This window comes from Streptomyces tateyamensis, from assembly GCF_003205575.1.
In the GTDB taxonomy this organism is placed as follows: domain Bacteria; phylum Actinomycetota; class Actinomycetes; order Streptomycetales; family Streptomycetaceae; genus Kitasatospora; species Kitasatospora tateyamensis.
Genome location: NZ_PYBW01000043.1, coordinates 66707 through 122993 on the forward strand (window position 1 = coordinate 66707; position 56287 = coordinate 122993).

General features: G+C 73.5%; 50 protein-coding genes, 2 tRNA genes and 1 pseudogene (1 of these 53 only partly in view). 27 read left to right on the forward strand and 26 right to left on the reverse strand.

All coding sequences use genetic code 11. The annotated features are described in order from the left end of the window. Positions 1–83: 83 nt before the first annotated feature. Together C7C46_RS14115 and C7C46_RS14120 are read right to left on the reverse strand one after the other, a co-directional pair. Positions 84–1736, reverse strand: coding sequence for a purple acid phosphatase family protein (locus C7C46_RS14115; protein WP_110669472.1), 1653 nt, complete (start codon positions 1734–1736; stop codon positions 84–86). 131 nt (positions 1737–1867) lie between these two features. Next, positions 1868–3259: a tetratricopeptide repeat protein gene (locus tag C7C46_RS14120; RefSeq protein WP_110669474.1), complete on the reverse strand. Its 1392-nt coding sequence runs from the start codon at positions 3257–3259 to the stop codon at positions 1868–1870. 199 nt (positions 3260–3458) lie between these two features. Between C7C46_RS14120 and C7C46_RS14125 the strand changes: the two genes are divergently transcribed. Beyond that, positions 3459–4223 (forward strand): neprosin family prolyl endopeptidase, encoded by a 765-nt coding sequence (locus tag C7C46_RS14125; RefSeq protein WP_110669477.1) that lies wholly within the window; start codon positions 3459–3461, stop codon positions 4221–4223. A 21-nt stretch (positions 4224–4244) separates the two neighbouring features. On the opposite strand, the gene C7C46_RS14130 is transcribed toward C7C46_RS14125, so the two are convergent. From C7C46_RS14130 to C7C46_RS14140, 3 genes are all read right to left on the reverse strand, one after another. Then, the gene (locus C7C46_RS14130) at positions 4245–5102 is read right to left on the reverse strand and encodes a glutathione S-transferase C-terminal domain-containing protein (protein WP_110669479.1); all 858 of its coding nucleotides are present in this window, start codon (positions 5100–5102) and stop codon (positions 4245–4247) included. Between the two features lie 528 nt (positions 5103–5630). After that, positions 5631–7532, reverse strand: coding sequence for an FAD/NAD(P)-binding protein (locus C7C46_RS14135; protein ID WP_110669481.1), 1902 nt, complete (start codon positions 7530–7532; stop codon positions 5631–5633). Further along, positions 7529–8437: an amino acid ABC transporter permease gene (locus tag C7C46_RS14140; RefSeq protein ID WP_110669484.1), complete on the reverse strand. Its 909-nt coding sequence runs from the start codon at positions 8435–8437 to the stop codon at positions 7529–7531. Before C7C46_RS14140 ends, C7C46_RS14135 begins: the two co-directional genes overlap by 4 nt. Before the next feature lie 558 nt (positions 8438–8995). Between C7C46_RS14140 and C7C46_RS14145 the strand changes: the two genes are divergently transcribed. The 6 genes from C7C46_RS14145 to C7C46_RS14170 all read left to right on the forward strand — a co-directional run bounded on the left by C7C46_RS14145 (position 8996) and on the right by C7C46_RS14170 (position 14501). Then, positions 8996–10168, forward strand: a complete 1173-nt coding sequence (locus C7C46_RS14145) for an LLM class flavin-dependent oxidoreductase (RefSeq protein ID WP_110669486.1) — start codon at positions 8996–8998, stop codon at positions 10166–10168. Continuing rightward, positions 10165–11079, forward strand: a complete 915-nt coding sequence (locus C7C46_RS14150) for an ABC transporter substrate-binding protein (protein ID WP_425470064.1) — start codon at positions 10165–10167, stop codon at positions 11077–11079. Before C7C46_RS14145 ends, C7C46_RS14150 begins: the two co-directional genes overlap by 4 nt. Before the next feature lie 13 nt (positions 11080–11092). Then, the gene (locus C7C46_RS14155) at positions 11093–11863 is read left to right on the forward strand and encodes an amino acid ABC transporter ATP-binding protein (protein ID WP_110669488.1); all 771 of its coding nucleotides are present in this window, start codon (positions 11093–11095) and stop codon (positions 11861–11863) included. Between the two features lie 373 nt (positions 11864–12236). After that, positions 12237–12548, forward strand: a complete 312-nt coding sequence (locus C7C46_RS35005; RefSeq protein WP_110669490.1) for a hypothetical protein — start codon at positions 12237–12239, stop codon at positions 12546–12548. A 107-nt stretch (positions 12549–12655) separates the two neighbouring features. Then, positions 12656–14032 (forward strand): DUF4331 domain-containing protein, encoded by a 1377-nt coding sequence (locus tag C7C46_RS14165; protein WP_110669492.1) that lies wholly within the window; start codon positions 12656–12658, stop codon positions 14030–14032. Between the two features lie 112 nt (positions 14033–14144). Beyond that, positions 14145–14501, forward strand: coding sequence for a hypothetical protein (locus tag C7C46_RS14170; protein ID WP_220040616.1), 357 nt, complete (start codon positions 14145–14147; stop codon positions 14499–14501). 41 nt (positions 14502–14542) lie between these two features. On the opposite strand, the gene C7C46_RS14175 is transcribed toward C7C46_RS14170, so the two are convergent. Continuing rightward, a complete protein-coding gene (locus C7C46_RS14175) occupies positions 14543–15643 on the reverse strand; it encodes a polyprenyl synthetase family protein (RefSeq protein WP_110669493.1) in 1101 nt (366 codons plus the stop codon). Positions 15644–15752: 109 nt separating this feature from the next. After that, complete coding sequence (locus C7C46_RS14180; RefSeq protein ID WP_110669494.1) at positions 15753–16367, reverse strand: TetR/AcrR family transcriptional regulator C-terminal domain-containing protein; 615 nt, start codon at positions 16365–16367, stop codon at positions 15753–15755. A gap of 178 nt (positions 16368–16545) precedes the next feature. On the opposite strand from C7C46_RS14180, the gene C7C46_RS14185 reads away from it, so the two are divergent. Further along, positions 16546–16989: an ester cyclase gene (locus C7C46_RS14185; RefSeq protein WP_245984412.1), complete on the forward strand. Its 444-nt coding sequence runs from the start codon at positions 16546–16548 to the stop codon at positions 16987–16989. A 53-nt stretch (positions 16990–17042) separates the two neighbouring features. Here C7C46_RS14185 and C7C46_RS14190 read toward each other — a convergent pair whose 3' ends face one another. Beyond that, on the reverse strand, positions 17043–19292 hold the full coding sequence (locus C7C46_RS14190; RefSeq protein WP_110669496.1) for an MMPL family transporter: 2250 nt from the start codon (positions 19290–19292) through the stop codon (positions 17043–17045). Between the two features lie 136 nt (positions 19293–19428). On the opposite strand from C7C46_RS14190, the gene C7C46_RS14195 reads away from it, so the two are divergent. Beyond that, positions 19429–20112, forward strand: a complete 684-nt coding sequence (locus C7C46_RS14195) for a TetR/AcrR family transcriptional regulator (RefSeq protein ID WP_110669497.1) — start codon at positions 19429–19431, stop codon at positions 20110–20112. Positions 20113–20277: 165 nt separating this feature from the next. Here the strand turns inward: C7C46_RS14195 and C7C46_RS14200 are convergent. The 6 genes from C7C46_RS14200 to C7C46_RS14225 all read right to left on the reverse strand — a co-directional run bounded on the left by C7C46_RS14200 (position 20278) and on the right by C7C46_RS14225 (position 24661). Beyond that, positions 20278–20351: transfer RNA gene (locus C7C46_RS14200), tRNA-Met, on the reverse strand. A gap of 248 nt (positions 20352–20599) precedes the next feature. After that, positions 20600–20673: transfer RNA gene (locus tag C7C46_RS14205), tRNA-Met, on the reverse strand. A 35-nt stretch (positions 20674–20708) separates the two neighbouring features. Beyond that, positions 20709–21269: a hypothetical protein gene (locus tag C7C46_RS14210; RefSeq protein WP_110669499.1), complete on the reverse strand. Its 561-nt coding sequence runs from the start codon at positions 21267–21269 to the stop codon at positions 20709–20711. A 206-nt stretch (positions 21270–21475) separates the two neighbouring features. Then, the gene (locus C7C46_RS14215; RefSeq protein WP_425470066.1) at positions 21476–22729 is read right to left on the reverse strand and encodes a lytic transglycosylase domain-containing protein; all 1254 of its coding nucleotides are present in this window, start codon (positions 22727–22729) and stop codon (positions 21476–21478) included. A gap of 149 nt (positions 22730–22878) precedes the next feature. Beyond that, positions 22879–23793, reverse strand: coding sequence for a Type 1 glutamine amidotransferase-like domain-containing protein (locus C7C46_RS14220; RefSeq protein WP_245984413.1), 915 nt, complete (start codon positions 23791–23793; stop codon positions 22879–22881). A gap of 130 nt (positions 23794–23923) precedes the next feature. Beyond that, positions 23924–24661 carry an SDR family oxidoreductase gene (locus C7C46_RS14225; protein WP_110669502.1) on the reverse strand — a complete coding sequence of 246 codons (738 nt, stop codon included), beginning with the start codon at positions 24659–24661 and terminating at the stop codon, positions 23924–23926. 92 nt (positions 24662–24753) lie between these two features. Here C7C46_RS14225 and C7C46_RS14230 point away from each other — a divergent pair, with 92 nt between their 5' ends. Beyond that, positions 24754–25617 (forward strand): LysR family transcriptional regulator, encoded by an 864-nt coding sequence (locus tag C7C46_RS14230; protein ID WP_110669504.1) that lies wholly within the window; start codon positions 24754–24756, stop codon positions 25615–25617. A gap of 49 nt (positions 25618–25666) precedes the next feature. Here C7C46_RS14230 and C7C46_RS14235 read toward each other — a convergent pair whose 3' ends face one another. Then, a complete protein-coding gene (locus tag C7C46_RS14235; RefSeq protein WP_110669627.1) occupies positions 25667–26845 on the reverse strand; it encodes a citrate/2-methylcitrate synthase in 1179 nt (392 codons plus the stop codon). 154 nt (positions 26846–26999) lie between these two features. Here C7C46_RS14235 and C7C46_RS14240 point away from each other — a divergent pair, with 154 nt between their 5' ends. Then, a complete protein-coding gene (locus C7C46_RS14240) occupies positions 27000–28232 on the forward strand; it encodes a citrate synthase (protein ID WP_110669505.1) in 1233 nt (410 codons plus the stop codon). A gap of 126 nt (positions 28233–28358) precedes the next feature. Here C7C46_RS14240 and C7C46_RS14245 read toward each other — a convergent pair whose 3' ends face one another. Further along, positions 28359–29006, reverse strand: coding sequence for a flavin reductase family protein (locus tag C7C46_RS14245; protein WP_110669507.1), 648 nt, complete (start codon positions 29004–29006; stop codon positions 28359–28361). Between the two features lie 826 nt (positions 29007–29832). After that, positions 29833–31002, reverse strand: a complete 1170-nt coding sequence (locus C7C46_RS14255; RefSeq protein WP_110669511.1) for an alanine--tRNA ligase-related protein — start codon at positions 31000–31002, stop codon at positions 29833–29835. 361 nt (positions 31003–31363) lie between these two features. Here C7C46_RS14255 and lysS point away from each other — a divergent pair, with 361 nt between their 5' ends. Further along, positions 31364–33040 carry a lysine--tRNA ligase gene (lysS, locus tag C7C46_RS14265; protein WP_220040623.1) on the forward strand — a complete coding sequence of 559 codons (1677 nt, stop codon included), beginning with the start codon at positions 31364–31366 and terminating at the stop codon, positions 33038–33040. Positions 33041–33284: 244 nt separating this feature from the next. On the opposite strand, the gene C7C46_RS14270 is transcribed toward lysS, so the two are convergent. Next, positions 33285–33701 (reverse strand): (2Fe-2S) ferredoxin domain-containing protein, encoded by a 417-nt coding sequence (locus C7C46_RS14270; protein ID WP_110669515.1) that lies wholly within the window; start codon positions 33699–33701, stop codon positions 33285–33287. Continuing rightward, a complete protein-coding gene (locus C7C46_RS14275; protein ID WP_110669517.1) occupies positions 33698–35680 on the reverse strand; it encodes a heavy metal translocating P-type ATPase in 1983 nt (660 codons plus the stop codon). The genes C7C46_RS14270 and C7C46_RS14275 overlap by 4 nt, the downstream gene beginning before the upstream one ends. Positions 35681–35778: 98 nt before the next feature. Between C7C46_RS14275 and C7C46_RS14280 the strand changes: the two genes are divergently transcribed. Continuing rightward, positions 35779–36174, forward strand: coding sequence for an ArsR/SmtB family transcription factor (locus C7C46_RS14280; RefSeq protein ID WP_110669520.1), 396 nt, complete (start codon positions 35779–35781; stop codon positions 36172–36174). 82 nt (positions 36175–36256) lie between these two features. Here the strand turns inward: C7C46_RS14280 and C7C46_RS14285 are convergent. Then, positions 36257–36748: pseudogene (locus tag C7C46_RS14285) on the reverse strand (hypothetical protein); the annotation flags it as partial. A gap of 9 nt (positions 36749–36757) precedes the next feature. On the opposite strand from C7C46_RS14285, the gene C7C46_RS14290 reads away from it, so the two are divergent. Both C7C46_RS14290 and C7C46_RS14295 read left to right on the forward strand, forming a co-directional pair. Beyond that, positions 36758–37858, forward strand: coding sequence for a low temperature requirement protein A (locus tag C7C46_RS14290; protein ID WP_245984414.1), 1101 nt, complete (start codon positions 36758–36760; stop codon positions 37856–37858). 58 nt (positions 37859–37916) lie between these two features. Continuing rightward, positions 37917–39155 carry a CopD family protein gene (locus tag C7C46_RS14295; protein WP_110669525.1) on the forward strand — a complete coding sequence of 413 codons (1239 nt, stop codon included), beginning with the start codon at positions 37917–37919 and terminating at the stop codon, positions 39153–39155. Between the two features lie 33 nt (positions 39156–39188). Here C7C46_RS14295 and C7C46_RS14300 read toward each other — a convergent pair whose 3' ends face one another. After that, on the reverse strand, positions 39189–40058 hold the full coding sequence (locus C7C46_RS14300; RefSeq protein WP_342775402.1) for an alpha/beta fold hydrolase: 870 nt from the start codon (positions 40056–40058) through the stop codon (positions 39189–39191). Positions 40059–40151: 93 nt separating this feature from the next. Between C7C46_RS14300 and C7C46_RS14305 the strand changes: the two genes are divergently transcribed. Together C7C46_RS14305 and C7C46_RS14310 are read left to right on the forward strand one after the other, a co-directional pair. After that, a complete protein-coding gene (locus C7C46_RS14305) occupies positions 40152–40637 on the forward strand; it encodes a MarR family winged helix-turn-helix transcriptional regulator (RefSeq protein WP_110669530.1) in 486 nt (161 codons plus the stop codon). A gap of 76 nt (positions 40638–40713) precedes the next feature. Then, entirely contained in the window at positions 40714–41172 is a 459-nt protein-coding gene (locus C7C46_RS14310) for an SRPBCC family protein (RefSeq protein ID WP_110669532.1), read from the forward strand. 108 nt (positions 41173–41280) lie between these two features. Here the strand turns inward: C7C46_RS14310 and C7C46_RS14315 are convergent, their stop codons facing one another. Continuing rightward, complete coding sequence (locus tag C7C46_RS14315) at positions 41281–41688, reverse strand: STAS domain-containing protein (protein WP_110669535.1); 408 nt, start codon at positions 41686–41688, stop codon at positions 41281–41283. Between the two features lie 109 nt (positions 41689–41797). Further along, a complete protein-coding gene (locus tag C7C46_RS14320) occupies positions 41798–42259 on the reverse strand; it encodes an ATP-binding protein (RefSeq protein WP_110669536.1) in 462 nt (153 codons plus the stop codon). Positions 42260–42507: 248 nt separating this feature from the next. On the opposite strand from C7C46_RS14320, the gene C7C46_RS14325 reads away from it, so the two are divergent. The 8 genes from C7C46_RS14325 to C7C46_RS14360 all read left to right on the forward strand — a co-directional run bounded on the left by C7C46_RS14325 (position 42508) and on the right by C7C46_RS14360 (position 50585). Continuing rightward, positions 42508–43503 carry an aldo/keto reductase gene (locus C7C46_RS14325; RefSeq protein WP_110669539.1) on the forward strand — a complete coding sequence of 332 codons (996 nt, stop codon included), beginning with the start codon at positions 42508–42510 and terminating at the stop codon, positions 43501–43503. 261 nt (positions 43504–43764) lie between these two features. Further along, positions 43765–44406, forward strand: coding sequence for a ferric reductase-like transmembrane domain-containing protein (locus C7C46_RS14330; protein ID WP_110669540.1), 642 nt, complete (start codon positions 43765–43767; stop codon positions 44404–44406). Positions 44407–44425: 19 nt separating this feature from the next. Beyond that, on the forward strand, positions 44426–46072 hold the full coding sequence (locus C7C46_RS14335; RefSeq protein WP_110669542.1) for an FAD-dependent oxidoreductase: 1647 nt from the start codon (positions 44426–44428) through the stop codon (positions 46070–46072). After that, positions 46069–46380 (forward strand): hypothetical protein, encoded by a 312-nt coding sequence (locus C7C46_RS14340; RefSeq protein WP_110669544.1) that lies wholly within the window; start codon positions 46069–46071, stop codon positions 46378–46380. The genes C7C46_RS14335 and C7C46_RS14340 overlap by 4 nt, the downstream gene beginning before the upstream one ends. Positions 46381–46446: 66 nt before the next feature. Continuing rightward, positions 46447–47190 (forward strand): response regulator transcription factor, encoded by a 744-nt coding sequence (locus tag C7C46_RS14345; RefSeq protein ID WP_110669629.1) that lies wholly within the window; start codon positions 46447–46449, stop codon positions 47188–47190. After that, positions 47187–48557 carry a sensor histidine kinase gene (locus C7C46_RS14350; RefSeq protein ID WP_110669546.1) on the forward strand — a complete coding sequence of 457 codons (1371 nt, stop codon included), beginning with the start codon at positions 47187–47189 and terminating at the stop codon, positions 48555–48557. The genes C7C46_RS14345 and C7C46_RS14350 overlap by 4 nt, the downstream gene beginning before the upstream one ends. A gap of 188 nt (positions 48558–48745) precedes the next feature. Beyond that, on the forward strand, positions 48746–49069 hold the full coding sequence (locus C7C46_RS35010) for a hypothetical protein (protein ID WP_181442349.1): 324 nt from the start codon (positions 48746–48748) through the stop codon (positions 49067–49069). A 187-nt stretch (positions 49070–49256) separates the two neighbouring features. Continuing rightward, complete coding sequence (locus C7C46_RS14360; RefSeq protein WP_220040617.1) at positions 49257–50585, forward strand: hypothetical protein; 1329 nt, start codon at positions 49257–49259, stop codon at positions 50583–50585. 34 nt (positions 50586–50619) lie between these two features. Here the strand turns inward: C7C46_RS14360 and C7C46_RS14365 are convergent, their stop codons facing one another. Next, positions 50620–51531: a tetratricopeptide repeat protein gene (locus C7C46_RS14365; RefSeq protein ID WP_342775403.1), complete on the reverse strand. Its 912-nt coding sequence runs from the start codon at positions 51529–51531 to the stop codon at positions 50620–50622. A 237-nt stretch (positions 51532–51768) separates the two neighbouring features. Between C7C46_RS14365 and C7C46_RS14370 the strand changes: the two genes are divergently transcribed. Then, a complete protein-coding gene (locus C7C46_RS14370) occupies positions 51769–52188 on the forward strand; it encodes a TOBE domain-containing protein (protein WP_110669547.1) in 420 nt (139 codons plus the stop codon). A 96-nt stretch (positions 52189–52284) separates the two neighbouring features. On the opposite strand, the gene C7C46_RS14375 is transcribed toward C7C46_RS14370, so the two are convergent. Beyond that, positions 52285–52998 (reverse strand): scabin-related ADP-ribosyltransferase, encoded by a 714-nt coding sequence (locus C7C46_RS14375; protein WP_110669549.1) that lies wholly within the window; start codon positions 52996–52998, stop codon positions 52285–52287. 339 nt (positions 52999–53337) lie between these two features. Continuing rightward, positions 53338–53907, reverse strand: a complete 570-nt coding sequence (locus C7C46_RS14385) for an HAD domain-containing protein (RefSeq protein ID WP_110669553.1) — start codon at positions 53905–53907, stop codon at positions 53338–53340. A gap of 434 nt (positions 53908–54341) precedes the next feature. Between C7C46_RS14385 and lanL the strand changes: the two genes are divergently transcribed. Continuing rightward, positions 54342–56287, forward strand: partial view of a class IV lanthionine synthetase LanL gene (gene lanL, locus C7C46_RS14390; RefSeq protein WP_181442350.1) — the 5' portion only. The gene runs 841 nt beyond the window's last position; the window shows 1946 of its 2787 coding nt (coding positions 1–1946); the start codon lies at positions 54342–54344; its stop codon lies beyond the right edge, outside the window.

Here is a 56287-nt window from a genome sequence, read left to right on the forward strand (position 1 = left end):
TCCCCGGGGAGCCGTTCGGCCGCGGCCGGTGGTCCGTGCGTACGATCCGTCAGTCGGCGCCCGTCACCGGCCCGCTGCCGGGGCTACCAGCCCCAGCCGCCGCCCTGGCCGTCGTCGTCCGAGTTGCTGTCCCAGCCCTCGCCGACCTTGCGCACGATGGTGTAGTGGTCGATCTGCTGGCCGGTCTCGGTCAGCGCGGTGACCTTCATCTCGGACTTCTGACCCAGGTGCGCCGGGGTCACGTCGACCTTGATGAAGGAGTAGCCCAGGTAGCGGACCCGCGACCACTCGACGGTCTCGGTGACCTTCTGCTGGCCCTTGGCGAAGTAGAAGCTGTTGACCGCCTCGACCGGGTTCTCGTGGCCCTCGTAGGTCTGCGGGGCACCGAAGGCGTACAGGCTGCGGCCGGCGGCGCCCGCCGTCACGTAGACCACGCCGTCCTTCTGCGGGTCCAGGGTCGCGCCGCTCGGGATCGCCTTGGAGACCTTGTTGCCCAGGATCGCGTCGGTCCGCTCGTAGACGTGGTTGTGACCGTTGATCACCAGGTCGACCCGGTACTTCTCGAAGAGCGGCACCCAGGCCTCGCGGACGCCGCCCTCGGAGGCGTGCGCGGTGGTGGTGGAGAAGGCGCAGTGGTGGAAGAAGACCACGACGAAGTCGATGGTCTCGTCGTTGCGGAAGTCCTTGAGCTGGCGCTCCAGCCACTTGGTCTGGCGACCCGCGGTGATCCCCAGGTTGACCGGGATCTCGTACGAGACGTCGTTGGCGTCCAGCGAGATGACACCGACGTTGCTGTAGCGGAAGGAGTACACGCCGGGCGCGACGCGCGGGTCCGGGCCGTTGTCCGGCAGGAACCACCGGGCGTCCTCGCCGCCGTACCCGTTGTGCGAGTACCAGGCCTCCATGTCGTGGTTGCCGTAGGAGACCATCCACGGGATCTTCGCCGCCACGGCCTCGGTCTGCACCAGGAAGGCGTCCCAGGTGGTCGCGTTGTACGCGTCCTTGTCGGCGTCCAGGCCCTGGCCCTTGGGGTCGGCGTAGCAGATGTCGCCGGCGTGCAGGTGGAACTTGGGGTTCTGCGCCAGGATCACGTTGTCGTTGGCGGCCGCGTGGGCGCTGACGCCCTGGTCGCCGAAGGCCGTGAAGGTGAACGGCTCGTAGACCTTGCCCCAGCGGTGGTCGCGCGAGGCGGCGGTGCGGAAGGTGCCCAGGGTGGAGACGGCCTGCTTGGTGGCCGGGTCGAAGCCCTGGTGGCCGACACCGTAGTAGTAGGTGGTGTCGGGACGCAGGTCCTCCAGCGCCACGTGCAGGTAGTACTGGTCCACCGGTGTCTGCCCGGGCACCAGCGCCGGGGTGTGCAGCGGGCGCAGCTCGGCCTCGACCTTGTGGCTCAGGTCCCACGGGGTGGTGCCGTAGCGCAGGAAGGGCTTCTTCACCGGCACCGGCACCTGCCAGGAGATCCGGAACTGGGTGTCCGGCTCCGGGCCGAACTGCAGGTGGCGGCCGACCGGCACCACCTGCGAGCCGTCCACGGCCGCGGCGGCGTCGCCCAGCAGGGTCGGCGAGGAGGGGGCGGCGGCCGAGGCCGTACCGCTGCCGAGCACCCCGCCGACGGCCAGGGCGCCGACCGAGATCGCGCTGCCGCGCAGCATCCGCCGCCGGGAGAGCTTGCTGCGCAGGTACTCGTGCTGCTCCGCCATGCTCATGCGGTCAGCAAGCTTGGCGGGCACACCCATGTTCGGAATATCCATGATTCCACCACACTGGCACAGCGTGGCGGGATCCCTTCCCATCAGTGAACCGGAATCGAACACTTGGTGAGCAGCCGTCAGCTGGACCGCGTCGTCCGCGTGCGCCACGCACTTTCTCACGGCAGGGTGGGCGCCCGGTGGCGCTCCGTGTCCGGGACCGGCGGCGGGACCGGGGCCGGGCCGAGCGTCGTGGTGCCCGGCCGGGCCAGCCGCAGCAGGCCGCTGCGGTACGCCGCCACCGCCTCGCGGGTGCGGCCCTGGCGGTCGAGCAGGTCGCCGAGCAGGCGGGCGGTGTCGGCCAGGTCGCCGGTGACGTCCGCCTCGCGCTGCAGCTCGAGGGCGGTGCGGTAGTGCTGCTCGGCCGCCGCCGGGTCGTCGGCGCGATCGCGGATCAGGCCGAGCAGGCGGTGGGCCGCCGCCGCGTGGACGGCGCCGCGACCTGGGCCCAGACTCGCCAGCAGCTGGCCCAGCAACTCCTCGGCCTCGGCGGTGTGCCCGAGCCGCCACCGGACGTCGGCCAGCTCCACCTCCACCTGGACCGCGTAGAAGGCCGCACCGCTCTCCCGCAGCATCCGCGCCGCCGTGCGCAGCTCGGTCTCGGCCTCGGCCAACCGGCCCTGCTGCGCGGCCAGGTAGCCGCGCATCCAGTGGCACTGCGCGAACTCGACCCGGATACCCCACTGCTGGTACACCTCCTGGGCCCGGACCAGCGCGGCCTCGGCCTCGGCGTACCGCCCGTGCGCCACGTGGGTGCGGGCGACGGAGCGGTGCAGGGCGGCAACGGCCGGCGGGTCCGCCACCCGGGGGGCCAGGTCGAGCGCGAGGCCGGCCGCCTTGGTGGCGCGCTCCAGGGCGCCCAGCTCCAGGTAGGGCCCGATCACCGCGGCGTACAGCAGCATCAGCGAGCCCGGGTCCGGCAGGCCGCCGCCGTTCAGCTCGTTGATCGTGCTCTCCAGCAGGTAGCACGCGTAGCGGACGTCCCCCTCCAGGTAGTGCGCCGTCGCCCGGCCGCGGACGGCGCGGACCCGGGCCGGCAGCGGCTGGTCGGCCAGCAGTGCCTCGGCCCGCTCGAACTCCTCCCGCCCCTCGGCCAGCGCACCGCGGCGCAGCAGCAGCGCACCCCGGGCAGTGTGCAGTTCGGCGACCAGGTCGGTGATCCCGTACCCGGTGGCCCGCTCCGTCAGCTCGGCCAGCAGCTGTTCGCCGGCCGCGCCCTCGCCGCCGTCCACCAGCTGGTTCGCCTCGGCGATGCCGTCCATGATCTCGGTGCGCAGGCCGGCCGGCACGCCGCTGACCAGTTCCTGGTAGCTGACCTGGAGGCGGTCGGCGAAGTAGCGCAGCACCGCCTCGGAGGGCCGGGCCTTGCCCGCCTCCACGGTGGAGACGTACGCGGCGGTGTACCCCGGCTCCGCGAGCGCACGCTGGGTCAGCCCGCGCTCGGTGCGCAGGCGTTGGAGCCGCGCGCCCACCTGGTCGGCGGGCGGCTCACCGGGGGTGGGGACGGACATCGCGGGGCCTCCTCGGGCGGTTCACGTTCCTGCTCGCACTCCTACCACGCGGCGCCCGAGGTCTTGCGGGGCACCGGGGCATGGCCTAGCTTAACTCCCGCAGTAACTGGAGTTATCGCGATATTTATCGCCAGCTGCCGCCCGGGCCCCGCCGAACCACCCCCACGATTCCGCGCGCCACCCCCACAGGAGGACCCTCATGCTCCGCAACCCGCGCACCGCCGGCGCCGCCCTCGCGGCCGCCACCCTCGCCGCGACGATCCTGCTCCCGGCCACCAGCGCCCAGGCCGCCCAGTGCTGGTACGGCGCCTGCTTCAGCTATGTGACGGGGCGCCAGCAGACCACCGCGACCGGAGCCGCCGTCACCATGCAGGTGGCGGACCCGGCGAACGTGGCCGCCGACGGCCACTCGCTCCAGGAGCTGGCCCTGCAGAGCGCCGGCGGCACCGCCAGCGGCAACACCGTCGAGATCGGCTGGACGGTCGACCCGCAGGTCAACGGCGACTACCGGCCCCACCTGTTCGTCTTCCACTGGATCAACGGCCAACCCACCGACTACAACACCGGCTTCGTGCAGACCTCAGGCACGGCCCGCCCGGGAATGGCGCTGACCCCGGGCAGCCCGGTGCGGCTCGCCTGGTGGAACAGCAACGGCAACTGGTGGGCGTACCTCAACGGCTCGCCCATCGGCTACTTCCCCGGCAGCGACTGGAACGGCGCCTTCGGCACCGCCCAGATCATCTCCGCCTTCGGCGAGGTGGCCGCCGACGGCCAGACCAGCTGCACCCAGATGGGCGACGGCACCTTCGGTAGCCGGTCCGGGTCCTCCTGGATATCGGGCTACCAGCTGTACGGCTCCGCGGACCAGCCCCGGTTCACCGTCACGGCCTCCGACCCCACCTCCTACAACTTCGGCGCGGTCGGGGCCACTTCCTTCCGCCTGGGCGGCCCGGGCGGCTGCTGACGCGCCATCGGGCCGCACCGCTCAGCCGCCGTGCCGGGCCCGGGCCCGGGCGTGCTCGGCCCAGTCCACGATCTGCATCGCCGCGCCGGCCGCCTCCCGGCCCCGGCAGGCGGCGTGGTGACGGCGGGTGATCGCGTCCAGGTCCAGGTGGCGGCCGAAGGCCGGGTGTCCGGCCAGCCGGCGGGCGTAGTCCCAGACCTGCGGGTGCTCGGCGATCCGGTGCACGGCGGCGGCGTCCAGGTGCCAGCGGTGCACCGTGTCCAACTGCACCAGGGTGACCCAGAGTCCGACGTCCGCCAGGGTCGGCTGGTCGCCCAGCAGGTACGGCCGGGCGGACAGGCGCCGCTCCAGGCCGGCCAGCCCGTCCAGCAGGCCGCACAGTGCCGCCGCGCGCTCGCCCTCGTCCGCGTCGGCCCGGCCGGCGCGCTGGGCCGGCTCGCTGATGCTCCGTTCGTACCGCCGGTCGGCGGCCGCGACCGCGGCCCCGGGGGCGTGCGCGCCGTGGCCCGGTCCGGCGAACCGCTCGGCCAGGTCGGCCAGGATCCCGGCCGGATCGGTGCTGACGGTCCGTCCGCTCCAGTCGTCGCTGAGCACCGGCGGCAGGGCCGGCCCGGGGTGGCGGTGCGAGCTCGCCTCGTACAGCGGGCGCAGTTCGGCGTAGCCGTCCGCACCGGCGTCCGGCAGCGCCGGGAGCAGGGTCACCTCGATGACGTCCTCGAGGCCGAGCAGGCTGTGGGTGACGGCGATCCGCAGACAGTGCGGACAGGACAGGGCGAGGTGCAGGCGGTAGCGGTGCGGCACGGGGTAGTAGCCGCTGCGGGCGTCGCGGCCGATCCGGCCGCTCAGGGCGGGGTCGGTGGCAGGGTGCGGGGCGGACATGAGTCTCCCAGGCTTCGAGGGTGCGCGCGGAAGCGCGAGGCGGCGGGCGGGTGAAGGGGACGGGACTCAGGAAGGAACGGCGGCCGCCGGTGCTCGGCCGGCGGCACGGCACCACAAGGCACGGCCGGGCTCGGGGGCTCGGGGGATCGACGGCCCGACGGGGCGCGCTCACGCCAGGCTGCTGCACACCCGCTGCAGGTCGATGTGGCGACGGCAGGTCAGCGCGGGGAGCTGCCGGATCGCGTGAGCCGCGCCGTCGCTGGCCCGCTCCGCTCGCCTCACGGCTCTCCCGCCCACGCTTGGGGAATTCCTGCTCAGGAGTCTCTGCCCGGCACCGGACCGCGTCAACCGCCTGGACCGGACGGATCGGTCGTGTCTCATCCTGTGGAATGTCAGGTCTCGGACCGCACCGGGCTGCAGGCGGTCGGCCGACGGGTGCACCCCGTCCCGTCAGTCCATCGCCGCACACCCCTGGGGCCTGTCTTCACACTGCCGTCTGCCCGCGACGACGCCAATGTGAAGACAGGCCTAGACCAGGCTGCGCAGGATCGCCCGGGCCGCCGCGTCGTTCTGCCGGAAGACCGGGGCGTTGGTGGCCGGCCGGGCGAAGGCCGCGAAGGCGCGGCCGTTGGCGTACGGGCCGAGCGCGCGGCGCCGGGGGTGCGGCCGGCCGCCCAGGCTGGGGTCGAGGATCCGGCCGTCGGCCGGGTCGACGGCCACCAGCCCCGAACGGTGGGTGCCGGTGCTGTCGGTGACCACCTCCTCGGCGAGCTCGCCCGCCCGGTGCAGTGCGCGCAGCACCGGTGAGTCGGTGCGGGCCGTCGCGTGCCGCGGCAGGTACGCCTCGATCAGGGCGCTGGTGCGCACCTGGTGGCCAGGGACGCTCGGGCTCGTGGCCAGGAAGCTGCCGGTGGCCTCGTCCGCCGTCACCCGCAGGTCGGCGCCGAGGAAGCGCACCACGCCCGCCTCGGCCAGTGCGAGCAGTTGGCGCAGCCGGAACCCGGGCGGCCCGGACGCGAGGTAGTTGAAGAAGCCGGTCCACCAGCCGTCCAGCTCGGTGGCGGTGGAGCGGGCGCCGAGCCGGCCGGAGGCGACCAGCCTCGGCAGTTGGCCGAAGAGCGAGAGCAGCGCGAGGAAGGCCCCGAGGTCGGCGCTGTGGGCGGGGTCGGCCCGGCGGTCCGCGTCCTCGGCGATGCAGGCCCGCAGGTGCTTCTGCAACTGCTCGCTGGAGTCGAACTCCAGCCCGGCCAGCGGTCGGTCCAGCGCCTCGAAGTCCAGCCGGTCGGCCGGGTCGGGGACCGCGGCGGCCAGCAGCCGGGCCAGCGCCGGGGAGTACCAGTCCAGTTGGTCGTAGGCGGTGAGGAACTGCGCCCAGGAGCCGGTGGTACGTGCGGGATGGGCGTGGAACAGCTCGTGGTAGTGGCCCAGGCCGATCTCCTTGGCCATCAGCGGCCACACGTCGCGCCTGAACTCCAGCGGGTGCGGCCGGGAGAGCAGCCCGTCCACCGCCGCGGCGTCGAAGTAGCGCGGCAGCGGCGCGGGCGGACCCTGCAGCCGGTAGCCGGTCTTGGACCGGTAGGGGACGCCGCGCCGGGAGCCGACGTGGATCACCGGCTCGCGCCCGGACGGGCGGTAGACCAGCTCGGCCCCGGCCGGGCCGGTCCCGGCCTGCTCGAACCGGCCGCCGCGGCCCTCGGTGAGCAGCGCCATCAGGTCGACGAAGGCCAGCCCGAAGCCGCGCACGATCACCGGCTCCCCGGGGGCCAGGCCGCTGAGGTCGGCGTCGGAGGTGAAGGCGGGCGGCAGGTGGAACAGGCCGTGCCGTTCGGCGAAGTCCGCCATGGCCTGGTCCCGCGGCTCGGGTTCGGAGCCCAGGTGACCCAGCGTCAGCACCACCTGGTCCGCCAGCAGTGTGGTGGTGGCCAGCCGGACCTGCTGCGGGCCGTCGGGCGTCCCGGTGACCGAGTCCACGGTGGCCCGGTGGACGGTGACGGTCAGCCGGTCCGGCCGCTCGGCCAGGGTGCGGCGGAACACCCAGTCCAGGTAGGCGCTCTGCGCGCGCCGGGTCGGGAAGTCGGTCGGCGCGAGGGCGGCCAGTTCGGCGGCCACCCCGGGGTCCTCGGGTGGCTGGTACGGCGCGAACTCCGCCATCCGGGCGGCCCACTCGGCGAGCGAGGGGCCCGGGCGGACGGGCCCCTCGATGGTCGAGCCGGCGTCCGTGAACATGGTGACGTCCTCGGCCATCGAGTTCATCCGCAGCAGCGGGGACTGTGCGTGGCGCCAGACCCGGCCCGCACCCGGCGGGTACGGGTCGACCAGGTGGACGTGCAACGGGCGGTCACGCGGCAGCAGTTCGGCCGCGTTGGCGACCAGGCGCTCCAGCAGGCCGGTCGCCCGCGGTCCCGCGCCGACGATGACCAGGGTGCTCACGCCGCACCGCCCGAGCGCTCACCGCGGGCGAAGTGGCGCTCCAGGTAGTGCTGCCCGACGGCGAGCACGCTGGTCACCACGAGGTACCAGAGGGTGGCGACCGTGAGCAGCGGGATGATCTGGTAGGTCTGGTTGTAGACCAGCTGGACCGAGTAGAGCAGGTCGTGCACCGCCAGCACGCTCACGATGCTGGTTCCCTTGAGCGCGCTGATCAGCATGTTGCCGGCGGCGGGCACGATCACCCGCATCGCCTGCGGCAGCACGATGCGGCGCAGCACCCGCAGCCGGCCGAGCCCGAGCGCCTGCGCGGCCTCCAGCTGGCCGCGCTCGACCGACAGGATCCCGGCGCGCACCACCTCGGCCGCGAAGGCGGCTTCCAGCAGCGTGAGTCCGATCACCGCGGTGAGGGTCGGCCCGAGCAGGTTGACCGTCCTGGCGTGCAGCAGCTGCGGCCCGCCGAACGGCAGCCCCAGGCTCAGGGTCGGGTAGAGCGCGCCGATGTTGAAGAAGAACAGCAGCTGCACCAGCGGCGGGGTCGACCGGAAGACCCAGATGTAGGCCCAGCTCAGGCCGCGCAGCACCGGGTTGTCGGACATCCGGCAGACCGCCAGCAGGGTGCCGAGGAGGAAGCCGGCGCCGAGCGTGGCGGCGGTCAGCCACAGGGTGAGCAGCAGGCCGTCCAGGACGGCGGTGGAGGTGAAGTAGTGCCCGACCACCGCCCACTGGAAGGCGCTGTTGCGGGCAAGCGATTCCAGCACCGCCGCTGCCGCCACCGCCAGCAGCACGGCGGTGAGCACCCGGCCCGGGCGGCGGCGGGCGACGATCGGGGCACCGGGGTCGGGAAGCGGTTCGGGCCGGGCGGCGGCGTGGGCGGGGACGGGCAGGACATCCTGCGAGGTGGCCATGGCGGCTTGACTCCAGAGCGGCGCGGCGGGTCACGGACTGCCATCACGCGACCCGTGTCCCTCAACACGGGCGGGCACCAGGCCCGTTGCTCACTCGCTCCGCCTACGATCGTACGCGTGTGCGCAGGCATGCTGTCAAGCGGTCTCGGCCTGGCCATGGTTGACGAACGGTGGGGTTCGCTGTTCCACTTACGCCATGAACGCCGTGGAGCCCCTGGTCACCCGCGACCACATCGACTTCGGTCGAGTGTGGTCGGCGGCGTGTCGCGGCTGACCCGGCAGCGGGCCGCCTGATCGGCCCCTTCTCCCTCGGAGACCTCCCTCGGTTCCCCCGTCCTGGGCCGAGCACCCCGTCCGCCGTCCGCTCCCCGGACCGGCCGTCACGGGTACCGGGCGCACGCTGCCGCCACCCCACCGCCGCTCGCTCCAGCTGACCGGCCATCACCCGCACCCTTCCTTCCGTCTTCCGCACTGCACCTCCCGTCTTCCGTGCTGCCCGCCGACTGCCCGCCGCCGTCGGCGAGTTCAGCATCGCTCCGCCCCGAAAGGCGCACCGCCATGCCTGTCGAGTTCCTGGGAATCGCCGCCACCGGCGACGGCTCGGAGACCAACTCCCGCACCACCGCGGCGTTCGACCGCGACTACACGCTCCGGCTGGCCCGGGCGCACGAGGAGCACGGCTGGGACCGCGTGCTCTTCGCCTACGGCGCCGGCTCGCCGGACCCGGCCCCCGCGGCGGCCTACCTGGCCGCGAAGCTGGACCGGCTGCAGATCCTGCTCGCCCACCGGCCCAACGTCTCCTACCCCACCTTCGCCGCCAAGACCTTCGCGACCCTCGACCAGATCAGCGACGGCCGCCTGACCGTGCACTTCATCACCGGCGGCAACGACCACGAGCAGCAGCGGGAGGGCGACTTCCTGACCAAGGACCAGCGCTACGACCGGACCCTGGAGTACATCCGGATCGTCAAGCGCGCCTGGACCAGCACCGAGCCCTTCGACCACGAGGGCGAGTACTACCGCTTCCGGGACTTCGTCTCCGACGTCTTCCCGGTCCAGCAGCCCCGGCCCGGCGTGTCCTTCGGCGGCTCCTCCCCCGCCGCCTACGCGGCGGGCGCGGCCGAGGCCGACATCTACTGCCTGTGGGGCGAGCCGCTGGCACGCACGGCCGAGCAGATCGAGGCGGTCAGGGCGGCCGCCCGCACGGCCGGTCGGACCGACCTGCCGCGGATCCAGGTCGCCTTCCGCCCGATCATCGCCCCGACCGAGGAACTGGCCTGGGAGAAGGCGTACCGGACCGTGGACGCCATCAACGCCCGCAAGGCGAGCGGCGACCAGCTGGCCCGCCGCCGCTACCGGCCGTCGGCCGACGGCAGCTTCCGGCCGGAGAACACCGGTTCGCAGCGCCTGCTGGAGATCGCGGCGGCCGGTGAGCGCTACGACCGCGCGCTGTGGACCCCGACCGCCGCCGCCACCGGTGGCGCCGGCAACTCCAACGCCCTGGTCGGCACGCCCGAGACGGTGGCCCAGGCCCTGCTCGACTACTACGACCTGGGCGTCGACATCCTCTCCGCGCGCGGCTACGACCTGTTGGACGACGCGATCGACTTCGGCCGGTACGTCATCCCGCTGGTCCGCGAGGAGGTCGCCAAGCGGGACGCCGAGCGGGCCGCGGAACGCGCCGCCCGCGCCGAGCAGGACCGCCACCAGCTGATCGCGCTCCAGGCGTGAGCCGCCCCCTGCTCGGCCTCGCGGCGGCCGCCGCCGCGGCAGCCCTGCTGCTCACCGCCTGCGGTTCCACCAGCCCTGCGCCTAGACCGAGTTCCGCACCTGACGTGGTCTCGGGCGAGCAGCGGGTCGACGCCGTCGCGGCCCTGCTGCCCGCGGAGGTCCGCCAGGCCGGCACCCTGCGGGTGGGGAGCTCCTTCGGCTACCCGCCGTCCGCCTTCTACCCGGACCCGGCGACCAAGCGGCCGGCCGGCGTCGACATCGACGTCACCGACGCCGTCGCCAAGGTGCTCGGCCTCACCGTGGACCGCCAGGAGGCGGCCTTCGAGGGCATCCTGCCCGCGCTCGGCAGCGGCAAGTTCGACGTGGGGACCGGCAACTTCGGGGTCACCACGGCCCGGCTCCAGACCATCGACTTCGTGACCTACATCGACGACGGCCAGGGCTTCGCGGTGCGCAAGGACAACACCGCCGTCCAGCCGGTGACCGACCTGCTCCAGCTCTGCGGACTGACCGTCGGCACCGGCGCCGGCACCACCTTCCAGAGCACGCTCGACGCCAAGAAGGGCGTCTGCGCGGCCGCCGGCAAGAAGCCGTACCAGGTGCAGGTCTTCTCCGACACCGCCGCCATCCTGACCAGTTTGCAGCAGGGCCGGGTGGACGTCGTCATGTCGACCATCAACGGCCTGCGCTACCAGGCCGCCCAACCCGCCTCCGGCACCAGGTTCCTGGGCGAGTTCCACCGGCTCGACGTCGGCTTCGCCTTCAAGAAGGGCTCTCCGCTCACCCCCGCGTTCCAGGCCGCCGTCAACCAGTTGATCAAGGACGGCACATACGACCGGATCCTGCGCAAGTGGGGCGTCACCGGCTCCGCCGTCCCGCAGTCCCTGATCAGCCCGCCCGAACACCCCTGAGGAGGAGCGCGCGATGCCCACTGACGACGTGATGGTCGACATCCGGGGCGTGCACAAGAGCTTCGGCCCGCTGGCGGTCCTGCGCGGGGTGGACCTGCAGGTCGCGGCCGGCTCGGTGACCGCGGTGCTGGGCCCGTCGGGCTCCGGCAAGTCCACCCTGCTGCGGGCGGTCAACCACCTGGAGAAGCTGGACCGGGGGTTCGTCGCCGTCGACGGCGAGCTGATCGGCTACCGGTACCAGGGCGGCCGGCTCCGCGAGCGGCCCGAGCGCGAGGTGCTGCGCCAGCGCACCGGCATCGGTTTCGTCTTCCAGGACTTCAACCTGTTCCCGCACCTGACCGTGCTGGAGAACCTGGTCGAGGCCCCGGTCGGCGTGCTGCGGCGGCCCCGGGCCACCGCCCGGGCCAGGGCCCGGGAACTGCTGGACCGGGTCGGCCTGTCCGACAAGGCCGACGCCTATCCGCGCCGGCTCTCCGGCGGCCAGCAGCAGCGGGTGGCCATCGCCCGTGCGCTCGCGCTGGAGCCCAAGGTGCTGCTGCTGGACGAGCCCACCTCCGCGCTCGACCCCGAGCTGGTCGGCGAAGTGCTGGACGTGATCCGGGACCTGGCCGACTCCGGCACCACCATGATCGTGGTCACCCACGAGATCGGGTTCGCCCGCGAGGTGGCGGACACCGTGGTCTTCATGGACGGCGGGGTGGTGGTCGAACAGGGCCCGCCCGACCAGGTCCTGGACAATCCCCGGCAGGAGCGGACCCGGGCCTTCCTCGCGAAGGTCCGGTGAGCCGGGGTTCCCCGCTTCGGCGCGAGCGTTCACTCGCGCCCGCGCTGCGGATGCTGACGGGTCGTCGTACGGCAGGTGTCGTACGACGGCCCGTCGGCGTGCTCGCGGCCGGCTCACCGGCCGCCGGTCCGCACCGCCGTCGAGCCGACCGGTGCAAGCTCGCCGGGTGCGGGTGCGCGTCGCCTTGACCGGCCGTAGGGTTCCCGAATTCACTTCCGGTTGACCGCCTGCAGCGCCTGTGGCCAGGGCGTCACCTTCAATCGTTCGTCCCGTCCCCGCATCGTCCGCGACGGGACCGTCCACCTTTGCGGGCGGCAGACCTGCCCGAGCCGGCGGCCCGCCCACGTCGTTCCCGCGATTCGGAGGAGAATCCATGTCCCTGGACACCCCTGCAGCCGCCACACCGTCCGACGGCCTGTCCCGCCGTCACCTGATGCGCCAGGCCGCCGCCATCGGCGCCGCCGGCCTCGCGGTGACCCTGGCCGGCGGCGCCGCGCCCGCCGCTGCCGACGACGGCAGGTCCGAGGACCAGCCGGCCGGCCCCGCACCGGTCGACCACTTCGAGCCGATGATCGTGCACCTGCGGGACGCGCGCACCGGCCGGCTCGACCTGTTCAGCGGCGACCGCCACCACCGCGTCCAGGACCCGGAGTTGGCTGCCGCCCTGGTCCGCGCCCTCGGCTGAGGACCCCGAAGCTCTCTCCACACCGGCCGGCTCCCGGCGGCGGCACCGCGGGAGCCGGCCGGCAACTCCTGTCCGCCCACCCACCCGACCCCCACAGCGAGGTACCAGTGTCGTCCCACCGCGAAGCCCCCGAGATCTCCAAGGACCCGGTCGCCGACAGCACCGACGTCTACGCCTTCGTCAGCCCCGACAGCTGCGACACCGTCACGCTGATCGCCAACTACCTCCCGCTGCAGGGCCCGGCGGGCGGCCCGAACTTCTACGAGTTCGGTGACGACGTCCTCTACGCCATCCACATCGACAACGACAACGACGGCCGCCCGGACGTCAGTTACGAGTTCCGCTTCGCGGTCGAGGTCCGCAACCCCGACTCCTTCCTGTACAACACCGGCCCGATCACCGCGCTGGACGACCCGAACTGGAACCGCCGCCAGACCTTCACCGTCACCCGCGTCGAGGCCGACGGCCGGCGCCGCGTGCTGGCCGAGGGCCTGGCCTGCCCGCCGTGCAACATCGGTCCGCTCTCCACCCCCGACTACGCCGCGCTGGCCGATGCGGCCGTGCACCAGTTGGAGGGCGGACGGAAGGTCTTCGCGGGCCAGCGCGCCGAGGGCTTCTACGTCGACCTCGGGGCGATCTTCGACCTGGGCACCCTGCGGCCGTTCCAGCAGCTGCACGTGATGCCCGCCTTCACCCAGCCGGCGCCCGGGGTGAACACCACCAAGGCCCTGAACGTGCACAGCATCGCGCTGCAGGTCCCGATCACCGACCTGACCTGTGGCGGCCGCAAGCCCGGCGACGTGCTGGACCCGCACGCCACCATCGGCGTGTGGACCACCGCCTCCCGCCGGCAGGCCCGGGTCATCAACACCACCGGGCACGACACCTCCTCCGGCCCCTTCGTCCAGGTCTCGCGGCTGGGCAACCCGCTGTTCAACGAGGTCCTCGTCCCGATGGGGCGCAAGGACCTGTGGAACTCGCAGCCCCCGGCCGACGACAAGAACTTCGCCCAGTACGTCGCCACCCCCGAGCTCGCCAAGCTCCTGCCGGTGCTCTACCCGGGCGTGTTCCCGAACCTGGCCGGGTACACCAAGCCGCGCGCCGACCTGCTCGCGATCCTGCTGACCGGCATCCCGAGCGGGGTCGTCCCCGGGTTCCAGAACTACACCGGCGACACCCAGGCCGACATGCTCCGCCTGAACGTGGCCGTCCCCCCGGCCGCCAACCCCAACATCCTGGGCCTGGTGGCCGGTGACGCGGCCGGGTTCCCCAACGGCCGCCGGGTCTTCGACGACGTCGTCACCGTCGAACTGCGGGCCGTGGCCGGCCTGACGCTGCCGCTGGTCGACCCCTCCTTCACCCCCGACGCCGCCACCAGCGCGATCACCGACGGCCTGACCCCCGCCGACGTCAAGAACCCCTACCTGGACACCTTCCCCTACCTCGGTGTCCCGTACGACGGCTACCACAACCCGTCCAACTGACCGTCGCGGCGCGGCGCGAGTGTCCCGAGCACCCGCGCCGCCGCCCGGCGGCAGCCCCCGCCCCGCCCGCGCCCGCGGCCCCGCCCTCGCAGACAAGGCAAGCAGCGGAACCATGACCGACCAGCACACCCACAGCCGCACCCACACCCACGCGCACACCCACGCGCCCCTGCCGGACCCCTCCCGCGAAGGAAGCGTGGTGCTGGAGATCGGCGGCACCCTCGGCGCGCTGATCATCCACACCGGCCTCGCGGAGGAAGGCCTGGAGATCGAGGTCAGCCCCACCGAGGACGGCACCACCCGCACCCACGCGGCCGTGCGCCCGCGCCACCTGGGCGGGCACACCAGCCACTGCGCCGTCATCTCCCCACTCCCGGAGGGCGGGTACACACTGTGGCGCACCGCCGACACGCCGGAGGCCACCGTCGTCGTTCGCGGCGGCGAGGTCACGGAGTACCGCTGGAAGTAGGACGAAACCCGTCGGCGGGCGTGGCCCGGGACGGGGCCGAACTACCGGTCCCGGGCCACGCTCCAGGCCGGCAGGTGCTCGAAGAACGCCACCGCCTCCGGCCGCCAGCGCCCGTGCCAGCCGGCCGCCCGGGTGGCCGCCTGCCGGGCGTGGCGCTCGGCCACGCGCCGCACGGCCCGGTCGACGCCGTGGTCCCGCGCGATGCGGCAGATCCGGTCGAGCTCCTCGTCGGTGCAGTCGGGGTTCCCCAGCGCCGCGTCGAGCACCGCCCGCCCGGCCGGGTCCACAGCGGCCAGCAGGGCGCTCACCAGGTAGGTGCGGCGGCCGGAACGGATGTCGGAGCCGACCGGCTTGCCGAGCGCGTCGGGGTCGCCGAACAGGTCGAGCCAGTCGTCGTGGATCTGGTTGGCGATCCCCACCGCGGTGGCGTAGGCACGCAACTCCGTGTCGTGCGGGGCCAGGTCGGCGCCGGCCGCGAGCAGGCCCAGCCGCAGCGGGGCCAGCACCGAGTAGCGGGTGGACTTGTACTCGGTGACCGCGTGCAGCAGTCCGGGCTCCGGGGCCGGGTGGAAGTCGCGCTCCAGGTCGAGCAGTTGCCCGCCCACCGTGGTCGCCCCGGCATCGGTGACGACGGCGGCCATGGCCAGCGCCCGGTCGGGCGGCAGCGCGCCGGCGAGCAGGACCCGCACGGACAGGAACGCCGCGAGGTCGCCGGCCAGTACCGCCAGTGCCAGCGCGGTGTCGGGACGGTCGGGGAACTCCCGGCGGTAGGCGTAGTAGGTGGAGGGCCCACCACGGCGCACGGGTGCGTCGTCGATGATGTCGTCGTGGATCAGGCCGTGGGTCTGGAGCAGCTCGACACTGATCGCCGCCTCGGCCAACCCCGGCACCTGCTGCTCTCGCTCCTCCGCCACCAGCGCGGCCGCCTCGTGCAGCAGGGCCACCCGCAGGCGCTTGCCGCCGCGCAGCGACAGCTCCCGCACCAGTTCGAGCGCCCGGGCCGGGAAGGCCCCGTTCGGGGGCAGGTCCAGGGCCCCGCCGGCCGGCTCGGTCAGGGTGGCGAAGTACTCCGCGAACCGGGCCTCGAACCCGCGCTGGTGGTCGGCGGCCCGCCGGAGCGCGGCCGTGATGGTGTCGTTCACCCGGCAAGCCTCCCACTCCCTCCGCTGCCGGCAGCCCACTGCTAGCCCCAGTAGGGTCGCCGTTCGCCCGCGGGCAGTGCTGGGCTGACGGCCCGGCAGCCGCCCCGCCTCACTCCGGGCGCAGCGCCTCGAAGCCGAGCAGCAGGGCGTCGAGCGCGAAGGCGAAGCGCTCGGCGTCGTCCGTGCCCGCCCCGTCGGTCGCGGCGCGGACCAGCAGCGGGTACCGGCCTCCCGCCTGCGCGGCGATCCAGTCGGCGCCGCCCGCCTCGTCCGCGCCCACGACGATCCGGGCCTCCGCCGTGGCGTGGCCGATCACGAAGACGGCGAGGGAGTTGAGCATGTTCAGGGCGCGGCCGAGCGGGAAACCGGCTTCCGTGAGCAGGCCCAGCAACGCCTCGACCTCGTCGAGGGTGGCCGGGGTGGCGGCGGGCCGGGAGATGGCCAGCGGGAGCACGGCCGGGTGGCGCAGCAGGCCTGCGCGCAGCGCGGTGGCGTACGTGTGCAGGGCGGTGCGCCAGTCGGCGGCGCCGTCCAGAGCCGGGGTCGCGGCCGTGAACACCTGCTCGACCAGGCCGTCGAGCAGGGCGTCCTTGTTGGGCACGTAGTGGTAGAGGGTCATCGCCTCCACGCCCAGCTCCTCGCCGAGCGAACGCATCGTCAGGCCTTTGAGCCCGTCCCGGTCGACCAGGCCGAGCGCCGCGTCCAGGACCTGCTGTCTGCTCATGCCGGCCCGCTTGCCCGGGCCGCGTCGGGCCGCCTCCCGCTTTCGTCCGCGCTGTGCCACCGTCACTTCTCCCCTCCCTGTCCGGGCTTGACTTTCTTACAGCATAAGATGACACTCGATCGAGCAAAACTTACCATGTAAGAACGAAATGCCCGCAGCTGTCACAGGGGGAACCGCCATGTCGACGACCGCCGCCAACAAGCAGGTCATCCGCGACTTCGTCGCCGCGCTCAACGACCGCTCCGGCGAGGGCTGGGTGCCGCTGCTCTCCCCTACGGTGATCGACCACAACAAGGTCATCTTCGGCGAGGAGGACACCCCCGGCGCCGCCATCGAGGGCTTCCGCCGCCAGCTGGCCGCCTTCAGCATCGAGCAGGCAGGCGACGGCTTCCGGATCGAGCAGCTGGTCGCCGAGGACGAGGAGGTCGTCGCCCGGCTGCGGGTGGCCGGGGTCCACACGGGCCACCACGCCCGGATGCCCGAGCCGACCAACCGCCGCTTCGACGTCGAGCAGATCTGGATCTTCACCGTCCGCGCCGGGCAGATCGTCGAGATCCGGGCGGTGAGCGACCGGCTCGGCATGTTCCTCCAGCTCGGCTGGGACTGGCCGACCACGGACTGACCGGGCTGCGGGCGATCGCGCCCGCAGCCCGGGGCCCAGGTCCCAGGGCCAGGTCAGCCGACCGGCGTCGCCAGCCGCTCCTCGGTCGCCGGCTCACCCGCCGGCAGGTACCGGTCCGCGTGGCCCTCCACGTGCAGCTGCGGGAGCCGGCGGTCCAGCCGACCGGGCAGCCACCAGTTGCCGCGGCCCAGCAGGTGCATCACGGCCGGGACGAGGAGCAGGCGGACCAGGGTGGCGTCGATCAGGATGGCCGAGCCCATGCCGATCCCGATCACCTTGATCGCCAGGTCCGGTGACGGGACGAAGGCCGCGAAGACGGCGACCATGATGGCCGCCGCCGCGGTGATCACCCGCGCGGTGCCGGCCAGTCCGCTGACGATCGACTCCCCGTTGTCGCCCGAGCGCAGCCAGGCCTCGCGCATCCGGCTGACCAGGAACACCTCGTAGTCCATCGAGAGGCCGAACAGGACGGCGAAGGTGAGCACGGGGACGAAGGCGGGCAGCGGGGTCGGGTTGTCGATGCCGACCAGCTTGCCCGCCGTGCCGCCCTGCAGCACCAGCGCGACCACGCCGTAGGAGGCCGCGACCGAGAGCAGGTTCATCACGGCCGCCTTGAGCGCGACCGCCAGGCTGCGGAAGGCCACCACCAGCAGCAGCATCGACACCGTGACCACGCCGCCGACCAGCAGCGGGATGCGGCGGGAGATGTTCTCGGTGCTGTCGATCGCGCTCGCGGTCGCACCGCCGACGTGCACCCGGACGCCGCCGCCGACCGCGGGCAGCACGTGGTCGCGCAGGTCGCGGACCAGGTCCCCGGTGGCCGAGCTCTGCGGCCCGGTGGTCGGGACCACGGTCAGCATGAACGACTTCCCGTCCGCGCTCGGCACCGGCGCGGTGACGGCCGCGACCCCGGGCACCGCACGCAGCAGGCCGGGCAGCGCCGACGCGGCGTCAGCGCCCGCGCCCGGCTCGGAGACCAGCAGCAGCGGCCCGTTGCTGCCCGGGCCGAATCCGGCGGCCACCGTGTCGTAGGCCTGCCGGTTGGAGCGGCCGGCCGGGTCGTTCCCGGCGTCGGGGAAGCCGAACCGCACCCCGAGGAACGGCGCGGCCAGTGCCAGCAGCACGACCACGCCGGTGACGGCGCCGAGCACCCGGTGGCGCTCCACCAGCCGGCTCCAGCGCAGCCAGCCCGCGGACACCGTGTTGGCGGGCCGTCGGGCACCGCGCCGGGGCAGCGGCAGCCGCAGGCGCTCGATGTGCCGGCCCAGGCAGCCGAGCAGCGCGGGGAACAGGGTGGCGGAGGCGGCGAGCACGATCAGCACGGACAGGATCGCGGCGACCGCCGCCCCGCGCATGAACGACAGGCCCATCGCGAACAGGCCGAGCATGCTGACCACCACGGTCGTCCCCGCCACCACCACCGCGCGCCCGGCGGTGTCCAGCGCGGCGACCGTCGCGGACTCGGCCTCCAGCCCCTCGGCCCGCCACTCGCGGTACCGGGTGACCAGCAGCAGCGCGTAGTCGATGCCGACGCCGATGCCGAGCATCGCGGCCAGCGAGGTGGACCAGTCCGGCACCGGCATGAGCGCGGCGAGCACCGGCAGCAGGGTGCTGCTGACGGCGAGTCCGCCGACCGCGGTGAGCAGCGGCAGCCCGGCGGCCACCACCGAGCCGAAGGTGAGCACCAGGATCAGGGCCGCGGCCGCCATGCCGATGCCCTCGGAGCCGATCGAGCCCTGCTCGGCCTGCTGGACGGCCATGCCTTCGAGGGAGACGTGCAGGCCCCCGGTGGCCGGGTGGGCCAGGTCGAGCAACTGGTGCGTGTCGGCCTTCGGCATGTCGGGGGGGTTGGCGACGTCCAGGTGGATCTGCCCCAGCGCGGTGCGGCCGTCGGGCGAGACCTTGCCGCGCGGCCCCAGCGGGTCGTCGATTCCGCTGACGTGAGTTACGGCGGCCATCCTGGCGACCAGGTCATGCACCTCGGTGCGGGTCGCGGCGTCCGCCAGGCCGCCGTCGGCGTGCAGCACCAGGCTGATCGACTCGCCGCCCAGCCCCGGGAAGTCCCGGCCGAGCAGTTGCTGGGCCTGCTTGGAATCGGAGCCGGGCGCCGAGTAGTCGGCGCTGTACTTCGCACCGAAGCCGGCCGCCAGACCGACGGCCACGCCGACGGCCAGCAGCCACAGCAGCACCGTGCGACCCCGGTGCCGGAAGCTCCAGCCGGCTATTCGGCCGAGCGGACCGGGCCGGTGCGGACCGGTGTCCGCGGCGGCGGTGCGCCGATCGCCGCGCGGTTGCTGGGACATGAGGCCCTCCGTACGTCGTGGGGGCCACTGCCCCGCAAGCGTTACGCTTCATAACGGTCCTTACGAAGCGTAACGTTTCCGTCGATGGGTACGGTTTGTCAATGTCGCAGCGGTGTACGAAGCGGATGGAGACGCGATGACGGGTTGGGCGACAGAGGTCGGAGCAGGGGCGAGCCGGCGCGACCGGGTGCGGGCGGCCACCGTCGAGGAGATCAAGCAGGCGGCCTTCGGCCTGATCGTCGAGCACGGCACCGCGAACCTCCGCTTCACGGACATCGCCCGCAGCATGGGGATCACCCCGCCCGCGCTGTACCGCTACTTCGCCGACCGCGACGAGCTGCTGACCGCCCTGGTCGCCGATTCCTTCGACAGCCTCTCGGACGCCCTGCGGGCGACCCGGACCACCGTCCCCCCGGACGACCTCGACGGTCGCTTCGTGGCCACCTGCACGGCCTACCGCGGCTGGGTGCAGCACAACCCCGAGCGGTTCGCGCTGATCTTCGGCTCCCCCGTGCCCGGCTACGCCGCCCCGCCCAAGGGCCCGACCGTGACGGCCGCCCGCCGGGCCCTGGAGCACGTGGTCGAACTCGCCGCCGACACGGCCGAGCAGGGCCGGCTCGGCACCCCGCTGGTCCCGGACATCCACGAGGCCACCCTGCTGGCCTGGGCCACCGTGCACGGCTTCGTCACCCTGGAGGCCCACGGCCACTTCCACGGCCTCGACCAGGGCGCCCGTGACCGCCTCTTCGCCGCCCAGTCCGGCCTCGCCGCCCGGACAGCCGGCCTGGCCCCGGCCGACCCGGGGGCCGCTGACGGGTGATCAGGCGGCGGGGCCGGGCCCGAGCAGGCGCAGCGGCTGCTCGGGCCCCGACTGCGGCAGTGCGGCCGCACCAGGTGATCGCGCCCGAGGTCCTGAGTAGGCCGGCGGCCGGGCAAACAAAAAGGACCCGGCCGACGCATCGAGTGCGCCGACCGGTTCTGGTAGTAGCGGGGACAGGATTTGAACCTGCGACCTCTGGGTTATGAGCCCAGCGAGCTACCGAGCTGCTCCACCCCGCGTCGGTAAATCAGACTCTACGGCACAGGTGACCGAATAGGAAATCCATTTCCCGGCCGCGCCACCCGGGCTACCCGGACAGGTCCGCGCGGCGGCGGTGTCAGGCAATGCCCGCGACCGGGGGATCCTCTCGGGCACAGGCGGGCTGCGGGCAGGGGCCTGCCTGACCGTCAGAGCACCGCTGCCGCCGGAGAATCCGGCGAACAAAAAGGCCGACCGGCGCACAATGTGCACCGGTCGGCCTTCGTAGTAGCGGGGACAGGATTTGAACCTGCGACCTCTGGGTTATGAGCCCAGCGAGCTACCGAGCTGCTCCACCCCGCGTCGGTGAACCAGACTCTACGGCACAGGTGCCCGAATCAGGAAATCCATTTCCCGACAGCGCGGCGGTCTTCCGCGCGAGGGTCATCGGGACCGCGGTCATCGGCGGCGGCGGTGTTCGACGCTGCGGGCTGACGGGCGCTCTCACTGACCGGCTGGACGCCGGCCCGCTCGATGCTCTTCTCGAGGTTGGCGACGAAGCGCTCCAGGTCGTCACGCGACTGGTAGGAGAGGTTCAGGCGAATCGACCTGCTCCGCCCCGGAAGCCGCAGGAAGAGCACGTTCCAGGTCCTGCCCCGCTTCACCTTCGCGATCAGCCCGGCCGCCTGCTCGAAGGGAACCACCTGCACCAGGATCTCGGGCTGGTCCTCGGGGCGCGAGCCCCGGTGGACGTACACGGCTCGGTCCGTGAGGGTGAGGAAGTACGCGCTGGTCAGGAACATGGCGAGCACCCCGCCGAAGGTCAGCAGGAGTGGCGGGTGAGGCCCGCCCACCGCCAGGAGCACCGAGCGGCACCGCTCGGTCGGGTCCACCCGCCGCACCGCCCGCCTGGCCTGGGACTGCAGATCGAGCTTCCGATCGTCCGTCAAACCCTTCATCGAACCGTGCCTTTGTTGGAGAAACTGTGCCCGCTCTGAGCACTGGGGCAGAGCGTAGCGGCGCGGGGCTCCGGCCCACCCCGCGGGGGGTGAGTGGGTGGATCGACACCCTGTGCCGTGCGTCCTGGGCCCGCGACGCGGCCGAGCCCGGCGTCATGACCACTGACGCCGGGCTCGTCGACCGGGGCGGGACAGCTGACGGGTACTCAGCGGTGGCTGGCCGAAGGTGAGGGAGAGGGCGACGGCGACCCGCTCGACGAGGACGGGGACGGGGACGCGGCCGGCGAGGCGGGGGCGCAGGCCGACGGAGTCGGCGAAGGCGCGGTCGCGGTCGGCGACGGCGTCGGGGCGGCCGTCGGGCTCGGGCTCGGGGTGGGGGTCGGGGTCACCGACGGGGAGGGCGAGCCGCTCGGTGCGGGCGACGGGCAACTGGAGGGCGACGGCGAGGGTGTCGGCACGGCGGTCGGCGACGGCGTCGCGCTGGGCGTGGGCGACTTCGACGGGGACGGCGAAGGCGTGGCCGTGGGCGAAGCCGAAGCAGACGGGGTCGGAGTCGAGGACGGCACCGGCGTGGGCGAAGCGGTCGGCGTGGCGGACGCGCTCGGCGTGGGCGAGGCGCTCGTCACGGCAGCGGGGCTGCCCACCGCGTCCGGCACCACCCTCCCATCCGCCTCGAAGTAGGCCTGCCACGCCCGGACCGTCCGCAGGTACGCGTCCGAGTGGTTGTAGCCGAGCACGGCGCGGTCGAGCTGGGCCGGGACGGCCAGGTCGCGGCCGTCCGCGCACAGGTACCGGCCGGCGGCCAGCGCCGCGTCCCAGACGTTGCTCGGGTCGGCGATCCCGTCGCCGTTGCCGTCCGCGCCCCAGTCGGCCCAGGTGGAGGGAATGAACTGCATCGGCCCGACGGCCCGGTCCCAGACGGTGTCGTGGTCGTACCGGCCACCGTCGGTGTCCCGGATCGCGGCGTTCCCGCCCGTGCCGTCCAGCACGGGGCCGAGGATCGGCGTGTAGCTGGCCCCGGCGGCGTCGACCCGGCCGCCGTCGGCCTGGCTCGACTCCACCTGGCCGATGGCCGCGAGCAGTTGCCACGGCAGGTGACAGGCGGGCACCGAGGTCGCCAGCGAGTCCTGCGCCTTCCGGTAGGCGGCGAACACCGTGGACGGCAGGCCGCCCCCGCCTGCGACGGGCGCCGGGCCGACACCCGCCCCGGGGCTCGGCGCACTGCTCGGTGCGGCCGGTGGCTGCGGCAGGCTCACCGCGCCCCCGCCGTCCAGCGCCGGCTGCGCGGTGGGATCGCCCCCCGCGGCGGGGCGGTCCGTCGGCACGGACACCGGACCGGCGGCCGGCTGCGCGAACGCCACCGGCGACACCCCCTGCCCCGCCGGTGCGGTGACGGCGGCGATGGTCGCAATCGCCCCCGCCACCCGTCGCAGTGCCGGTATCCGTATCCGCCAGGTCACGCGCATCCCCTTTGACGATCCATTTGGTCAGTACATGGACGAACCAACAGCCCGTCAGGTTCCATCAGATCACAGGCGGGATCGACGCCGGGCCGCCGCTGCCTGCACGCCGGCCGGACTGCGCAGGTCAGTGACGTCGGGGAAGCCGGCTACGAGGACGGGTCGAACAGCTTCCAGTGGCCCTCGGAGACCAGCTCGACCTCTCCGTCGACCACCTTGATCGCGGTCTGGGCATCAATCGCATAGGCCGGACCCGCAATCCCGGCGGCCCAGCACTCCGCGTCGGCCATGGTGTTCTCCGGGCAGTCCGGAGAGTCGAGGTGCGGGAAAATGGAGAAGTCGACAAGTCCCAGCGTGCGGTCACCACCGGTAGGCGGCTTCCAGTCGACGAACTCCGCCCCGACCCGGGGAGTCAGGACCATGCTTCCGGCGCTGAGCCCGACGTAGACGGTGTCGGACAGCGACGGGAGGAGGTCGGCGAGTCCGGACTCCCGCATCCAGTGGCACAGGTACAGCGCGTCGCCCCCGTTCACCAGCAGGACGTCCGCCGCCCGGACCCAGGAGACCCAGAGGTCCCGGTCGATGCTGGGCAGCGCGGTGAGCTCCAGCAGCCCCACCGACTTCCACCCCAACCCGGTCATCGGGCTGGGGGCCTGCCCGCTGACGAACCGCCACGGCCCACCGGGGTCCGCGTACGGGCCCCCGTACCCGGCGGTCGGGATGCAGAGGGCGTCGGCCTCACTGATCGGTTTGCCCAGGAGATCGACCAACGCCGCCAGGATGCTCGCGTTCCTGACGCCGGAATCGGTAAGGAGAAGTTTCATCACGCCCCCGCACTGGTTGCTTTGAGACTGACTGCCGTGACCACTGATCGCCTTCACGATGGTCGGCTCCGGACGAGTCTTCCAGCTGGTCGCCTCGGTGGCGGCACCGGAGCGAGGTGCCAGGGCGGGGGCCGAGTACCGGCCGAGCAAGGCGGCCAGGGCCGGTCCGTCAGCCACGCCGATCCCGGCCCGCCGCGCGAACCGGACCGCCCCGGCGGTGATCTCGTCGCGGGCCACCATCCATCACCACCGCATCGACCTCCGGCAGTTGCGCGAGGTGGCAGCCCGCCCCGCCGGCGCAGCCACCGAGGCACGGGGCGGCGAGCTGGGGCGAGGCAGCTGCCGCCCACTGCGTCAGAGCCGTTCGCCATCACCAGGGGACGACACCGTCGTCTTCGAAGAACGAACCGTTCGGGCCGCCGTCGGGCAGGGTGGCGAGCCGGATCGCTGTCACCGCGCCCTGTGCGGGGGTGCGGGGTCCGTGGAAGCCGGTGAAGTCGGTGGCGACCAGGCCCGGGCAGGCGGCGTTGATCAGGATGTTCGTCCCGCTGAACTGCCGGGCGTACTGGACGGTGAGGGCGTTCAGGAACGACTTCGACGGAGCGTAGGCCGCCATGACCGGGCCGATCTCGGTGTCGGGGTCCGCCTGCCGGGCCAGGGAGCCGACGCTGCTGGAGACGTTGACGATGCGTGGCGAGGCCGAGCGCCGCAGCAGCGGCAGCATCGCGTTGGTCACCCGGACCACTCCCATGACGTTGGTGTCCACGACCGTGCGGAGCACGTCCAGGTCGAGCGCGGTCGGGTCCTGCTCCCACCCCGGGCCCATCTCGCCCGGGATGCCGGCGTTGTTGACCAGGGCGTCCAGGCGCCCGACCAGCCGGTCGACCAGCTCCGCGGCCGCGGCGACGCTCCGGTCGTCGGTCACCTCCAGCGGCACCCCGAACGCGTCCACGCCGAGGGCGCGCAGCTTCCCGACGGCGGTTTCGCGTCGGGTCTCGTCCCGAGCCCCCACCCCCACGCGGTACCCGAGGCTGCCCAGCCCGGCCGCTATCTCGTATCCGATGCCCTTGTTCGCGCCGGTCACCAGCGCGATCATCGTTTCGCTCATGCCGAGGATGGTGGCCCTGGGACGAACAGCGCGGCCAACACCGATACGGTGCCCTGTCATACCCGGCGGGTATCACCGCGTATGCTGCGGCCGTGGATACCCTGGAGACCCGCGAGTTGAGGTACTTCGTGGCCGTGGCCGAGGAGTTGCACTTCGGGCGCGCCGCCGAGCGTCTCGGCATGGCCCAACCGCCACTGTCGCGGGCGATCCAGCAGCTCGAACGGCGCCTGAGGGTCTGTCTGCTGGAGCGCAACCGCCGCGGTGTCCGCCTGACCGGTGCCGGGGAGGTGCTGTTGCAGGAGGCCCGGGCGGCACTCGACGCGGCCGCTGCAGCCGTCCGCCGCACCCGGCGCGCCGGGGGTGCCGACGGTCCTGGCGGCCCCCGCGGTCGGCTGGTCCTCGCGGTGAAGGCCGCCGCGTCCCACGAACTGCTCCGGAAGCTGCTCGACGCCTACGCGGCCGAGCCCGACAGCGCCGAGATCGAGGTGCTGCCGTGCGGCATCCGCGAGCAGGAGGAACTGCTGCGCGACGGACGCGCCGATGTCGCGCTCATGCACACGCCGTGGAACTCCCTCGCCGGGTTCGACAGCGAGGCGCTGGCGGCCGAGGGGCAGGTCGCCGTCCTGCCGGCCGGACACCCCCTCGCCGCCCGCGAGACCTTGTCCCTGGCCGAGGTGAGGGACATCCCCGGATTGCCGCTCGCCCGCTGGCCCACCCGCGGCAGCTACGTACCCGGCCCTGGCCCCGAGATCCACAACCAGACCCAACTGGCCCAGCTGATCGCCCTCGGGCGCACCGTGGCGGTCGTCCCCGAGTCCGCCCGCTCCTGGCTGTGGGCCGAGCACGCGGCCGTTCCCGTGCCTGACGCACCGCCCGTGGTGACCCACCTCGCCTGGCCCGCGCACAGCCGCTCCCTCACCCTGGCCGGCCTGGTCCGCACGGCCGCACGGCTGTGACCAGGCTCGGCCCCCACCGGTCAGCGCCCGGCACGGCTCGGGCGCCGGGTCAGCGGGCGGGCACCGGCTGCGGGGCGGGGATGCCGGTGTACCGGGCGGCAGGGCGGATGATCTTCGGGTCGGCGGCCTGCTCCAGGATGTTGGCACTCCAGCCGATCGCCCGGGCCGCGGCGAAGGTGGGCGTGAACATCTCGCGCGGCAGACCGCAGAGGTGCATGACCACTCCTGCGTAGAACTCCACGTTGGTGTGCAGCTCCCGGCCCGGCTTCAGCTCGGCGAGGATCGCCTCCACGCGCTGCTCCACGGTGACCGCGAGCTCCACCAGGTCGCCGCCGAAGCCTTCGGCGATGCCGCGCAGCATCCGCGAGCGGGGGTCCTCGGTGCGGTAGACGGGGTGGCCGAAGCCCATGATCCGCTCGCCCGCCAGCACCCGGGTGCGGATCCAGTCGTCGATCCGGTCCGGGGTGCCGATCGCGTCCAGGGTGTCCAGCGCCCGGCTGGGGGCACCGCCGTGCAGCGGGCCGGAGAGCGCTCCGAGGCCGCCCAGCAGGCAGGCCACCAGGTCGGCGCCGGTGGAGGCGATCACCCGGCTGGTGAAGGTGGAGGCGTTGAAGCCGTGGTCCACCGTGGAGATCAGGTACTGCTCGACGGCCCGGGCCTCGGCGGGGGCCGGCTCCTGACCGGTGAGCATGTAGAGGTAGTTGGCGGCGTAGCCCAGGTCCTCGCGCGGCTCGACCGGCTGCTCGCCGTGCTGCAGCCGGTGCAGGGCGGTGAGCAGGGTGGGGACCAGCGAGGTGGCGAAGAGGGCGTCCTCGATCCGCTGCTCGGGCGTGGTGTCGTAGAGCGGGCGAATCCCGCGGTCGGCGGCGGCCACCGAGAGGGCGGCGCTGAGGCCGCCCAGGGCGCCGCCGCCGGCGGTGGCCGTGGCGAGCGCGGGCAGCAGCGGGCGCAGCGCCTCGGGCAGCCGGCGCAGCGGGACGGTGCGGGCGCGGAAGGCGGCCAGCTGTGCTGCGTCGGGGAGTTCACCGAGCAGCATCAGGTGCCAGACCTCCTCCAGGGTGCACTGCTGGGCGAGGTCGATCGCCGAGTACTGGCGGTAGTGGTAGAAGCCCTCGGTGCCGCGCACGTCGCTCAGGCCGGTCTCGGTGACCACGACGCCCTTGAGCCCGCGCGGGACCTCGATCTGGACGGCGGCGGCGGGGGCTTCGGCAGTGGTGGCGGCGTTCATGGTGGACCCCATCTCGGAAGTTCGTGCTGACTCTTCGTACTGTCCGAGTATGGATCCATATTGTCAATGTTGATTGCTAGTCAATGTATACATGGATAGTCCATACTGATGCCGGCAAGGTGATACAGATCAACATCGCCCGGGAGGCAGATCCATGGTTGAGCGCCCCACCGAGAGGTTGACCACCCAGCAGGTCGCCGACCTGCTCGGCGTCAAGGTGGAGACCGTGTACGCCTACGCCAGCCGCGGTCAACTCAGCAGCGAACGGCTCCCCGGCGGCAAGGGCAGCACCTTCGACGCGGCGGAGGTGGCTGAGCTCGCCGCCCGCGGCCGGCGCCCGCCCCGCCAGTCCCCGCACGAGCCGGTCACCGTACGCACCGCGCTGACCCTGATCGAGGACGGCCGGCTCTACTTCCGGGGCACGGACGCCATCCGGCTGGCCCGCGAGCACGGTTTCGAGGCCGCCGTCGGCTGGCTCTGGGGCCTGGGCACCACGCCCGGGGTGGCGCTGCGCTCCCCCGCCGGGCTGGCCCCGCTGCTGGCCCGCACCGCCGAGTCACTGCCGCCGCGGACCAGGCTCACCGACCGGCTCCGCATCGCGGTCGCGGTGGCCGGCACCGCCGACCCGAGCCGCTTCGACCTGCGCGAGGAGAGCGTCCGCGCCTCCGGTGCCGCGCTGATCGGCACCATGGTCGAGGCGCTGCCCCGCCGCACGCCCGAGGGGGCCGAGTACCCGCAGACCACGCTGGCCGCCCGCCTGTGGGGCCGGCTCGCCCCCGATATCCCCAGCCCCGCGGCACTGCGCTGCCTGGACCTGGCCTTGGTGCTGATGATGGACCACGACCTCGCGGTCTCCACCGTCGCCGCCCGGGTCGCCGCCTCGGCCCGGGCCCACCCGTACGCGGTGGTCTCGGCCGGCCTGGGTGCGCTGGACGGCCCGCTGCACGGCGCCATCGGCTCGCTGGCCCACGCCCTGCTGATCGACGTGATCAACTCCGGCAACGCCACCGACGTCGTCTCGTTCCACCACCGCACCGGCCGCGACATCCCCGGCCTGGGCGCGCGGATGTACCCGAACGGCGACCCGCGGGCCGCCGAACTGCTCAGCGCGATGCGGGAGTTGCCGCTGGCCGCCGAGGTGCTCGTCGCGCTCGAGGCGGTGGTGGACGCCGCTTCCGGCCCGGGAACCCGGCAGTACCCGAGCATCGACCTGGCACTGGCCGCCTTCGCACTCGCCACCGGCATGCCGGGCGAGGCCGGTGAGGTCATCGTCGCCGTCGCCCGCACGGCCGGCTGGCTGGCGCACGCGATGGAGGAGTACCAGGAGGAGCCCCTGCGGATGCGGGCCCGCGGCGTGTACACGGGGCCGCGCCCGGCGGCGGACTGAGGCGCGGGCAGGGGCCGGCGAGTCAGCACAGCGCCGCATGCACGCGGACGGGTCAGGTACGCGAACAGATCCCGGTGCATACGAGGACCACAGGCCGGCCCGGGCCCGGGCCCGGGCCAGGCCGCGTCAGCCGTGATCCGTGCTCACCGGCTGAAGCCCGTGCGGCATGTGCCAGCCCTCGGCGAGTCGCGACGGGTGGAGGTTGGCCCCGCCGCCGAAGAACTCGCAGAACTTCATGATCAGCGGGTCCCAGCCCAGCGGGTCCACGTAGTGCGTCCCGGGGATGACCAGCTTCTCCTCGACGTGGGCGCGCAGGACCTCCACCTCGAAGGCGGTGGCGCGCGGGTGGGGGGCACCGAACGGATGGGCCGAGACGACCCGGCATTCCAGCTGGACCGGGCATTCCGCGACCCGGGGCGCCCGGACCAGTTCCGAGGCCTGTTCGGTCAGCTGTGCGGCTGTGAACTTGTCCGGCTCGTACCGGTAGCCCTGGCTCGCCTTGGTGGCCGACACGGTCGGCTTTCCGGTGGTGAGCGCGATCCGGTCGACGGCGTCGACCATCGCCGACGAGGGCAGGTTGAGGACGCACTCGCCTTCCCGCAGCAGGTTCGCGGTGGTCTGGGCGCTGTTGCCGAGACCGAGCATGCAGGACTGGCCCAGCCACCAGGCCGAGGACATCGGCGCCAGGTTCGCCGTGCCGTCCTCGTTGAGCGAGCTGATCAGCACCACCGGAGTGCCGAAGTAGAGGACCTTGAGCCCGGGGACGACGTGCATGGGGTGTGCCTTTCACGAAGAGCCGAACGGACCGGCCCGCGATCAGGAACCCGGGCCGTCCCTGACTCTCCCCTGGGCGAACCGGCGCCGCTGGCGGGAATCGGACCTCGCGCTTGCCATTGCGCCCTGTCACCAAGTCACTTGTCAGACCGATTCATGGTGTGACGGCGCTTCCTCGACGCCCACCTGTTGGGCCGCCGCTCGTAGCTTCCGTCCCGAACGCGCCGGGCCCGGCAACAGCCGCACGACACGGCACGGCACGGCCGGTCAGCACCGGCGATGCCACCATGCCAACCCCTGGTCGGCCGAGGGCTCGTGATGCGTTCGCCGGAGCAGTACGGCGTCCAGGCGCTCGACCCGCACCCGCAGTTCCCCGGCCGCCCTGGGCGGAAGCCCGAACAGCGCCTCCTGCAGCTTGTCCCGGGCCCAACCCTCCCCGCAGCACGGGCAGGTGAACTCGGCTTCCGAATGCCGCCACCGCCGGCTGGTGCCATGGACGCGCACGGACCACACGCTCAGCGCCACCGCGACAAGGCCCGGAGCCAGTCGCTCCCGTTCGACCACCCGGACGGCGGCGTTCGCCGCTCCCGACAGGCCCGGGACATCGCGGTACCGCACCCACGGTCGTCCCCAGCCGCACGTTCGCGGGCGGAGTGAAGCTGGTGTTCTACGAGGCACGGCCCCTTCGGGTGCCCGTCCGGATGCAGGTCATGGACGGCATCCTGCCACGCGCCGAGATCCACCGACCGGCGCGCACCGGGGCACGGGGCCAGCCGCCCCGCACCCCGGGCGCCCCGCACCCCGGGCGCCCCGCGCCCCGCGCCCCTCACGACTCGCGCAGGCTCAGCACCAGCTCGCGCGGCAACCCGTGCGTGTCGTGCAGGTAGTTCAGCTCCTCCTCCGTCAACTGCCGGCCCTGGTAACGCGGCCGCGACAGCACCTGCCGGCCGCGCCGCAGTAGTCGGCCGAACCCGCGCTCCTCCTCCAGCAGCACCTGCCGGACGAGCCCCGGGTCCACGTCCTGGCCGAAGCGGTCCAGGGTGTGCCGGACCAGCTCCTGCGGCAGGTCGCCGAGGCTCCGCCCCGGCTCGTCCTGCCACAGCACCGTGAGCACCCGCCGCACCAGCCGGCGCAGCACGTACCCGCGGCCGGTGTTGCCGGGGCGCACGCCGTCGCCGATCACCACGACGGAGGAGCGCAGGTGGTCGCTGACCAGCCGCAGCGACGGTTCGTCCAGCGGCCACAGCGGCGGCAGCAGGCGGCGCCAGGGGTCGAAGACGTCGCAGTCGAAGACGGAACGGCGGCCCTGCAGCAGGGTGGTCAGCCGCTCCAGTCCCAGGCCGGTGTCGACGTTGCGCTGCGGCAGCGGTACCAGCGAGCCGTCCTCCAGGCGCCGGTGACGCATCATCACGTGGTTCCACACCTCCACCCAGCGGTCGTCCCCGGTGGGCGTCGACTCGGGCGGGGTGTCGCCGGTCCACAAAAAGATCTCCGAGTCGGGGCCGCACGGGCCGGTCGGCCCGTTGGACCACCAGTTGTCCTCGACGGTGAGTTCGACGGGGACTCCGTGCCGCTGCCACAGCTCCAGGGACCGCGTGTCCGGGCCGCACTGCTCGTCGCCGCCGAAGACGGTCACGTGCAGCAGGCCCGGGTCGATCCCGAAGCCCTCGGTGAGCAGCCCGTAGCCCCAGTCGAGGCTCTGCGGGCCCTCGTAGTCGCCGAGCGACCAGCTGCCCAGCATCTCGAAGACGGTCAGGTGGGTGAGGTCGCCGACCTCCTCCAGGTCCGTGGTGCGCAGGCAGCGCTGCACGTTGACCAGGCGCCGGCCGAGCGGGTGCTCGCGGCCCTCCAGGTACGGCGTGAGCGGGTGCATGCCGGAGGTGGTGAACAGCACCGGGTCGCCGGGCGGCGGCAGCAGGGCCGAGCCGGTGATCCGGCGGTGTCCCCGGTCCTGGTAGTACTCGACGAACGTGCGCTTGACCAGTTCGGAATTCACGGGAGGCTCCTTCGCGGATGTGCGAGCGGGAGGCACCGGAGAACGGATCAGCACGGACTCGGGACCGGAACGGGAGTACCCGTGGACCCACCGGCGGACCGTTTTCCGGTTGCCGGTGGGAGGTGAGGGAACGTCAGGCGGCGGCAACCGGCGAGTTGGTCGCTCGCGCGGTCGCGGTGGTGGTTCGGCCAGTGACGTTCATGCCGGCCAGGTTAGCCCGTTCCGCACGGCCGGGGCGATCGGATTTCCGCTCAATCGGGCGCGTTCGGCGGGCAGCCCGCACCCCGTATGCTTACGCGAAAGACTTCACAAATCAGCACGGAGGAATGCAGTGGCAGGCGCGAAGCAGGGCGACTGGGTGATGGCCGCGGCAGATCAGGTTATCGCCGAGGGCAAAAACCGTCCCGCCGGTGCGCCGCTCGTCTGCGCCTCCGGGATCAGCCCCTCCGGCCCGGTGCACCTGGGCAACCTGCGCGAGATCATGGTGCCGCACTTCGTCGCGGACGAGCTGCGCCGGCGCGGGCTGGACTGCAAGCACATCCTGTCCTGGGACGACTTCGACCGGCTGCGCAAGGTCCCGGCCGGGGTGCCGGAGTCCTTCGCCGAGTACATCGGCCGGCCGCTGACCTCGGTGCCGGACCCGTGCGGGGAGCACGAGAACTGGGCCGAGCACTTCAAGGTGCCGTTCCGGGCCGCGCTGGCCGAGCTCGGCGTCGAGGTCACCGAGATCAGCCAGACCGAGATGTACCGGGCCGGCGCCTACACCGAGCAGATCCTGCACGCGATGCGCCATCGCGGACAGATCGACGCGATCCTCGGCCGCTACCGGACGGCGAAGACCGCGCAGGCGGGCCAGGCCGCCGGCCAGGCGGCCGGTCAGCCGGAGGACCCGGAGGCGGCGGACTCGGTCGCGAACGACACCGAGGACGAGACCACGGCCTCGGGCTACTACCCGTACAAGCCGTACTGCGGCGCGTGCGACCGGGACTTCACCACGGTCACGGAGTTCGACGAGGAGAGCGCGCGGATCTCCTACACCTGCCAGTGCGGCCACGCCGACACCGACGTGATCGGCGTCAGCGGTCGCGGCAAGCTGGTCTGGAAGGTCGACTGGCCGATGCGCTGGGCCTTCGAAGGGGTCACCTTCGAGGCGGGCGGCGTGGACCACTCCTCCCCCGGCTCCAGCTTCACCGTCGGCTCCCAGCTGGTCCGCGAGGTCTTCGACGGCCGGCCGCCGTCCTATCTCGGCTACTCCTTCGTGGGCACCAGCGGAACCGCCAAGATGAGCGGCTCGGCCGGCGGCGCGCCGACCCCGGGTGACGCGCTGCAGATCCTGGAGGCCCCGCTGGTCCGCTGGCTGTACGTGCGCCGCAAGCCGAACCAGTCCTTCTCCATCGCCTTCGACCAGGAGGTGGGCCGGCTCTACGACGAGTGGGACGCGGTCACCCGCCGCCTGGCGGACGGCGGCGGCGAGCAGCTGGAGCAGGCGGTCCGGGCGCGCGCGCTGGGGACGGCCGAGCGGACCCTGCCGGTGACCAGCCGCACCGTCCCGTTCCGCATGCTGGCCTCCGCCGTGGACATCACCACCGGGGACGAGCAGCAGATCCTGCGGATCCTGAACGACATGTCGGAGAGCTCCTCGCTCACCTCCCTGGACGAGGTGCGCCCGCGCCTGGACCGGGTGCAGGCCTGGGTGGCGAAGCTGCCGGCCGAGGACCGCACCCAGGTCCGCACGGCTCCCGACCGCGAGCGGCTGGCGCAGCTCAGTGCCGACGAGCGGGCGGCGCTCAAGCTGCTGCTGGACGGCCTGGACGAGCACTGGTCGCTGGACGGCCTGACTTCGCTGGTCTACGGCGTGCCGAAGCTCCAGGCGGGCCTGCCGCTGGACGCCCCGGCCAGCCCGGAGCTGAAGCTGGCTCAGCGCACGCTCTTCTCGCTGCTCTACGAGCTGCTGGTGGGCCGGGACACCGGTCCGCGCCTGCCCACCCTGCTGCTGGCCCTCGGCGCCGACCGGATCCGCTCGCTGCTGACGCTCTGACAGCATCTCGCGAACGTGGCTGGGGCCGNNNCGGCCCCAGCCACGTTCGCGTACCGGCCGACAGTGGCGCGGGGAATCCTTCGGGAATGGCGACCCGCGGGAATTCGGAAATGGGGTGCCGGAAAGCCAGCTATTCAGCGCGGACGGAGTTCCGCGCGAGTCCGCGGGCGGCAGGCCCGAAGGGCGCCACGCCGGGCACGCTTCCGCCGCACCGCAAGCGACGGTCACGGAACCGGCGAGCCGTTCAGTCCTCCTCGACACCCTGGCGGACCCGCCGGGAGGGCTGGAACGCGTAAAGGTCCAACACGCCCGGCGGATCCGCCAGGCCTGGGCCGCCGGCGGCGACCCAGGCGGTGATGTCGCGGGCCGCGTCCACGTCGTTGACCAGGCCGAGCCAGACCGGGCGCCCGCCGGCCCGCCGACCCTCGGCCGAGGGCTGAACCACCATCACATTGGCCTGCTCGCAGGCGTCCAGGCAGTCGGTGGGGCGCACGTTCGCCACCCCGGCGAGGGATTCGCGCAGGTCGACGAGCTGCGCGCGGTGGTCCACGCCCGGGACCTTGGCGGTGCCGCAGCAGCAGCCGCGGCAGACCGTGACGGTGCAACGGGCCGGTGCCCCCTGCGCGGGCACGGCGTCGGCCTTCTTCCCTCGGCGGCTCACCGGTGCCCCTCCGCCCGCGCCTTGGTCCACGCGGTCTCCCGCAGCAGCCGTAGGCCGTTGAGGCCGACCAGGACGGTCGATCCCTCGTGGCCGAGCACGCCGAACGGCAGCGGCAGGGTGGCGACCAGGTCCCAGACCACCAGGGCCGAGATGAACACCGCGGCGATCGCCAGGTTCTGCACCACCAGCGAGCGGGCTCGCCGGGAGAGCGCCACCACGGCCGGGACGGTGGCGAGTTCGTCGCGGACCACGACGGCGTCGGCGGTCTCCAGTGCGAGGTCGGAGCCGGCCCGGCCCATCGCGACACCGGTGTGGGCGGCGGCCAGCGCGGGGGCGTCGTTCACGCCGTCGCCGATCACCAGCACCTTGTGCCCGGCCGCCTCCTGCTCCCGGACGGCGCGGACCTTGTCCTGCGGCAGCAGTGCGGCCCGTACGTCCGTGATGCCGACCTCGGCGGCCAGTTGCGCCGCGGCACGGGGGTTGTCACCGGTGAGCAGCATCGGAGCGGCGCCGGTCAGCGCGCTGAGGGCGGTGACGGTGGCGGCGGCGTCGGGGCGCACCCGGTCGGCCACGCCGAGCACCCCGATGGGGACGCCGTCGAGCGCCACCAGCACGGCGGAGCGGCCGGCCTGCTCCAGCTCGGCCACCGCCGCCGCTGCCGCTGCCGACTGCCGGCCAACCAGCAGTCGGGCCGGCGCACCGACTGCCACCGTCCGGCCGCCGACGGTCGCGGTCACTCCGACACCGGGGGTCGCGGCGAAGTCGCGGGCGGGGGCAATGGTCAGCCCGCGGGTGCGGGCCGCGTCGACCACGGCCCGGGCCAGCGGGTGCTCGCTGGGGTGCTCGGCGGCCGCCGCCAGCGCGAGCAGCTCCCCCTCGGTCACGCCGGAGCCGGTCAGCGGGCGCAGCTCGGTCAGCTGCGGGATCCCCTCCGTCAGGGTGCCGGTCTTGTCGAGCGCGACCGCGTCGACCTGGCCGAGCCGCTCCATCACGACGGCGGACTTCACCAGGACGCCGTGGCGCCCGGCGTTGGCGATCGCGGACAGCAGCGGCGGCATGGTGGCCAGCACCACGGCGCACGGAGAGGCGACGATCATGAACGTCATCGCGCGCAGCAGCGAGCCGGTGAAGGCCGCGCCGAGCGCGAGCGGCACGGCGAAGACGGCCAGGGTGGCCAGCACCATGCCGATCGAGTACCGCTGCTCGACCTTCTCGATGAACAACTGGGTGGGGGCCTTGGTCTGCGCGGCCTCCTCGACCATCGCCACGATTCGGGCGATCACCGAGTCGGCGGCGTCCCGCCCGACCCGGACCCGCAGTGCACCGGTGCCGTTCAGGGTGCCGGCGAACACCTCGTCACCAGCCGCCTTGGTCACGGGCAGTGGCTCGCCGGTGATGCCGGCCTGGTCCACCTCGCTCGCGCCGTCCAGCACCTGGCCGTCCGCGCCGATCCGCTCGCCGGGCCGCACCAGCACGGTGTCTCCGACGGCGAGCGCCTCGGTGGGGACCGTCTCCTCGGTGCCGTCGGCCGCCAGCCTGGTCGCGGTGCTCGGGGCCAGGTCCAGCAGGCCGCGCACCGAGTCGGCGGTGCGGGCGGTGGCGATCGCCTCCAGCGCGCCGGAGGTGGCGAAGATGACGATCAGCAGCGCACCGTCCGTCAACTGGCCGACCGCCGCCGCACCGAGGGCGGCCACGATCATCAGCAGGTCGACGTCGAGGGTCCGCTCACGCAGTGCCTTCAGGCCCGCCCAGGCCGGCTCCCACCCGCCGGTCAGGTAGGCGAGCGCGTACAGCGGGACCCAGGCCGCGGCCGGGGCGCCGGTCAGCTGCAGCGGCAGCGCGAGCAGGAAGAGCAGCGCCGCCATCGCGGCCCAGCGGGCCTCAGGCAGGGCGAACACCCGGGTCCGCCGCCGGGGCGCGACGCTCGCGGGAGCGGGGGCCGCCGCGGGCGCGGGGCGCTCGATCAGGGTGGGGGGCATGGCGGGAGAACCCTTCCGGGCAGGGTGGGACCAACAGCTCGTCCACCATACATGAACATATGAATGCTCTTTCATTCGTTCGTTGTAGGATGTCCCGCATGGGTCATGGAGCCGCCCCCGCCACCGCCGTCCAGCACACCCGCCTGGACCAGGCCAGCGCCGCCCGGGTGGCCAACACCTTGCAGGCCCTGGCCACCCCGTCCCGGCTGCTGATCCTCTCCCGCCTGCGCGAGGGCCCCTGCGCCGCCACCGAACTGGCCACCGAGGTCGGCCTGGAGCAGTCAGCCTGCTCCCACCAGCTCCGGCTGCTGCGCAACCTCGGCCTGGTCGTCGGCACCCGCAGGGGCCGCTCGGTGGTCTACGCCCTGTACGACAACCACGTCGCCGCCCTGCTGGACCAGGCCGTCTACCACATCGACCACCTGCGCCTGGGCCTCAGCGACACCCCCGACACCGAGGACGCGGAGGACGCCGCCGGCGGTCCCACGACCTGAGGCCGCAGCACCGCCGGGGCCGCCGCTCGCGTCCGTCGGCGTGACGAGGCCGTATCCGCACCGGCGGAGCTGCCTGGCACCGTCATCCGGGTGGGCGTTCGAGGTGCTGCAGCCCGCCGCCCAGGGAGAAGCAGAGGGCACCGGTCAGGGTCCCCCAGTTGGCGATGTCGGCGTTGATCTGGCTGCCGGTGGCGGGGCGGGTGTAGGCGGCGAGCGCCGAGACCATGAACAGGACCGAGCCGAGCTGGTTGACGGCCACGATCCACCAGCCGAGGTCGCCGCGGCGGTGGCCGCCGGACCGGACGCTGTGGCGGATCTCCACGAAGGCGAGGTGACCGGAGATCAGGAACAGCACGCAGCCCACCACGTCGGGGGCCCAGATCAGCCGGTTGACCTGCTGGACGCTCAGGCCCGCCAGGAACGAGTCCAGCAGGTTGACGCCGAACACCAGGGTGCCGGCGAAGAGCAGGAACGCGCCCAGCCAGTCGACCCGGGTCGGCTCGTAGCTCCACCAGCGCCAGCGGTGGGTGAGCAGCCGGCCCTCCCCGCCGGGGACGTGCCGGGGTGCGTTGACCTGGTCGTGGTGGTCCTGGTCGCCCAGGCGGCGCACCACCTCGCCGGGCAGCTCACCTGGCGCGGGACGGGCGAGTACGGCGCGGTGTTCGGGCTGGTCTGGATCGCCTGGCTGAACGGCAGCGCGCACCACGAGCTGCACGGGCACGAGGACGCCCGGGCCCGGGTCACCTTCCTGCTGCAGATCCTGGTCCTGGTCCCGCTCGGCGGGTCCATCCCGCAGGCCGGCGGCGAGCGGGGCACGGCCTTCGCCGTCGCGGCCGGGGTGCTGTTCGCGGTGCTGGCTGTGCTCTGGGTGCTGGCCTCGCGCGGGGACGAGCCCGGCATGCGCCGGGCCGGCCGGCCGTACGTCGTCGGCACCGCCGGGTGCGCGGTGGTCCTCGGGGTGAGTGCGCTGCTGCCCGCCGGGGCACGGGTGTGGACCTGGGGCGGCCTCGACCTCGCCTACCTGGCCGGGCTCTCCGTCCTGATCCTGCGCCAGAGGCCGGGCGCCGCCACCACGCTGGCCGTCACCGACGCGCTCATCGAGCGGTTCGGGTTGCTGATCATCATCGTCCTGGGCGAGACCGTGACCGGAGTCGTCACCGGGCTCTCGGCCGAGCCGACCGCCGCGCTCACCCTCGCGGTCGGCCTGGTCGCCGTGGTGGCCGGCTTCGGTGCCTGGTGGACCTACTTCGACTTCGTCGGCCACCGCCAACCGCGCGCCACGCCGCCCGCAACCTTGCAGTGGATGCTCGGGCACCTGCCGCTGACGGCGGCGGTGGCCGCGATGGGCGCGGCGATGGTCGGCCTGGTCGAGCACGCCCACGCGGACCGCACCGCCACCGCGACCGCCTGGGTGCTGTGCACGGGGGCCGCCCTGGTCCTGGTCAGCACGATGACGGTGGCCGGCAGCCTCACCGCCTGGCGCAGCAAGCGCGAGTTCTACCGCCCGCTCTCGCGCACCTGCGGCGCCACCGCCCTCGCCTGCCTGGGCCTGGCCGCGCTGCGCCCGGCGCCGCTGCTGCTCGGGGTGCTGCTGGTCCTGCTGCTGAGCATCCCGTGGGGCGTGGCCGTGGCCTACCTGCTGCGCCATCCCGAGCCCGAGCCGGACGCCCCCGCCGGGCTGTAGGGCGAGCGGGGCGGTCGGCGGGGTGACCACGACTCAGAACTTAGGTTAGCCTTACCTTATGACTGCTGCGCTGCTGGCCGCGAACACGGCCGGGTACACCATGCCTCCGCTCTGGCGGATCCTCACCAAGTCCGGCTACTTCCTGGGCCTGTGCGCGGCCATCGGTGCCACCGTCACGTACGCGACCACCGTCCGCCCCGCCCTGCGCGCCCGGACCGACGGGGTCGACCGCGCTGCCGCCGACGTGGCGGTGCTGCGCCAGCGGTCGGCGCGCTACCTCGCCTGGTCCGGAGTCGTCCTGCTGGTCACCGGCTATCTCCAGCTCGCCGCCCGGCTCGCCCGGGCCGGCAAGGGCATGCCGTTCGCCGACGCCCTCGCGCCGGACCGGATCTGGCACTTCCTGCGCGCCCCCGCCGCCCCGGGCGCCTGGCTCCCGCAGGGCACCGTCTACCTGGTCCAGAACGCGGTGCTGGCCCTCACCGCCGCCACCCTGACCGCCCTCTTCGCGCCGGCCGCCCGCCGGCACCTGGACACGCTCGCCCGCACCGCGCTGCCCCTGGCGCTCGCCACCACGCTGATCGCCGCCGTGCCCGCGACCAGGCCGAAGAACGCGGACAGCGTGACGGACCTGGTGCTCGATCAGGTCCACATCGTCAGCGGCACGGTGTGGCTGGGCGGCCTCGCCCTGCTGGCCGCGCTGGCCGGCACCCGAGGGCGCCTGGGCGCCGGCGCCGGCCTGCTCTGGGCCGAACTGTGGCGCCGGTTCAGCCTGGTGGCGATGGTCTGCGTCGGCGCGGTCGTACTGTCGGGCCTGTGGCTCAGCTGGCGGCACGTCGGCGCGGTCGACCAGCTCTGGACCACCGGCTACGGCGTGGTCCTGCTGGTGAAGCTGCTGCTGGTCCTCGGGCTGGTCGCGGCCGGTGCGGTCAACCAGTTCTGGCTGATGCCCCGGATCGTCCGGGCCCGTCGCGCCGACGACACGTCCTCGCTGCTGCACCTGACGCTGCGCCACTTCCCCAGGGTCGTCTGGGGCGAGGTCGCGCTCGGCGTCGGCGTGCTCGCGGTACTCCCCCTCCTCGCCGGTTCGGCCCGCAGCGAGGCGCACAGCCCGCAGGCCGCGTCCTCGGCCGCCGTCTTCTCGGCCGGCGCCGCCCTCGCGCTCGCGCTGGCCGTCTCGCTCTACGCCACGGCCAAGGCCTCCGACGCCCTGGCAGGACCCGCTACGGCCGATGCGGCGACCGCCCCGGTGCCCCTGCCGGCGCCAGCAGCAGAGCACCCGTCCCGGTCCAAGGCCTGAAGGGCACCACCCTCGGCACAGACCGACGCTCGATCATTCGTGCACACTCGCCGGGGCGAACGACTCCGCGGGCGGCACCCCGAGGAACTCCAGCACCTTCGCGTCCACGACCGCAGCACCGGCGAGGGGCAGCGCGTGGTGCCCGACCCCCGGCACCACTTCGACCCGGGCCCGGGGCAGCAGCCGGCGGGCCCGGCTCGCCCTCGCCTCGGCATCGTGCACCCGGCTGCGGCCGGCGAACAGCACCAGCACCGGCATGGCGAGCCGCGCCGGGTCGAGCGTTCGCCCCACCACCGGCCGGCCCCGGCCCCGCTGGGTCGCGCCCAGCACGTAGAGGCGCTTGAAGTCCTCGTCCAGGCCCGTCCCCGCGCTCTCCCGGTCGAGGTACGCACCCACCCGCCGCGCGGTGGGCCGCAGCAGCATCGGCAGCACGCTCAGCAGGTAGCCCGGCCGGTATCCCCCGAACACCTGGGTCGGGTCGAGCAGCGCCAGGCGCTGCACCCGCCGCGGCGCGTGCAGCGCGTACGCGGCGGCCACCCAACCGCCGTACGAGTGCCCGCACAGGGCCGCCGCCGACAGCTCCAGCCCGTCCAGTACGGCGTCCAGCCAGGCCATGAGGTCGTGCGGCGTGCGCAGCGGCCGGCCCGCACGTTCGCTGCGGCCGACGTCGCCGAGGATGTCGACCGCGTACACCCGGCACCGGGCGCCCAGCGCCGGGGCGTTGGCGAACCACGCCGTGCCGGTGGCCCCGCCGCCGGGCAGCAGCACCAGCGGCGGCCCGTCCGGCGGCCCGTAGGCGTGCACCCGGGTCGGACCGTAGGGCGTGGCCACGGTCAGCTGGGCGGTGCCGGCCGGCCAGCGGGCCAGCAGCGCGTCGTAGGCGGCGACGAAGGCTTCGGACACCACGGCTCCTCGGGAGATCGGACCAGATATTCTCTCGCTCAGCGAGATACTAGGTGAGCGAGCGGACTGCGCGTCAATGGGTACGATGCGGCAATGAGTACCGAGGAGAGTCGAACCGACCCCCGGCTGCGGCTGGTCCACCAGCTGCGCGCGGTGACCGTCGAGTTCGACCTGCTCGCCGCGGAGTTCGCCGCCCGCCACGGCCTGCACCCCACCGATCTGCGGGCCCTGATCGCCCTGCTCGATGCCGACCGCGCCGAGCGCCCCATGACCCCCGGCCGGCTCGGCGCGCAGCTGCGCCTCAACTCCGCCGGCACCACCACCCTCATCGACCGGCTGGAACGGCTCGGCCTGGTCCGCCGCGAACGGGACACCACCGACCGCCGGCGGGTCCTGCTCACCGTCGAACAGCGGGCGGTCGAGCTCGGCTGGTCGTTCTTCGGCCCCGCCATCGACACCCTGCTCGGCGCGATGGACGCCTTCGGCCCGGCCGAACTCGACACCGCCGAGCGCTTCCTCGCCGCGATGGCCACCGCCACGGCCGCCTCTCGTACCGACGCCGCCCGCCACCATCTCTGAACCGCGGGCATGGTCGGGCGGACTTCGGGCAGGCGATGAGTCAGCCCGAACACCCGATACCGAGGGAGGACGTGCGATGAGCATGGTGCAGGAACAGATCGACGTGGACGTCCCGCTGCACACCGCCTACAACCAGTGGACGCAGTTCGAGGAGTTCCCCCACTTCATGGAGGGCGTCGAGCAGGTCACCCAGCTCAGCGAGCGCCACAACCACTGGACGACCAAGGTCGCCGGCGTGACCCGCGAGTTCGACACCGAGATCGTCGACCAGCTGCCCGACGAGAGGATCGCCTGGCGCACCACCGGCGGCGAGGTGCGGCAGATGGGTGTGGTGACCTTCCACCGCCTGGACGCGGAGCACACCACGGTGCGGCTGGCCATCGACTTCGAGCCCGAGGGCGTGGCCGAGAAGGCCGCCGACGCCATGGGCATGGTCGACCGGCGCGTCAAGGGCGACCTGCGGCGCTTCAAGTCCTTCATCGAGGAACGCGGCGTCGAACAGGGCGGCTGGCGCGGCCGCATCACCCCCGGGTAAACGCAGCACTCCCGGGTAACCGCGGCAACCCCGGGTAGCGGGGTCCACCCGCCTCTGCTCCGTGCCCCCCACCGGCGTGGGGGGCACGGAGCAGAGCCGTTTGCGCCCTCAGGCCGCGGGCACCGGGCGCCGCAGCGCCTGCTCCAGGGTCTGGCACACCGTCAGGACGGTGTCCGCACCGGTGACCTCCAGGACCCGCCGCACCCGCTCGCTGGGCGCCGCCACCACCAGCTCGGTCCGGCCGGCCCGAGCGCGTTGGTGGGCCGCGAGCAAGGTGTTCAGGGCGCTGCTGGTGAACAGGGCCACCGCCGACAGGTCGACCGCCACCACGCGCGTCCCCCTGGCCTGGTCGAGGGCCTCGTCCAGGATCTGGCGCACCAGCTGCGCGTTGTCCGCGTGCAGGTCACCGGCGAACGAGCAGACCGTGCCGGCGCTGGTCCGCGCGGTCTCGACGTGCAGATCCGGCACCCACAGGAGGTGCTGGGCGTGCCGCTGCGAATGCTGGTCGAGCGCCATGGCGCGCCTCCCGGGTCCCTTCGAAGCGCCCGGCGAGCGGTGACGCCGCCGGTCTGCACCCGCCCCTACCCCGTCCGCGCCGACCCACACGAGCCGCGCTCGCGCCGGTCTACCAGGGGAGCGGCAGTTCGGCGATCACCCGGGTGCCGGTGATCGTCGTGATGACGGTGCAGCGGGTGGCGTAGGCGCTCACCAGCTGCAGGCCGCGGCCGCCGCAGCCGAGGGTGGCCGGCGCGGGTGGCTTGACCTGGGGTTCTCGCCACTGACCGTGGTCCCTGACCTCCACCGTCAGGGTGTCGGCGCCGATCCGGAGGGTCAGCACCAGGTCCGCGCTGCCGCTGTGCCGGACCACGTTGCCCGCCAGTTCGCTGACCACCAGTGCGAGCGCCTCGTCCACCTCGCGGCCCAGGCCCCAGCGGGCGGCCATCGTGCGGGCGAAGCTGCGCAGTGCGGGCACCGAGGGGCCGGTCGCCGCCACGGCGCAGCCGACGGTGGTCCGCGGGTCGGGCCGTTCCTCCGGTCGGCTGCCGCCGGCGCGGCCGATCGTGGTGGCGGAGAGGCTGGCGTACATGGCGCTCCCGGGGTGGGCGGGTGGTTTTCCCCGCTCTCCACGGTCGGCCTCGGCGGTGCCGGGAACAATGCGGGTCGCGCTTTTTGGGTGTGCGCGGATTGTGGGTGTTCGCCGGATTCGGGCGCGGCGGGCGAGCCGTCGGTGATCGACCGGTTCCGGGGCGCAGTCAGCTCGTCCGAAAGTCCCATCCGGACAGCCCGAATAGGCTGAGCTGCGGCGTCACCTTGCCTACGGAGGGATCCTTCACCGTGCCCACCCCACGCACCACCACTCGTCCCGACGGCCCGCCGCTCCCCCGCTTCGGCCTGGGCACGGCCGCCACCGGGCGGCCCGGCTACCTCACGCTCGGCCGCGAGCTCGACCTGCCGGCCGAGCGCACGGTCGAGGCGATGCGCGCCCGCACCCACGCCCTGCTGGACGCGGCGTACGCGGCGGGCGTGCGGTACTTCGATGCGGCGCGCTCCTACGGTCGCGCCGAGGAGTTCCTCGGCGAGTGGCTGGACACCCGCCCGCAGGCCGCGGCCCAGGTGCTGGTGGGCAGCAAGTGGGGCTACACCTACACCGCCGGCTGGCGCGCTTCGGGCGTGCCGGTGCACGAGGTGAAGGAGCACTCGACGGCGGTGTTCGACCGTCAGATCACCGAGACCAGGAAGCTGTTGGGCCGTCACCTGGACGTGTACCTGGTCCACTCGGTCACCCCGGACAGTCCCGCGCTGACCGACCCCGAGCTGCACGCCCGGCTGGCCGCGCTGGCGGCCGACGGGGTGCGGGTGGGTCTGTCGACCAGCGGCCCGGCCCAGGGCGAGGCCGTCCGGGCCGCGCTGGCGGTGACGGTCGACGGCGCGCCGCTGTTCACCGCCGTCCAGGCCACCTGGAACCTGTTGGAGCCCTCCGCCGCCCCCGCCCTGGCCGAGGCGCACGCGCGGGGCGCGCTGGTGGTGGTGAAGGAGGCGATGGCCAACGGCCGGCTGGCCGACCGCAATGCCACCGGCCCCGACACCGCCGCGCTGCGCGCCTTGGCCGCCCGCACCGGCGCCTCCTGCGACGCCCTCGCGCTGGCCGCGGCCGCCGCGCAGCCCTGGGCGGACCTGGTGCTCTCCGGAGCGGCCACTCCCGAGCAGCTGGCCTCGAACCTGACCGCCGCCGAACTGGACCTCACCGAGGAGCAGTTGGCCGAGCTGGCCACCCTCGCCGAGCCGGCCGCGAGCTACTGGCGGACCCGCTCCGCGCTGGCCTGGAGCTGAGCCGGCCAAGCAGCGCCGGGCGCTGGGGCAGGTCAGGCAGGTGAGTCGCGCGGCGGTGCCGGCCGGGCCGCGGGCCGGGGAGTTGTGGCGCCCGCTGCCCCTTCGGGGCTCGGTGCGGGCCGGTTCAGCGGAACCTTAGGGCTTGGTTAGGTGCCCTCCCGGGAGCCGTTCGCGGGCGCCCGGCGACCCTACGATCGCTGCTGCCGGGCCGCTGCGACGAGCGGCCCGGACCATCACCCTCGCCTGCCCTTCCGGGAATCCATGACCACGTTCTCGCTGCTCCTCGCGCAGCACACCACCGCCGCGGCCCCCATCCCGGGCTCCCCGCTCGACGCCTACGACCGCGGGATCGCCTACGACCCGGGCGTGCACCACATCGCCCGGCTGGCCGCGCTGATCGCCTACGTGCTGATGGTCGCCACCGTGGTGCTCGGCATCGTGCTGCGGATGCGCTACTTCCAGCGCCACGTCAACCGGAGCACGGTGTACGGGGCGCACATGACGCTGGCGCTGTCGGCCCTGATCTTCGGCGGCCTGCACGGCGTGACCTTCCGCTACCAGCCGGTGTGGCAGCTCAGCACCCTGGACCTGGTGCTGCCGTTCGCCGGCGGTCAGCAGCGGATCCCGGTGGGCCTCGGCGTGCTCGGCACCGAACTGGCCGTCGCCGTCGGGTGCTCGGTCTGGCTGCAACAGCGGCTCGGCTACCGCCGCTGGCTGAAGTTCCATCAGTTCGGCTATTTCGCCTACGCGTTGATCTGGCTGCACGTGTTCACCGTGCACCCCGAGCCGCGGCGCCTGAACCTGGTGGCGATCGCGGTCGCCGGCGGGGCGCTGGGCTGCCTGCTGGCCTTCCTGATCCGCGCGCTGCCGTCCCGGTCCCGGCTGCGCCACGGCCCCTTCTGATCAAGGTGTACCCGCTCCCATGACTCTCCTCACCCAGCAGTACGCGCACCCGTACCCCGACCCGGCCCCGGCCCTGGCCCCGGACCCGGCTCCTGACCCGGCGCTGCCCGAACTCGTGCCCGAGAGCGCGCCCGCGAAGGTCAGCGTGGACAACAACCGCTGCCACATCTACGGCATCTGCCAGCAGGAGGCCCCCGAGGTCTTCCGGATCTCCGAGGGCGGCTCGCTGCACTACTCCGGCAGTGTCCCGGCCGAACTGGCGGCCCGGGCCCGGCAGGCGGCCCGCTGCTGCCCGATGCAGGCCATCGCGATCACCGCCGCCCCACCCGTCGCCCCTCCTCGCCGCACACGAGCCGCCGCCCGAACCGCCACCGGCACCACCACCGGCACCGCCACCCGCACCAGCACGCCCGGCTCGCCGCACTCCCTGCGCCGCATCGTGGTCGCCGGTGCGGGCCTGGCCGGCCTGAGCGCCGCGAGCCGGCTGCGCGAGCGCGGCTTCGACGGCGAACTGGTGCTGGTCGGCGAGGAGTCGCACCGCCCGTACAGCCGCCCGCCGCTGTCCAAGCAGTTCCTCGGCGGCGAACTCGGCGGCCAGGAACTGCGGTTCCGGGCCGACGACGCGCTGGAGGCGCACTGGCTGCTCGACACCCCGTTGATCGGGCTGGACCCGCACCGCCGCGAGCTGCACCTGCGCGGCGGCGAACGGCTGCCCTACGACGGCCTGGTGCTCGCCACCGGCGTGGACGCCAGGCGGCTGCCGCAGCTGCCGGTGCTCACCGACCGGATCCGCACCGTCCGTACGCTCGCCGACGCCACCGCGATCCAGGCGGCCATACAGGCGGCCCGCGCGCGGCACGTGGTGATCCTCGGCGGCGGCTTCGTCGGCTGCGAACTCGCCTGCACCGCAAGGGACCAGGGCATGGAGGTGACCCTGGTGGTGCACAGCGCCCCGCTGCTGCGCCGGGTGCTGGGCAGCCGGCTCGGCGAACTGGTGGGCCGGATCCAGGCCAGGGCGGGCGTCGACGTCCGGCTGAACACCCGGATCAGCTCCTGGACCGACACCGGCTCCGGCCTGCGGCTGCGGCTGGACGACGGCGAGCAGGTGGCCGCGGACTTCGTGGTGCTGGGCCTGGGCAGCGTGCCGCGCACCGAGTGGCTGCGCGACAGCGGACTGGACGTCACCGACGGCGTGCGGTGCGACGCGAGCTGCCGGGCGCTGGACGCCTACGGGCGGCCGCTGCCCGAGGTGGTCGCAGCCGGGGACGTGGCGCGCTGGCCCAACCTCCGCTTCGACGCGGTGCCCCGTCGGGTCGAACACCTCATCCACGCAGTCGAGATGGGGCAGCACGCGGCCGACACCCTGCTGCGCGGACCGGAGCGCTCGCGGCCGTTCACCCCGGTGCCCCGGTTCTGGTCCGAGCAGCACGGCACCCGGCTGCAGGCGGTCGGGATGCCCGCGCTGGGCGAGCGGATGGAGGTGCTGGAGGGCTCGCTGCGCGCGGGCAGCTTCGTGGCCGGCTACCACCGCGAGACCGCGCGCGGGACCCAACTGGTGGCCGCGGTGGCCTTCGACATGCCGCGCCAACTGCTGGACTACCGCGACGCGGTCGGCCGCACGGGCGGCGGCTCACTGCGCCCGGCCGGCCGCCGGCGGCGCCGGTGAGCCGCCGTCGCGCCGACCGCCGCCGCCGTGGCCCGCGCTCGCGGTCCGGATCGCGCTCCCGCCCGCGCTCGCGGTCCCGGACCCGCCTGCTGGGCCGCCTGCCGGTACGCGGCAGCCTGCTGGCCGGACTGCTCAGCCTGCCCGCCCGGCTCGGCGTCCGTTGGCCGGTGATCACCTGCGTGCTGTTCGCCGCGGCCGGCCTGTACCTGCACGTGCTGCTGACCGCACCGCCGCTGCCGCCGGGCCAACCGCCGGTACCCGCCGGCAGCGGGATCCAGGCCACCGACGCGGTCCGCCCGGTCCGTTGAGGCCCCCGTTCGACCACATTCGGAAAGGTGCTCGAGGTGTTCGGCGACTCGGTTACGGTGTCCGGCATGACCTCCGTCCTCGTCGTCGAAGACGACCCCACGATCCGCTCGTCCCTGATCGAGATCCTGACGAGCCACGGTCTCCTGGTGCGCAGTTCCCCCGACGGCTTCGGTGCACTGCGCGAGGTCACCCAGTGGCAGCCGGACGCGGTCGTGCTCGACCTCGGGCTGCCCGACCTGGACGGCGCGGACGCACTGCGGATGATCCGCGGCCTTTCCCAGGTGCCGGTGGTGGTCGCCACGGCGCGCGACGACGACGCCGAAGTGATCAAGCTGCTGAACGCTGGGGCCGACGACTACCTGGTCAAGCCCTTCTCCGGCGGCCAGCTGATCGCCCGGCTCTCGGCCGTACTGCGCCGCAGCGGCCGGGCGCTGGTAGCCGACGGCAGCGAGGCCGGCCCGGGCGCGTTGAGCGGCCGGTCGGCGGGCGGTTCGGCCGGCCGGGCCGCGCCGATCCTGGTCGGTGACCTGCGGATCGACCCGGCGGCCCGCACCGTGCACCTGGCGGGCTGCGAGATCGCGCTGACCCGCCGGGAGTTCGACCTGCTGGAGTTCCTGGCCCGCAACCCGGGCCGGGTGGTCGCCAAGCGCGAACTGCTCGCCGAGGTCTGGCGGCTGCCGTACGTGGACGAGCAGACCGTCGACGTCCATCTCTCCTGCCTGCGCCGCAAGCTCGGCGAACCGGCCTCGCGGCCGCGCTACCTGCACACCGTGCGCGGTGTCGGGGTGAAGCTGGTGGCTCCGCGGTGAGAGCCACCCTGGCCATGGTCGCGCTGGTGGCGACCACGCTGGTGGCCGTCTCCTTCCTGGTGCCGCTGGCCCTGCTCCTGCGCACCCAGGTGCACACCCAGGCCGCGCTGGCCGCCGAGCAGCGCGCTGCCGCGGTGGTCCCGGTGGTCGCGCTCTCCACCGACCTGACCGAGTTGCAGCAGGCGGTCAGCCGCCCCGGTACGGCCGACCGGCTGGCCGTGCTGCTGCCGGACGGTCAGCTGATCGGCACCGAGCACACCCCCGCCGACCTGCTGAATCGCGCGCTGACCGGCCGTCAGCCGGTCTCCGGCGCGGTGGCCGGCGGTACGGAGTACCTGCAGCCGGTGGTGCTCGCCGCCGACCGGGTCGCCGTGGTCGAGGAGTTCGTGCCGCAGGCCGAGCTGGACCGCGGGCTGGCCCGGGCCTGGACGGTGATGGGCCTGCTGGCCGCGGCCCTGGTCGGCGGCTCGGTGGTGGTGGCCGACCGGCTCGGCAGCCGGGTGGTCCGGGCCTCCCGGCGGCTCTCGGAGGCCTCCTGCGCGCTGGGGGCCGGCCAGTTGGACGCCCGGGTGGAGCCGGCCGGACCGGTGGAGCTGCACGAGGCCGGTGTCGCGTTCAACCTGATGGCCGATCGGGTCAGACAGCTCCTGGCGACCGAGCGGGAGCTGGTCGCCGACCTGTCGCACCGGCTGCGCACGCCGCTGACCGCATTGCGGCTGGCGGCCGAGCGGATCGGCCCGGTGCCGGGATCGCCCCGGCTGACGGCGGCGATCGGCCAGCTGGAGACGGAGCTGGACTCCATCATCGTGACGGCCCGGGCCCCCTTGGCCGCCCGTCCGGCGGGCGCCGGAGCAGCCGACGGCGGGACGGAGGGCGACTCCTGCCTGGTGGCCGAGCTGGCCCGGCACCGGGTGGGGTTCTGGTCCGTGCTGGCCGAGCAGCAGGGGCGCACCTGCAGCTTCGAGGCCACCGACGAGCCGACCACGGTTCGGCTGCCGGAGGACGCACTGGCCGCGGTGGTCGACTCCCTGGTCGGCAACGTCTTCCGCCACACGCCCGAGGGCACCGGTTTCGCGGTGAGCGTGCGCCGCACCGCGCAGAGCGTGGTGCTGGCGGTGGCGGACGGCGGCCCCGGGATCGCCGACCCGGCCGGTGCGCTCTCCCGGGGTGTCAGCAGCGGCGGGTCCACCGGGCTCGGGCTGGACATCGCCCGCAGCGCGGCCGAGTCGACCCGGGGGCAGCTGCGGATCCTGCGCAGTGAACTGGGCGGCGCCCTGGTGGAGGTCAGCCTCGGCCTGGCAGCCGCCGAGCCGCGGCGCGGGCTGCGCCGGCGCTGGCGGCACCGGCGGCGGCGCGTGGGCCGCTGAGCGGGACCGCAGAATCCGGACGAGCAGTGTCACAGTCGATCAGAATGACGAACCGTCGCTTCCCGCACCCGCCGTCGAAGACTCCGCTGGTATGGTCCCTCTCCGGAAGGCCCGCACCTCCCGCCCCGCCCTCCGGCTCGCGCCTGTCCCAGTGCGCGAGTCCCGGAGCGGTCCGCAGAGGAGAAGTGATGTCAGAAGCGGCTGCCGCGACACCACCGGACGGCGCGGAGCCCCCCGGGCGCGGCCACGGGGCCCGCCCCCGTCCCCTGTCCGGCCGCCGGCGGCTGCTGGCCTACTCCGCCGCCGCCCTGGGCGGCGCCCTGGCCGCTGTCGCCCTCGCCGGGGTGGTGCTGGCGGCAGTCGACTCCGCCGGTACCCCCGCGCCGCCGCCGATGGACTTCCCCGCCCCGGTCCCGGCCGCCTCCGCCTCCGCCCCTGCCTCCGCCGGCACTACCACGCCGGCCCCCGCCGCCTCGGCCACCGCGTCGGACTCCCTGGCCGCCACCGACTGAGTCACCCGGACCTGGTGCGCAGGTGAGTGAAACCTTAGGCACTGCTTAGGAGTTGGCGGGAGCACTGGTGGGGCGGCCCCGGGCGCCTAGGATCACCGGTACCGGCAGGCAGCGAGATGCTCCGCACCCGCCGCCGGTCCCCCTGCGCCACCGCGCTCCCCCTTTCCCTGTGCCCGGAGGAATCCGCATGCCGCACCGCTCCCCTCGCCCCCGGGCCGATCAGCGCCGCGCCCAGCACCGTTCGCGCGGCCGCAGCCGCCGGGTGCTCGCCCTCAGCCTCGGCCTCGGCGGCACGCTGAGCGCGGCGGCGGCGCTGCTCGGCGTCTCCTTCGCGGCCACCGCACCGGCGCCGGCCCAGCCGAACCAGAACTGCACGCTGACCGTGCCGGCGAACCCGCTGTCCGCACAGGGCCTGGCCACGCCCTACCAGTTGAGCGCGACCGACCCCGCGCAGGGCCCCTGCCACGAGGCCGACCCGAACCAGTCCGCCTTCGTCCAGGCCACCGTGCTCGACCCGGCCACCGGTGCGCTGTCGGTCTACAGCCCGCTGGTGGTCGACCGCGGCACCGCGCCGGCCCTGCCGACCGTGCTGCCGACCCTGCCCGCGCATGCCGTGGTCGGCATCTGGTTCGGCTTCAACGCCGGTGTCCTCAGCCTGCGGGGCCAGACCGCCGCCGGGAGCTGCGTCGGCGGGGCCGCGCGGGGCACGCCCTTCGGCCAGTTCGCCTACTGCAACGCCCCGGCCTTCTTCGCCGCCGCCAACGCCGCCGAGCAGTCCGGCAAGCTGACCGTGCCGCCGCTGGGCACCGCCAAGGACGGCAAACCCTGCCTGACCACGCGTGACTTCGGCCTGGTCGACCAGGACCAGAGCGACAACGTCACCACCGAGTACCTGGCCACCGCCCGCGGCCGCACCGCCCAGCAGACCGCCAAGAACGCCGCCGCCCTCGGCCGCAACCGCACCATGCGCAACGGCGGCTCGGCCCTGCTCAACGGCAGCGACAACCTGCTCCTGGTCAAGTTCGAGGACCCGGCGCTCGGTTGCACCCCCTGGACGGCTCCCGACCTGGCCGACCCGGGCGCCTCGGTCACCTCACTGGCGCTCAACGAGCTCCAGGCGGCGAAGTTCCAGTCCGCACCGGTCGCGCTGGTCCCACTCAACGACCCGATGGTGACCACGAACAACAGGCCGGACCGCGACAAGGCCGACCGCTACCGCGCGGGCGTGGACCAACCCCCACTGGGCCCGGGCGCCACCGGCGATCCCAGGGCCTACTGCACCCAACTCGCCACCGTGGGCGCCCGCCGGATCCGCCTGGACCGCCGCTTCACCCTCGGCGCCCCGTCCCCGCAGGCGGGCCAGAACCTGTTCGCCTTCCTCACCCAGCGCCTGACCGCCTCCCTGACCAACCTCGGCTGCCCGGACGCAGCCCGCGCGGCAGCCTTGGCCCCGGACACCGAAACCTCGGCCACCCCGACTTCCGGCGAAGCCACCGACAGCGCCCCGACTCCCTAGGCTCTCGGGAGCAGCTCCGCCCTTGCCCATCCCGTCAGTTGGCGAGGTCCAGGTCCTGCCAGGCCCGCCCTGGCCCGCCGGCGGCCCAGGCATCGAGGAGGGTCCCGACCTCGGCCGCCGGCGCCGCGAGCGAGACCTGCTGCGTGCCGGCCCGGACACTGCGCTGCTGCTCATGGCTGCCCTCGCTGCAGCACTTGCAGAGCAGGTTGACGCTGCTCGCCGGTTCCGCACCGAACCCGCGCTCGGCGAACAGCTCGACCAGGGCTTCCAGATCTGCCGGCGCCGGGGCGGTCAGGGTGACGGTGTGCGTGGGCAGCGCGGAGGGCTCGAACAGCATGATCTCCTCGAAGACGCCGTGCCGTTGACCGTCGACGACGCGGTCACCGACAGGCGCACCGTCGTGCAGCACGACCTCACCGAACCGGCGCCCCGGGGTAACCGGGACGCTGACGACCCGCGCCCGGGTCGGACAGAGCCGCTGCACCCAGACCACCTCCTGCTCACCGGCCGTCTCCAGCCGTACGCAGGCCATGCCGAAGTTGCCGACGATCTCGCCCTCGCCGTCCGGCAGCTCGATGCCGAAACCCGACCAGGCGTCCCGGGCCGCCGGCCAGTCGCGCAGCACGGTGGCGGCGATCCCCAGGTTCCAGTACGCCGGGTCGCCCTCGCCCCGCGGCGCTCGGGCGGCGGCCTCCTTGCCGAGTTCGAACGCCTTCTCCCAGTTTCGGAGGAACTTGTGCGCCAACGCGGCGTCGAACCACCAGATCCCGCTGGGCTTCTCGTCGGGGTAGTGCCGCAGCACCTCCTCGTAGCGGTCCGCGGAGAGCTGCCACTGCTCCGCGTCCCAGGCTTCTCCGGCCTGCTCCAGCAGAGCCTTCGCCTCGTCCTTGCGCACCGACGCCACTCCCCGATCCACCGCGCCCAGGCCTGCCACCTGGGAATCCACCGCCGAAGTGTGCCACGGCCCGACCCGGGCCCCGCACCCGGCCCTGCTCCCGCACCTGGCGCCACCGTCGGGCCCGGCAGCTGCCAGGCCCGGTGCGGAATTCCCCATGAATATAAGAGTCCGACACGCGCATATCCGCCGCCCATGCCAATTCGCCGACGACTGCCGGGAATTATCGGTAAAGTAGGGAGAGAATTCCAGATATTCCCCCACCTGATGCACGTGAGGTTGCCCGCAATGAGCCTGAGCATTCGCAATCAGATCCCCGGCACCGTCACCTCGGTGACCACGGGCGAGGCCATGGCCACCGTCAAGGCCCGGCTGCAGGGCGGCCAGGTCATCACCGCTGCCGTCACGGTGGACGCCGTCAAGGACCTCGGCCTGGCCGAGGGCAGCGCCGTTCTCGCGGTGGTCAAGTCCACCGAGGTCGCCCTCGCCACCGATGCGGTGTCCGGGCTGAGCATTCGCAACCAGCTCCCCGGCACGGTCACCGAGATCGCCACCGGCAATGCGATGGCCACGGTCAAGGTCGCCGTGGCGGGTGGCGAGCTGACCGCGGCCATCACCAAGGACGCCGTCACCGACCTCGGCCTCGCGGCCGGCAGTTCGGTGGTCGCCCTGATCAAGTCGACCGAGGTCGCCCTCGCCACGGCCTGAACCGAACCCGCCTCGAGGACGCCCTCGCCACGGTGTCCGCTCCCCGATCCCGGGGAGCGGACACTGTGGCCCGGCGGTGCTCCGCCGGCTGGTCCGTCAGGGGGCGGCCGGGGCGGTCCGGTAGGGCGCGAAGTCGGGGTTGGACTTGCAGCCGAGGTTCTCGAAGGTGCTGATCTTCGTGTTCGGATCGGTGGCGGTCAGGTGGTACTTGCAGGCGCCCTTGAGGTACCGGCCCTCGACCCCGCCCGGGAAGTCGATCTCCTTGTTCCACAGGTACGGCGACTGGTACCCGTTGAGGCGGGCGGTGGCGTTCACGTCGATGCCGCCGGGGGCGTAGATCTCGTAGACCCAGCCCGTCTTGGCCTCCCCGTAGGTGGCGAACTTCTGCGCCACCCACATCGCACAACTGGTGCTCAGGTGCGCGCTGTCCTGCCCGCCGCCCTTGACGATGTACTGGTCGAGCGGGATCAGCTGGTCGCCGCGCGGAGTGAAACCGGTACGGAAGATGTCCGCCACGTTCTCCCGGGTGTCGCCCCGCCAGAGTGTGTTGACGTCGTTGCGCCACTGCCAGCGCTCGTCCGTCGCCGTGGTCGCCACCGTCTGGGCGATCTGCGGTTCGGTCGTCGTGCGCCACCAGTCCGAGGCGCGGTAGTCGACCACCGGCCCGCACGGCGTGGTGAGATCGTCGTCGGCAGCGCCCCGCACCGCCGGGGCGGCGGAGGGGGCGGCCTGGGCCGGGGCGACGGCGACCGTGGAGACGGCGGAGGCGAGCGAGACAGCGGCGAGCACCCGCAGAGCGGCCTGCAGCATGGTGAGTACCCATCAGTTGATCAACATGACGGGCCCCTTTATAGGCGTGCCGCTCACGGTGCACCGGGAGCGATACGCCGGAACCACCCTGAGGAGTGGATAAGTCGTACCGCCTCCGGGTTCAGCCCGGGTCGGCCGGCGTACGGGTCGGCAGCTCTCGGCGTCGGCCCGGCACCTGCCTGGCCCACGAGGACACCGACGAGGGCATCACCGCGGCCACGGCTGCGGGCATGACGGTGATCGACGTCCGGCCACGCCCCTGGCACTGACGGCGAGGCGGGCCGGGGGCCAGGTCGGCGACGGCGCCACCCCCGTCTGCCGAGTCCTCCTGGGGCAGGCTCAACGCGGACCCGCGGCCCACTCCGCTAGCAGGGAGAAATCCTCCGGGCTCAGCCCGAACCGGGGGTCGATCCGGTGGAGCAGCGCTGGGCCGTCGTGGTTCTCGGCCACCCAGTCGCGGTCGGCTCGGGTGATCTCGTCGTCGACCCAGGCGAAAGCGCGACCCGCGGCCCACGACACGACGGTCGGGGTCTTCCAAAAGACCTTGCCCGCCGGAGTGGGCCGCGGGACTGGCCACGGGATGACCGGGAGTTCCGGCAGGCCGATCAGTGGAGCGATGAACGTGTTGGCCTCGGCCTCCCAGGTGGTCGCCCAGACCAGGTCGAAGGGAAGGGCAGCCAACTCAGCCCCGTGGCCGGGGTTCAGCCACACCGGCAGCGGCGTCGGACGCTTCCCCGGCCGTCCCCAGGCCTCCAGGCGCGCAAGCTCGGCCGCCTCCCAGCTCGGAGGCATCAGCCGGTGTGTCTCGAACCCGTCCGGGCGGCGGTTGGGCATACCGGCGAACGGGTTGAGCGGCCCGTCGACATCAAGCAGCAGAATCGGCCGACCCTGCTCACCACCCGTACCCATGCGGGCACGGTACCGCGGGCAGGGCCGGGAGCGCCCCGGATTTCCGGCCGGGAAGCGAGCAGGGTCGCCGGACCGCAGGCCGGGCCCGGACTTCCTCCGAGGTGGCGCACAGGAGGGCGACTCATGCAGTGCAGGTCGGAGCACCTGCTGGCGGCTCCTGCCGCCCCAAGGCTGGTCCCCCGTCAGTCATCGAGGGCCGCCACAGCGCGCCTCCGCCGCTGACCTGACATCAGGTTCCTTCCTCGGGTGGTCGCGATGTACAGCGCACCGGCTGGGCGCCAGGCAACTGTGCTCGGCCGGGCCGGAATGTGGGGGTTCGTCAACTGAAGATGCGTGCTCGTCCCGCATGACCCGGCTGATCTTGCAAGGCCAGGATGGCGCTGCAGCCGGACGCCGGCCGGCGACGGCGGTCTCCAGGGAGCGGAGGAAGAGCGATGGCAGACGGGTACACGGCGGGTCAGGCCTCGGCAGATCCGTACGCCGCGCTCTTCCCCGACCTGGTCGAGGCGGTGCTCCGCAGGCAGGGTGCGCGGGACTGGGACGTCGACCTAGACGACTTCTGGTGCCGGGTGTCCCCGGACGATGCCGCCGCGGGACGGCGGCAGGGGTGGAAGCTGCACGTGTCGGCCGTCCCGCTCTCCGCTCCGATGGTGCTGACCCGGGCCGCCGAGGTGCTCGTCGCCGCCCGGGCCCCGTTCAAGTGCGCCGGTACGCCGGGCCGACTGGCGGAGCTCGTCTCGGGGCACTACGACCGTGGCGGTGGCGGGAAGTTCATCACCGTCTACCCGCAGGACGACGACCAGTTCCGCTGGCTGGCCGAGGAGTTGCACCGGGTGACCGCGCAGCTGCCGGGGCCGGGCATCCTGTCCGACCGTCCGTATCGGCCGGGCAGCCTGGTGCACTACCGCTACGGCGCCTTCCGCGGCTTCCCCCGGCTCACCAACGACGGCTCGCTTGAGCCGATGCTTCAGGCACCCGACGGGACCTTCGTCCGGGACCGGCGGCAGGCCGGCTTCCGCCCGCCCCCGTGGGCGGTCTCCCCTCTCCCGCTGCCCGCCGAACCGGCGCCCGCGCCCGCCGCCGGGACGAGCGTCCTGTTGAACGACCGGTACGTCGTCCGCAAGGCCGTTCGGCACGCGTACAAGGGCGGCGTCTTCCTCGGTACCGACCGGCGGACCGGCCAGGAGGTCGTCATCAAGGAGGCCCGCCGACACGTCGGGGCCGCCCTGGACGGCTCCGACGCGGGCGACCGGCTCGGCCACGAGGCGGAGATGCTCACGCTGCTCGCGCCGCTCGGCCTGAGTCCGCAACCGCTGGGCGTCTTCGGTCAGGGCGGCAACCGGTACCTCGCCGAGGAGCGCGTCGCCGGGCAGACGCTGCGCGCCTGGCGGACCGAGCGGCTCCACCCCGACCGGGCGCAACTGCTTGATCTGGCAGCGCAGTTGGTGGGCGTCGTCGGGGCCGTGCACGGACTCGGCCTGGTCCTGCGGGACCTGAACCCCAACAACCTGATGGTCACTCCGGACGGCGAGCTGCGCCTGATCGACCTGGAGGCCCTGGCCCGCCCCGGCGACCGGGTGGTGGGGATCCACACCCCGGGCTACGGCGCGCCGGAGGTCGTCGACCTCGCCCCGACCGGGCTGGCCCCGGCCCTGGAGTCCGACCTCTACAGTCTGGGCGCCGTACTGTTCCACCTGCTGACCGGCGCCGAGCCCGTGCTCGCCCCGGACCGCGGGGCAGCGCGCGGCCGTCGCGAGCGCCTGGCCGCCCTGCTGGCCGCCGCGCTCGCCGACCGCCCGGAGCTCACCGCCTTCCAGCCGCTCGTGCTGGGTCTCCTGACGGACAGTCAGCAGGACCGGTGGAGCCTGCAGACGGTCCGCGAGACGCTCACCGGGCCGCTCGCCACCACAGGCGCGGCCGCACCTGCCTCCCTCGCGAGTTCCCCGCCCGCTGGGGTCGTCCTCGACGGCCGGACCGCCGAACGGCTGCTCGCCGACGGGCTGACCCACCTGGTGGACACCATGACCCCGCTCGACCCGGTACGGCTCTGGCCCGCCGATCCGGCCACCGAGCGGACCGATCCGCTGAACGTGCAGCACGGTGCGGCCGGCGTCCTGTCCGTCCTCACCGCCGCTGCGGCACACCGGTCGGATCCGCGGCTGCGGGCGACCGTGGCCCAAGCCGCGCAGTGGATCGCCGCCCGGGCCGAGGTCGGCGGGCAGCAGTTGCCCGGACTGTACTTCGGGCGCTCCGGCACCGCCTGGGCCCTGCTGGACGCCGCCCGGCTGCTCGAGGACGACTCGCTCGCCGAGCACGCGGCCAGGCTGGCCCGCGAGGTGCCGGTGCGCTGGCCGAACCCGGACGTGTGCCACGGCGTGGC

Bases quoted from the DNA above. Each gene is read 5' to 3' on its own strand.
- C7C46_RS14330 (WP_110669540.1), top strand. From the start codon at position 43,765: ATGACCACGTTCTCGCTGCTCCTCGCGCAGCACACCACCGCCGCGGCC.
- C7C46_RS14120 (WP_110669474.1), bottom strand. From the start codon at position 3,259: ATGTCCGTCCCCACCCCCGGTGAGCCGCCCGCCGACCAGGTGGGCGCG.
- C7C46_RS14275 (WP_110669517.1), bottom strand. From the start codon at position 35,680: ATGCCCCCCACCCTGATCGAGCGCCCCGCGCCCGCGGCGGCCCCCGCT.
- C7C46_RS14360 (WP_220040617.1), top strand. From the start codon at position 49,257: ATGCCGCACCGCTCCCCTCGCCCCCGGGCCGATCAGCGCCGCGCCCAG.
- C7C46_RS14190 (WP_110669496.1), bottom strand. From the start codon at position 19,292: ATGTCCCAGCAACCGCGCGGCGATCGGCGCACCGCCGCCGCGGACACC.
- C7C46_RS14195 (WP_110669497.1), top strand. From the start codon at position 19,429: ATGACGGGTTGGGCGACAGAGGTCGGAGCAGGGGCGAGCCGGCGCGAC.
- C7C46_RS14115 (WP_110669472.1), bottom strand. From the start codon at position 1,736: ATGGGTGTGCCCGCCAAGCTTGCTGACCGCATGAGCATGGCGGAGCAG.
- C7C46_RS14130 (WP_110669479.1), bottom strand. From the start codon at position 5,102: ATGTCCGCCCCGCACCCTGCCACCGACCCCGCCCTGAGCGGCCGGATC.
- C7C46_RS14305 (WP_110669530.1), top strand. From the start codon at position 40,152: ATGAGTACCGAGGAGAGTCGAACCGACCCCCGGCTGCGGCTGGTCCAC.
- C7C46_RS14220 (WP_245984413.1), bottom strand. From the start codon at position 23,793: ATGGTGGCCCGCGACGAGATCACCGCCGGGGCGGTCCGGTTCGCGCGG.
- C7C46_RS14235 (WP_110669627.1), bottom strand. From the start codon at position 26,845: ATGAACGCCGCCACCACTGCCGAAGCCCCCGCCGCCGCCGTCCAGATC.
- C7C46_RS14155 (WP_110669488.1), top strand. From the start codon at position 11,093: ATGCCCACTGACGACGTGATGGTCGACATCCGGGGCGTGCACAAGAGC.
- C7C46_RS14225 (WP_110669502.1), bottom strand. From the start codon at position 24,661: ATGAGCGAAACGATGATCGCGCTGGTGACCGGCGCGAACAAGGGCATC.
- C7C46_RS14320 (WP_110669536.1), bottom strand. From the start codon at position 42,259: ATGTACGCCAGCCTCTCCGCCACCACGATCGGCCGCGCCGGCGGCAGC.
- C7C46_RS14140 (WP_110669484.1), bottom strand. From the start codon at position 8,437: ATGGCCACCTCGCAGGATGTCCTGCCCGTCCCCGCCCACGCCGCCGCC.
- C7C46_RS35005 (WP_110669490.1), top strand. From the start codon at position 12,237: ATGTCCCTGGACACCCCTGCAGCCGCCACACCGTCCGACGGCCTGTCC.
- C7C46_RS14125 (WP_110669477.1), top strand. From the start codon at position 3,459: ATGCTCCGCAACCCGCGCACCGCCGGCGCCGCCCTCGCGGCCGCCACC.
- lysS (WP_220040623.1), top strand. From the start codon at position 31,364: ATGGCCGCGGCAGATCAGGTTATCGCCGAGGGCAAAAACCGTCCCGCC.
- C7C46_RS14385 (WP_110669553.1), bottom strand. From the start codon at position 53,907: ATGGGTACGGGTGGTGAGCAGGGTCGGCCGATTCTGCTGCTTGATGTC.
- C7C46_RS14180 (WP_110669494.1), bottom strand. From the start codon at position 16,367: ATGAGCAGACAGCAGGTCCTGGACGCGGCGCTCGGCCTGGTCGACCGG.
- C7C46_RS14170 (WP_220040616.1), top strand. From the start codon at position 14,145: ATGACCGACCAGCACACCCACAGCCGCACCCACACCCACGCGCACACC.
- C7C46_RS14310 (WP_110669532.1), top strand. From the start codon at position 40,714: ATGAGCATGGTGCAGGAACAGATCGACGTGGACGTCCCGCTGCACACC.
- C7C46_RS14240 (WP_110669505.1), top strand. From the start codon at position 27,000: ATGGTTGAGCGCCCCACCGAGAGGTTGACCACCCAGCAGGTCGCCGAC.
- C7C46_RS14295 (WP_110669525.1), top strand. From the start codon at position 37,917: ATGACTGCTGCGCTGCTGGCCGCGAACACGGCCGGGTACACCATGCCT.
- C7C46_RS14145 (WP_110669486.1), top strand. From the start codon at position 8,996: ATGCCTGTCGAGTTCCTGGGAATCGCCGCCACCGGCGACGGCTCGGAG.
- C7C46_RS14375 (WP_110669549.1), bottom strand. From the start codon at position 52,998: ATGCTGCAGGCCGCTCTGCGGGTGCTCGCCGCTGTCTCGCTCGCCTCC.
- C7C46_RS14245 (WP_110669507.1), bottom strand. From the start codon at position 29,006: ATGCACGTCGTCCCCGGGCTCAAGGTCCTCTACTTCGGCACTCCGGTG.
- C7C46_RS14345 (WP_110669629.1), top strand. From the start codon at position 46,447: ATGACCTCCGTCCTCGTCGTCGAAGACGACCCCACGATCCGCTCGTCC.
- C7C46_RS35010 (WP_181442349.1), top strand. From the start codon at position 48,746: ATGTCAGAAGCGGCTGCCGCGACACCACCGGACGGCGCGGAGCCCCCC.
- C7C46_RS14185 (WP_245984412.1), top strand. From the start codon at position 16,546: ATGTCGACGACCGCCGCCAACAAGCAGGTCATCCGCGACTTCGTCGCC.
- C7C46_RS14315 (WP_110669535.1), bottom strand. From the start codon at position 41,688: ATGGCGCTCGACCAGCATTCGCAGCGGCACGCCCAGCACCTCCTGTGG.
- C7C46_RS14280 (WP_110669520.1), top strand. From the start codon at position 35,779: ATGGGTCATGGAGCCGCCCCCGCCACCGCCGTCCAGCACACCCGCCTG.
- C7C46_RS14335 (WP_110669542.1), top strand. From the start codon at position 44,426: ATGACTCTCCTCACCCAGCAGTACGCGCACCCGTACCCCGACCCGGCC.
- C7C46_RS14370 (WP_110669547.1), top strand. From the start codon at position 51,769: ATGAGCCTGAGCATTCGCAATCAGATCCCCGGCACCGTCACCTCGGTG.
- C7C46_RS14210 (WP_110669499.1), bottom strand. From the start codon at position 21,269: ATGAAGGGTTTGACGGACGATCGGAAGCTCGATCTGCAGTCCCAGGCC.